The following is a 54654-nucleotide window of genomic DNA, read 5'->3' on the forward strand; positions in this document are numbered from 1 at the left end:
CGTCCTGGTAGTCGTCTGGCTTTCCAACGCCTCGCGGCTGGACCCCGGATGTGTGGCCGTTGGCGAGTGGCTGGGTGATTCAGGCGGTCGTCCTGGTAGTCGTCTGGCTTTCCAACGCCTCGCGGCTGGACCCCGGATGTGTGGCCGTTGGCGAGTGGCTGGGTGATTCAGGCGGTCGTCCTGGCAGTGTCCGGCTGACCAACGCCTCGCGGTCGAACGCCTGACGTGCGGCCGTTGGCGAGCGGCTCGATCGTTCAGGCGGCCACCCTCGCAGTCGCCCACCTGTCCAACGCCTTCCGACAAACGCCGAACACGCAGCCACACCAAAAAGCGGCTCAGCCGCCCACACGGTCGTCCCCAACGACCACCACACCCAACTTTCCAAGCTCCCCAAAGAAAAACCGAAGGTGCAGGCATGATCACCACTGGGTTCGGGTTCGAGACGACCGCGATGGAAGTGGCCGCCGTGAGCGACCTCGCCGGCCGTCGCGCCGTCGTCACCGGTGGCGCGTCGGGCATCGGCGTCGAGACGGTGCGGGCGCTGGCCGCGGCCGGTGCCGAGGTCACGATCGCCGCGCGCGACGTCGATGCGGGCCAGCGGGTCGCGTCGGCGCTCATCAAGGCGACGGGCAACAGGTACATCTCCGCGGCGCGGCTGGATCTGGCGTCGCAGGAGTCGGTGAAGGCGTTCGCGCGCAACTGGGACGGGCCGTTGCACCTGCTGGTCAACAACGCCGGTGTCATGGCCACGCCGCTCACGCGCACGCCGCAGGGGTGGGAGCTGCAGTTCGCGACCAACCACCTCGGGCACTTCGCGTTGACGGTGGGGCTGTTCAACTCGTTGCGCGCGGAGGGTGCGCGGGTGGTGAACGTCAGCTCGTCCGCCCACCTCGCCAGCCCGGTGGTGTTCGACGACATCCACTACGAGCGTCGCGAGTACGAGCGCTGGCAGGCGTACGGCCAGTCGAAGACGGCGAACATCCTGTTCGGGGTGGAGGCGGGCAAGCGCTGGGCCGGTGAGGGCATCACCGTGAACGCGCTGATGCCCGGCAGCATCGCCACGAACCTGCAGCGCCACCTCACGCCCGAGGAGCTGCAGGAACGGATCAGGCTGAGCGGTGCCGCGACGAGGCGCCGGGTGAAGACGCCCGCGCAGGGTGCGGCGACGACGCTGGTCGTGGCCACGTCGCCGTTGCTGAAAGGCTTGTCGGGCAAGTACTTCGAGGACTGCAACGAGGCGTTGCCGAACACCGGTGATGTGCTGTCCGGTGTGGCCGCCTACGCGCAGGACCCGGAGGCGGCCGACCGGCTGTGGAAGGTGTCGGAGGAGACGCTGTGGTCCCTCAAGGTCGGCTGATCGGGTAGAGGTCTGGACCATTTCGTGCTTCAATGACACAACGGGTCGCCGCCTGAACGCGAAAGGTGAGCGAATGTCTGCCCGCTTGGTGTTGACAGCCCTGCTTCTGCTCATGAGTGCCGTGCTCGTCCCGTCCACCGCGCAGGCGGCCGACACGTGCGCGCTCAAGTCCCGGCCCGCAGGCAAGGTTCTGCAGGGCTACTGGGAGAACTGGGACGGGTCGTCGAACGGTGTGCACCCGCCGTTCGGCTGGACGCCGATCACCGACAGCCGCATCAGGCAGCACGGCTACAACGTGATCAACGCGGCGTTCCCCGTGATCCGTTCCGACGGCACGGTGCTGTGGGAGGACGGCATGGACGCGGGGGTCAAGGCCGCGACGCCCGCCGAGATGTGCGCGGCGAAGGCGGCCGGGGCCACGATCCTGCTGTCGATCGGGGGCGCGGCGGCGGGCATCGACCTGAGCTCGACCGCCGTGGCCAACCGGTTCGTCGCCACCGTCGTGCCGATCCTCAAGAAGTTCAACTTCGACGGGATCGACATCGACATCGAGACCGGTTTGGTGGGCAGTGGCAACATCGGTCAGCTGTCCACCTCGCAGGCCAACCTGATCCGCATCATCGACGGCGTCCTCGCCGCCATGCCGTCCGGCTTCGGCCTGACGATGGCGCCGGAGACCGCGTACGTGACGGGCGGCAGCATCGTCTACGGCTCCATCTGGGGCGCGTACCTGCCGATCATCAAGAAGTACGCGGACAACGGCCGCCTCTGGTGGCTGAACATGCAGTACTACAACGGTTCCATGTACGGCTGCTCCGGCGACAGCTACCAGGCCGGCACCGTGCAGGGCTTCGTCGCCCAGACCCAGTGCCTCAACAAGGGGCTGGTCGTGCAGGGCACCACGATCAAGGTGCCCTACGACAAGCAGGTACCGGGTCTGCCCGCGCAGCCCGGTGCCGGTGGCGGTTACCTGAGCCCGAGCCTGGTCGGGCAGGCGTGGAACAGCTTCAACGGTCAGCTCAAGGGGCTCATGACCTGGTCGATCAACTGGGACGGCTCGAAGAACTGGACCTTCGGCGACAAGGTGAAGTCGTTGCAGGGCCGCTGAGTTCCCGGCGATGCCCGGTGTGTGCGGCCGGGCATCGCCATCTGCGGGTCACGTGCGGGGCGCGACCCGTGACTCGTAGGAGTTCGGCTGGAAGCGCGGGTCGAAGAAGCAGCCCGTGCCGTACTTCCTGTCGTGGCTCGGACAGCTGCGCGCGATCAGGGACGGGCTGGGCCGCAGACCCCACTTCTCCCACGCTGCCAACGACCGCATGGCCGCGGCGTACTCGGAGTCGCTGAACGCCGAGTGCGTGGCCTCGGTCGTGAACGTCTGCACGAGGTGGTACGAGCGCCCGGCCTTCCGCACGGTGTCGCGGTAGGCGGACTCGTGCTCCACGAACGCCGTCGGGTCGCCGATCGCGTGCACCGACAGCACCGGGAGGTCGATTTTCCCCGTGAGATCGCTGTCGTAGGCCAGTTCGGCCCGTGCCGCCGGGTCCGCTGCGAACCGTTCCACGCCCGCGTTCAGGGCGGCGTCGTCGTGCGAGCCCTGGTACACGACACCGGTGTTGCTCCACGGGTTCCGGTCGCCGAGGCGGTTGTGGACGATGTCGCGGAACGTGAACGTGGCGAAGTTCAGGTGCGAGTTCAGGGTTTCCTCGGGGATCTTGGTGACCGCGAGGACGTCGTCCGGCTTCTGCTGTTGTGCGGGCGTGCGGTTGCCCGCGGTGCCAAGGCATTCCTCGACGCGGCCGCGCAGCCCGGCGGTGGTCATCGTCGAGCCGGGACGCAGGCCCTGCCACAACGGGTACCGCGCCTCGGACGGCCGGGGATGGTTGCCGCAGTAGTACTGGTAGACCACGCGCAGGTCGACGCGGTAGTCGTAGCCGCGCGAGCCGCCGGCCAGGACGCCGCTGGTGAGCAGCGCCGCGTCGTAGCCCCGGTACAGCTCGATGGTCTTGGCCGCGACGTTGCCGCCCCACGACTGGCCGTGGAGGTAGACCTTGTGCGGCTTGAGCATCGCGCTGACCATCCGGCGCAGGTTGTCGGTGTCCTCCGCCGCCATCCGCGTGCCGTAGCCGCCGCGCCGGTACGACGTGCCCGCCCACGCGTAGCCCTCCTTGACCATGACGGCCCAGCGGTTGAGGTCGTCCCGCGTGCGCTCCGGGGTGGGGTCACCCAGGTCCGGGCCGCCGTGCGAGTGGACGACCAGCGTCTTGTTCCACTTCTTCGGCACGGCGATCGTGTAGTAGGCGCCGTTGGCGTCCCGGCCCTCGTAACAGGTCGTGCCGGCGGGGACGTTCGCCGGGCACGGCGCCGTGGGCGGCAGGTGTACGGGCGTCGTGACGCTCGCGGCCAGTGCGATTGCCAGCAGGACGTTCATGGCTGGGAATCGTCAGTCCGGGTCGGCGAGTGGTCCAGGTCACGCCGGCAAACTTGGGACTGCCCTGACGTTCCGGTCTTCGTGCCGGGAACCGGTACCGCGAGTACGGTCGTGAACGTGCGGTATCCAGCCCAACCGTGGCATCTGCGGGGCTCGCTCGTGCTCTCCGTGTTCCGGGTGCCGCGAGAGCTGGTGCCGGCTGACCACCTCCCGGCCGGCGCGCGAATGATCACGGTGGCGGGCAGCGCTTTCGTGGCGGTGGCGTTCGTGAAGTACGAACCGGGCGGCGTGCTCGCCTACGACGAGCTGCTCGTCGCCACGCCCGTGCGGGACGGGGCGGCGGTCGCCGTGTCCGTGCCGCAGATCTGGGTCGACAGCGAGGCGTCGCGGCTGGGCGGCCGCGAGCTGTGGGCGATCCCGAAGCGGCTCGCCCGGTTCGGCCAGGGCTCGTCGATCGCGGGTGTCGCGGTGACCAGTGGTGTGCGGTTGCCCGGCCGGTGGACGATCGCCGGTCCGACCGCGCAACGCCTGGACGGCCGGGACGTGCGCGCTCACGCCGTCATGTCCGGAAGGTTCCGATTGGTCCGGACCGCGTGGCTGTTCCCGGCCGGCGGCCCGCTCGGCTACCTGACCGGTCGCACACCGCTGGTGAGTCTCGCGGTGCACGACATGCGGCTGACGTTCGGTCAGGCGCGCTGACCGATGTACCGCACGCTGTTCAGCACGTGCTGCGCCCACGTGCGGTCGGCCGGGAAGCGGTGAACGATGCGCACGGACAGCATCGTGCCCGGACGGACTACGTGCCCGTGGAACACCTGCTCCTCGTGGCCGTCGATGACCTCGCTGAGCCAGAACGCGTGCCGCAGCTCCTCGCCGTCGTGCGTGACCGAGTGCTCGGCGCTCGCCGGGTAGCCGTCCAGCACGGCGCCGAGGAAGTCGCTCGCGCTGCCGCCGGTGCGGTCGGCGTAGACGTCGAGACCCACCCAGCGGTCCGGGCTCGTGAAGCACATCGTGCGGTTCTCGATGGTGCAGCGCATGCCCGCGCTGCGCTCGACGCTCCAGACCTCGGCGAGCGTCTCGCGCACCGGGATCGGCAGCGGGTGGGGGATGTGGCTGAGCACCTCGTCGCGGTCCCATTCGCGCTCCAGCAACGGGTGCGAGGTGTAGTACGGCAGCTCGTCGGCGTTGAGGACGGCGGCCTCGGCGTGGGTGCCGAGCAGGTCCCACGGTGCGATGAAGTTCGCGAACCGGCCGGAGACGCGCAGGTTCTTGTACTCGCTGTCGTTGTTCCACACGGCGTGGGCGTACATGGCGTCGACTTTGCTGATCTGCATCCACGCGCCGAACACGAGCTCGGTTCCGCCGGTCAGCCGAACCGGTAGCAGACAACGGATGTAGGAGGCGCCGTCCGGTCCGACGAGCAGTCCTCCCGTCGGCGCACCGAGTTGCTCGCTGGGCAGGCCGATCAGGGCCTCCGGGCGGTTCAACCGGTAGTCGATGCGGCCCGTAGACGCGATCTCGGCCCCGCAGCATCCGCATTGGACGGTCATGCGCAGATGCTAGAACTCACCCTCGTTCAGCAAACGTGAACGCACCAGGAAACGCACTCCCAGTGGTGCCTCCAAGGAGAACCCGCTGCCACGGCCGGGCACCACGTCGATCGTCAGGTGCGTGTGGCTCCAGTACTCGAACTGCGCCGCGGACATCCACACGGGAACGACGGACGCGTCGACGGTCAGGTCGCCGAGGTGCACGTCGGCCGAGCCGGTGCGGAACTCCCCTGCGGGGTAGCACATCGGGGCCGAGCCGTCGCAGCAGCCGCCGGACTGGTGGAACATCAGGTCGCCGTGCGAGGCCAGGAGGCGGCGGAGCACGTCCGCCGCCTCCTCGGTCAGTGCCACGCGGGGCATCAGAAGAAGCCCTGGGCGTTCTGCGAGTAGCTGACGAGCAGGTTCTTGGTCTGCTGGTAGTGGTCCAGCATCACGCGGTGGTTCTCGCGGCCGATGCCGGACTGCTTGTAGCCGCCGAACGCCGCGTGCGCCGGGTAGGCGTGGTAGTTGTTCACCCACACGCGGCCCGCCTGGATGTCGCGGCCTGCGCGGTAGGCGACGGAGCCGTCCCGGGACCACACGCCCGCGCCCAGGCCGTAGAGGGTGTCGTTGGCGGTCTTCATGGCGTCGTCGTAGGAGTCGAACGACGTCACGGCGACGACCGGGCCGAAGATCTCCTCCTGGAAGATCCGCATCTTGTTGTCGCCCTCGAAGACCGTCGGCGTCACGTAGTAGCCGCCGGACAGCTCGCCGCCGAGGTCCGCGCGCTCGCCGCCGGTGAGCACGCGGGCGCCCTCCTGCCTGCCGATGCCGATGTACGACAGGATCTTCTCGAGCTGGTCGTTGGACGCCTGCGCGCCGATCATCGTCTCGGTGTCGAGCGGGTGACCCTGCTTCACCGCGCGCGTCCGTTCCACGGCGTCGCCGAGGAACTGGTCGTAGATCGACGACTGGATCAGCGCGCGCGACGGGCACGTGCAGACCTCGCCCTGGTTCAGCGCGAACATCGTGAAGCCCTCGAGTGCCTTGTCGTAGAAGGCGTCCCGCTGCGCCGCGACGTCGGCGAAGAACACGTTCGGCGACTTCCCGCCGAGCTCCAGCGTGACCGGGATGATGTTCTCACTGGCGTACTGCATGATCAACCGGCCGGTGGTCGTCTCACCGGTGAACGCCACCTTCGCCACCCGCCGCGACGACGCCAGCGGCTTGCCCGCCTCGACGCCGAAACCGTTGACCACGTTCACGACGCCGGGCGGCAGCAGGTCCGCGATCAGCTCCATCAGCACGTGGATCGACGCAGGGGTCTGCTCGGCGGGCTTGAGCACCACCGCGTTGCCCGCGGCGAGGGCGGGCGCGAGTTTCCACGTCGCCATGAGCAACGGGAAGTTCCACGGGATGATCTGGCCGACGACGCCGAGCGGCTCCTGGAAGTGGTAGGCGACCAGGTCCTCGTCGATCTGCGAGATGCCGCCCTCCTGGGCGCGGATCACGCCCGCGAAGTAGCGGAAGTGGTCGACCGCGAGCGGCAGGTCGGCGGCCAGGGTCTCGCGGATCGGCTTGCCGTTCTCCCACGTCTCGGCGACGGCGAGCGCCTCGAGGTTGGCCTCGATCCGGTCCGCGATCTTGTTGAGGACGCCGGCCCGGTCGGCGACCGGCGTCCTGCCCCACGCGCGGGCGGCGCCGTGGGCCGCGTCCAGCGCGCGTTCGACGTCGTCGGCGGTGCCGCGGGCGATCTCGGTGAACTCCTCGCCGGTGACCGGGGTGGGGTTCGCGAAGTACTCGCCCTTGGCGGGCGGGACGTACTCGCCTCCGATGAAGTGGTCGTACCGGTCGCGGTACGTCACCACGCTGCCGGGTTGTCCTGGAGCCGCGAACTTCGCCATCCGTCTCGCCTCCCGCATCGTTGCGAACTGAAGGGCGACGCTAGGCAGTGCAACGTTTCACGCGCGTTGCATCCGAAAGGAGTAACGGCCTGTGGCAGAAGGCCCGTCATCCTGGAGGGGTGACGGACCTCGGCGAAGCAACGCGGCCGGTGATCGCCGAGTCGTGGCGGCGGTCCCTCGCGGCGCGCGTCGACCCCGACCGGCACGAGGCGCCGGTGGTCTACGCGCCGGACGAGGTCGAGGACCTGCGCGGCGCCCACCCGCTGGCGGCGACCGTGCCGCTGCTGCGGCACACGCTGTCGATGGACGAGACGATCATGATCGTCACCGACACGCGCGGACACGTCCTGTGGTGCGAGGGCGACAACCGGGTGCGGCACAAGGCGGAACGCGTCCACCTCACCGAGGGCTCGCGCTGGAGCGAGGACGTCATCGGCACGAACGCGATGGGCACGGCGCTCGCCACCGGCAAACCCGTCACCGTGCACTCGCGCGAGCACCTGGTGCGGACCTATCACGGCTGGACCTGTGCGGCGAGCCCGATCCACGACCCCCACAGCGGGCTGCTGCTGGGCGTGGTCGACGTGAGCGGGCCGCTGCGGACCATGCACCCGGCCGTGGCGCAGCTCGTCTCGGCCGCCGCCCGGCTGGCCGAGCACCACCTGAGGCAGTTCGCGCCACGGCGGCACGTGCTCACGCTGACCTTCCTCGGCGGGCTGCACGCCGAACTCGACGGGCGGCCGTTGCTGCTGACGTTGCGCAACGCGGAGGTGCTGACGGCGCTCGCGTTGCACCCCAAGGGACTCACGGCCGAGCAGCTCGCGTTGTTGCTCTATGGTGAACGAGGGAACCCGACCACGGTCCGCGCGGAGCTGCACAGGCTGCGCGCGCAGCTCGGTGATGTCCTGTTGACGAGGCCGTACCGGCTCGATGCGGTGGTGCGCGGCGACTTCCTGGACGTCCGCACGGCGCTGAGATCCGGTGACGCGGGCCAGGCCACCCGGCACTACGGCGGCGAGCTGCTGCCCCGTTCGGACGCGCCGGTCGTGCGGGAGGAACGCGCGGATCTCGCCGCGGCGGTGCGCAAGGGCGTGCTCGACAGCGCGGACGTCGGCTCGCTGCTGACGTTCGCCGACAGCGGGGAGGACGCCGAGGTGCTCGAACGGCTGCACCTGCTGCTCCCGGTCACCGATCCTCGTCACGCTCTTGTCTCCTCGCGCCTGCGAAGGGCGTTGGAATAGGCTTCCCTGCTGGGGGAGGACGAAGTGAAGCAGTGCATCAACTGCATGACCCGGTTGCCGCGCAAGGAGGTCACCGAGGTCGCGTGGTGTGCCATGTGCACGTCGTGCCTGCAGGTCGTGGCGGACCAGATGAAACTGGTGCACGACCGGCCGAGTGGCGCGGACGTGCAGATCTACCAGTGCGGCTGGTGCGGTGTCGCGCGCTCGTGCGGTGCCGGATTTCGCACCCGGTGCCTGGTGTGCCTGGACGACCGGTCGGTGCCGGATCCCGCGGTGCAGGGGATCGCGCGGCGGCTCGAACTGGACGGCACCTGGCGGGAGAACTCCGAGCTCATCGCAGCGACGACCGTCAAGATCAGGCTGGCGAAGTACTTCCAGCCGGGCTGGACCGTGCTCGCGACCGACCTGCACGGCCTGCCGTGGACCGCGTTCCGGTGGCTGACGAAGTCGCACGGCACGTGGGGCCGGAACGCCGAGACCGGTGAGGTGGCGCAGCTCAAGCACTCCCGCGGCGAGGAGAACCTCCTCTACCTGGTGCGGTACGGGAAGGTGCTCAAGTTCGGCCGCGGCAACGTCCACCGCGTCGGCGGGCACCTGCGGCTGGGCGCGGTCCCGGTGCTCGTGCTGTCCGCGACCAGCCAGGAGGTCTCTCTCGCCCGTGACCGGCTCAAACGCCTGCACCGCACGGAGATGGTGTCGCAGCGCACGCCGGTCGACCTCTTCGCGGTGCTGCCGGACGGGCAGGACGTCACCGATCGGTGCGCACCGGGCTGAGGTCTGCGTCCGGTCCTGATCGGGTAGCCCAGCGCGGTGGACGAGATCGTCGTGATGGGACAGATCGCGCGGGACCTGGTGCTCGTCGTGGACGAGGTGCCGGGCCCGGGTGGCACGGCGCCGGTGCGGCAGCGGCGCGAGATGCTCGGCGGCAAGGGCGCGAACATCGCGGTCGGGCTGGCGCAGCTGGGCGCGCCGGTGCGGCTCGTGGGCGTGGTCGGGGACGACGCCGTGGGCGAACGGCTGCTCGCGCGGGCCGCGGCGGACGGGATCGGCACCGAGGCGGTGGTGCGGCGGCCCGGCTGCGCGACCGGGCTGATCGTGGACCTCGTGGCCGACGGGTGGCGCTACCTCGAAGACGTCCCCGACGGCCTGCTGCTGACCGAGTCGGACGTGAGCGAGGACGTCTTCGCCCAGGCCGCTGCCGTCGTCCTGCAGCTGCAGCAACCGCCCGAGGTGGCGTTGCGGGCGGCCCGCGCGGCCGGTGGGCGGGTGGTGCTGGACGGGGCGCCGGAACGGTTGCGCGAGGAGCTGCTGGCGTGCGCGGACGTCGTGCGGGCCGATCACCGCGAGGCCGAGCTGCTGTCCGGCCGGAAGATCGGCAGCGCGGACGACGCCCTGCGCGCCGCGCGCGAGGTGATGGCGCGCGGTCCCGGGTTCGTGGCGCTCGCCGTCGACGACGTCGGCAACGTGTTCACCTGGGACGACGGCGAGCTGGTGGTGCCTCTCGGAGATGTCGAGCCGGTCGACACGACCGGTGGTGGCGACGCGTTCGTGGCGGCGCTGACCTTCGCGCTGTGCCGCGGCGACGGGCCGGAGGAGGCCGCCGGGCTCGCGGTCAGGGCCTCCGGCGACACCGTCACGCGTCCAGGCGGGCGACCGGACCTCCACGGGCTCACCGGACGCTGATCAGGCGCGTTATCGTTAGCGCGTCCGGTGAGGGGAGGTCCGCGTGCGAGTGCTCGCCGTCGTGCTGTTGCTGCTGCTCTCGGCCTCGCCCGCGCACGCCGCGAGCGGCACGTACCTGCGCATCGGGCACTTCTCGATGGACCAGGCGCGCGTCGACGTCACCCTCGACGGCGCCAAGCTCGGCACGCTCGACTACGCCCAGCTCTACGACTACCGCCGTGTCGACGCCGGTGACCACGTGGTCGAGTTCCGCGCGGACCCGTCCTCGCCCGTGCTCAGGTCGGTGCTGGTGCACGCGGGCGCGGGCAAGGCGTACACGGTGGCCGATCTCGGGTCCGCGATGAAGGTGATCGAGGACGACGTCAGCCTGCCGCCCAACGGTCAGGCGCGCCTGCGCGTGCTCAACGCCGGCGACACCGAGATGGACCTCCTGCGCGGCAGCGTGTTCGTGCAACGCAACGTGCAGGCCAACTCCGTGACCGGCTACGCGGTGATGCTGCCGGGAGCGGACCCGCTGCAGGTGCTGCCGCGCGGCAAGGACTCCACGCGGCTGGACGCGACCCTCGAGTCGGGCGCGGTCTACACGTTGCTGGTGAACGCCCGCCGCATCGAGCTGCGCACCGACGCCAAGGGCGCCGAGGTCGTCCCCGGAGGCGGCCAGGAGACCGGATTCGGCGGCATGGCCGGCGGCTGGGACTGGGTCACCGCGCTGATCATCGCGCTCATCGTGGGCATCGCGATGTTCTCGGTGCGCGGCAGGCTCTTCCGGTTCGGCTGATGAGCAAGGGCAAGCTCGTGATGGGCGCGGCGATTCTGGTCGCGCTCATCTACATCGTGAAGGACCCCGGCGCCGAGAAGGTGCCGGAGCCGGTGACCGTGCGGATCCCGTCGATCGGCGTCGAGTCCTCTTTGGAGGCTCTGAAGGTCGACTCGTCCGGAGCGCTGCAGCCGCCGACGCGGGCGGACAAGGCCGGGTGGTACGCCAAGGGCGTCGCGCCGGGGGACGCCGGGCCCGCCGTGATCGCGGGCCACGTCGACTCGCGGACCGGGCCGGGGGTGTTCTTCCGGTTGCCGGAGCTGAAACCCGGTGCCGAGGTCCTGGTGGAGCGCAAGGACGGCAGCAGGCTCACGTTCGTCGTGAACCACACCTACTCCACCGCGAAGTCCGCGTTCCCGACCGCCGTCGTGTACGGCCCGACCCCGCTGTCCGAGCTGCGGCTCGTGACGTGCGGCGGCGAGTTCGACCGGGCCGCGGGCAGCTACCGCGACAACGTCATCGTCGAGGCCGTGCTCAAGGTTTGAGCGGCCCGGTGTGAGTGTTTCAGTGGGACTCGCGGGTGACCTCGCTGCCGCTGGCACCGACCAGGAAGTCCAGGTCGGCCCCGGTGTCGGCGCCCAGCACGTGGTCGATGTAGAGCCGTTCCCAGCCGCGCCTCGGTTTCGCGAACGCCTCGGTCATCTCGGCACTCGGCGTCCGGTGCGCGAAGTCCGGTGCCTCCACGTCGATCCGGCGGTTCGCCACGTCCAGCACGATGACGTCACCGGTGCGGACCAGCCCGAGTGGACCGCCGGCGGCGGCTTCCGGCGCCACGTGCAACACGACCGTGCCGTACGCGGTGCCGCTCATGCGCCCGTCGCAGACGCGGACCATGTCCCGCACGCCCTGTTCGAGGAGCTTCTTGGGCAGCGGCATGTTCGACACCTCGGGCATGCCCGGATAGCCGCGCGGTCCGCAGCCGCGCAGCACCAGCACGGAGTCCGCGTCCACGTCGAGATCGGGGTCGTCGATGCGGGCGTGGAAGTCCTCGATGCTGTCGAACACGACGGCCCTTCCCCGGTGCTGCAACAGATGCGGTGACGCGGCGGCCGGTTTGACCAGCGCGCCGGACGGCGCGAGGTTGCCGCGCAGCACCGCGATCCCGCCCTCGGCGATGATCGGCTCGGCCCGGTTGCGGATCACCTCGGGGTCCCAGATCGGGGCGTCGTCGAGGTGGTCGACGAGCGGCTGCCCGGTGACCGTCAGGCCTTCCGGGTCGAGCAAATCGCGCACTTCCCGCAACACGGCGAGCAGCCCGCCCGCGCGGTGGAAGTCCTCCATCAGGAACCGGCCCGCGGGCTGGAGGTCCACCAGCAGCGGCACCCCGGACCCGATGCGGTCGAAGTCGTCCAGCGCGAGGTCCACCCCGAGCCGCCCGGCGATCGCGAGCAGGTGCACCACGGCGTTGGTCGAGCCGCCGATCGCGGCCAGCGCGACGATCGCGTTGTGGAACGAGGCCTTGGTGAGGAACGTGCTGGGCCGCCGGTCCTTCTCGACCAGTTCGACGACCAGCCGGCCGGTGCCGTGCGCGGCCTCCAGCAGCCTGCTGTCCGGCGCCGGGGTGCCCGCCACGCCGGGGACGACCGTGCCGAGCGCCTCCGCGACCAGCGCCATCGTCGAGGCGGTGCCCATGGTGTTGCAGTGGCCGCGGCTGCGGATCATCGCCGACTCGGACCGGATGAACGCCTCCTGCGACAACGTCCCGGCGCGCACCTCCTCCGACAGCCGCCATACGTCCGTGCCGCAGCCCAACGGCACCCCGCGGAACGTGCCCGTCAGCATCGGCCCGCCCGGCACCACGACCGCCGGGATGTCGACGGACGCGGCGGCCATCAGCAGCGCGGGAATCGTCTTGTCGCAGCCTCCGAGCAGCACCACGCCGTCGACCGGGTTGGCGCGCAGCATCTCCTCGGCGGCCATCGCGGCCATGTTGCGCCACAGCATCGCGGTGGGCCGCACGTTGGTCTCGCCGAGCGACACGACCGGCAGGTTCAGCGGGATGCCACCCGCTTCGTGCACGCCGTTCGACACCGACGCCGCCACTTCGTTGAGATGCGCGTTGCACGGCGTCAGGTCGGAGGCGGTGTTGGCGATCGCGATCTGCGGTCTGGCGAAGGCGTCCGACGGCGTGCCGCGGCGCATCCAGGCCCGGTGGATGTAGGCGTTGCGGTCGTCACCGGCGTACCACTGCTCGCTGCGAAGTCCCACGGCGCGCCTCCTCGATCATCAACCTACGCCACGATCTTCGTCCGATCGCCGTGCCTGGGGAAGCACGAGTAGATCCCTCCGAACGGGGTAACCGGCGGGCGTGGCGACGCCGGAGCTGGACTACGCCTTGCGGGTCACGCGGGAGCTGGGCCTGAGCGGCGAGTCGTCCTGCGTCGACCGGGAGAACCCCCTGCGGGTGTACATCGCGGTGGAGGGCAGGCTGCCCGGCCACCCGGACCGCGACATCGCCCTGCTGTGGACCGAGTGCCACGGGTGGGCGATGGCGGTGGAGGAGCCCGGCGCCGCCGACCTGACCGTGGTGGCGCACCTGGGCGGCGCGGTGGACCCGCCGCCGGGCACGGTGGCCCGCTGGGTGCGGCGGCTGCTGACCCAGCGCACCCGGCCGGCGACGGTGAGCTCCGCCACGCGCAGCGGACACGTCGCCTGACCGGGTGCGGCAGGGATCAGCCGACCGGGACGGCCTCGCGGTCCTTCCCGGGTTCCAGCGAGTCGAGCGCGGTGCCCTCGACGTCGAGCTCCGGCAGCCGGCGCAGCCACTTCGGCAGCCACCAGGCGCGCTCACCGATCAGGGCCAGCGCGGCGGGCACGAGCACCATGCGGACCACGAACGCGTCCACGAAGATGCCGGCGGCCAGGGCGAAGGCGATCGACTTCATGGTCGGCTCGCCCGCGGGGACGAAGCCCGCGAACACCGAGAACATGATCAGCGCGGCGGCCACGACCACCGGGGCGGCCTGGCGGAAGCCCGTGGTGATGGCCTCGATCGGCTTGGCACCGCGGTGGTGCGCCTCGTGCATCCGCGACACCAGGAAGATCTGGTAGTCCATGGCGAGCCCGAACAGGATGCCGATCACCAGGATCGGCGTGAGGCTGATCAGCGGGCCGGTGCTCTCGAGGTTCACCGCGGCGCCGAGCCAGCCCCACTGGAACACCGCCACCGTGGCGCCCAGCGACGCGCCGATGGTCAGCAGGAAGCCGAACACGCCCACGAGCGGCACGAGCAGCGAGCGGAACACCAGCACCAGCAGGACGAGCGCCAGTCCGACCACGACCGCGAGGTAGATCGGCAGTGCGCGGTCCAGGGACGTGGCCACGTCGACGCTCACCGCGGTGGCACCGGTGACGTAGGCCCTGCCGCCGTCCACATGGGACAGTTCGGCGCGCAGGTCGCCGACGAGCTGTTCGGTCGCGGCGCTGTCCGGGCCGGACTTCGGGATCACCGTGACCATCGCGGCGGAGCCGTCCGGGCTCGGCTGGGCGGGCGTCACCAGGGCCACGTCGGGCATCTTCGCGATGGGCTCGGCGGCCTTGGTGGCGGTCGCGGCGGCACCGTCGCCCTCGACGAGCACGATGATCGGCCCGTTGAAGCCCTCGCCGAAGCCCTTCGCCAGGATCTGGTCGGCGCGCTCCTGGGTCGAACCGGCCGGCGGCTTCTGGATCAGCGTGGTGTCCATGGACGCCACCGGGATCGCGAGGACGCCGAGCGCCACGACCGACAGCAGCAGCGCGACGACGCGGTGGCGGGTGACGGCCTCGGCCCAGCCGCGGATGACCCCGCGGTCGGTGTGCTCCGCGGGGGCCGCGGCACGTTCCTTGCGGGTCAGGACCCGGCGGCCGAGCAGGCTCAGCACCGCGGGCACCAGCGTGACGGCGATGAGCACCGCGACGATGATCGTGCCCGCCGCGGAGATGCCCATCTGCGTGAGGAACGGAATGCCCGCGATCGCGAGGCCCACCAGCGCGATCACGACGGTCAGACCGGCCGTGACGACGGCGGAACCGGCGGTGCCGACCGCGGTCGCGACGGCGTGGCCGACGTCGGAGCCGCGCCGCAGCTCCTGGCGGTAGCGGTTGATGATGAACAACGCGTAGTCGATGCCCACCGCGAGCCCCAGCATCGAGGCGAGGATCGGCGTGGTCGACTGCAGGTCCATGAACCCGGACGCGATGGTGACGCCGAGCGTGCCGATGCCGACGCCGATCGCGGCGGTCAGCAGGTTCATGCCCGCGGTCACCAGCGAGCCGTAGGTCAGCGCGAGCACGACCAGCGCCAGCACGACACCGGCGGCCTCGGTCGGCCCGCCGACGTGCGGCGGCTGCTGCATCGCGGTGCCGGTGACCTCGACGGTCAGCCCGGTCGCCCGCGCCTTGTCGACGGCCTTGGTGAGCTCGGCCCGCTGCTCGTCGGTGACCTCGCCGGGCTTCACGTCGAACGTCACGGTGCTGTACCCGACGTTGAGGTCGCGGTTCACGCTCGGCGCGGCGGGGTCGAGCGGGTTGGTCGCGTTCCGCACGCCCTTGACCGCGGCCTCGTCGCTGACCAGGTCCGTGATCGCCTTGACGTGCTGCGGCAGCTTCTGCCCGTCCGGCGCCTGCACGACGACCCGTGCCGACGCGGTCTCACCGGTGCCGAACTTCTGCTGGATGCGTTCGAGCGCGGTGGTCGACTCCTGGCCGGGGATGGACATCGAGTTGGACGTCTCACCGCCCAGCGTGAACGCCCCGGCGCCCGCGCCGAGGAGCACCAGCAACCAGATCAGCACGACCGGGAGCCGGTGCCGGTGGGCACCGAGTCCGAGCTTGTAGAGCAGTTTCGCCATGGTGGTCAGGCCTCCCGGTGCCCGAGTGCGTCGTAGCAGGTAGCGAGGATCAGGGGTCGCCACGTCGTCTTGTCGCCCTCCTGGTTGGCCAGGAGGGTGAGCACGGCCATGGCACTGAGCGCGCCGACGATCCGGACCGCGCGCTCCAGTTCTTTCTCGGGTTCGATGACGAACATCTCGTTGAGCAGCAGCTCGTCCTGCGCCTGCCGCGCGTCCTCGGCGGGCGCGGAGATCCCGCGGAACAGCAGCGCGACCAGCCCGGGCCGGTCGAGCGCGATGTCGGTGAGCAGCTCCAGCGCCCGCCGCTCGCGCGCGGGCCCGGCGGGCATCGGCGCGACCAGGTCCGCCACGTGCCTGCTGAGCACGCGGCTCTGCTCCCTGGCGGCCTCGAAGAGGGCGTCCTTGCTGGGGAAGTGGTGCAGCAGGCCGGCCTTGGACAGGCCGACGGCGTCGGCGAGGGCCTTGAGCGACGTCTGCTCGAAGCCGTGCCGTGCGAAGAGAGCGGCGGCGGCGTCGAGGATCTTCTCGTCGACCCCGGCCCTCGGCTGTCGTGGCATGCCGACGACTTTACGACGTTTACCGACCGGATCGGTAGGTAAACCGACCGATTCGGTCGGTGGCCTTCGTCACGCGCACGGGTGATGCCGAGTACGTCGACGGGCCTGCCCGCACAATGTCGCCGTGATCGAGATGCGGGCCGTCGTCACCGCCCACCACCTGGTCGACTTCCCCGGCTGGCCCACCGGCCCCTACTCGGACGGGCACGTGGTGCTGTCCGGACGCATGTCCCGTGAGGACGTCGGCACGGCGCTGGCCTCGATGGCCGAGTACAACAACGACGGCGAGCACGAAGTGGATGGACCGTCGACGCTCGGTGTGCTGCTGGGCGAGCACGTCATCGCGAGCGGCGGCCTGCTGGTGCGCGACACCGCCACCGGCGTGGAGATCGAGCCCGGTTGCTGCGTCGGGCTGGAGACGTGGCGCGACTGGCAGGGACTGCTCGACGGCCGGGTGCCGTGGCTGGGGCACGAGCCGTCGCCCGAGGTGCGGTTCGAGGGCGGGGTCGCGCGGCTGTGGCCCGACGCGCGGCGCACCGGCGGACCGGCGTGCGAGATCCCGCTCGCGGACCTGCCCTCGCACCTCGCCGCCGTGCGGCAGGATCTGCTCGGATTCCTGGAACTGGTGCGCGAGTGGGCGCCGTACGGGATGGGGGAGGAGCTCGCCGCGCGGTTCGACCGGCACCTGCACATCGGCGCGCCGCTCTGACGGAGAATCGGGCCATGTTCGTCTTCGACGCCGAGCTGTGGGTCTGGGATGCCAGGCGCATGGACACCTGGACCTTCGTGACCCTGCCCGAGGACGTCTCGGACCAGATCCGCGACATCGCCACGCCCGGCGCGGGCTTCGGCAGCGTGAAGGTCCGCGTCGGCGTGGGCGCGAGCACCTGGTCGACGTCGGTGTTCCCGGACAAGCAGTCCGGTTGCTACGTGCTGCCGATCAAGGCGGCCGTGCGCAAGAAGAACGACATCGGCCCCGGCGACGTCGTCGAGGTGACCGTCGAGGTCGTCTAGCGAGACCAGTCGATGTCGGCGTAGATCGCGGCGTGGTCGCTGGCCGCGTGCACCTCGTCGGTCAGGGTTTCGTAGACGTCCCAACGGTTCTTGGTGCGCGGGCCGCGCCACACGCCCTTGCGGAAGACGCCGCCGCCGACCGCCTTGCCGAAGAGCTCCGGGGTGAGCAGGACGTAGTCGATCTTGCCCTTCTCGTTGGTGCCGCGGTAGGTGCCGAGGCGGTGGTTCCAGTCGAAGTCCGGGTGTTCGCTGATGTCGCGCAGGCCGGTGCGCTGGAACAGCGGGCGCAGCGCCTCGCTGTCGGCGGTGTCGTTGAGGTCGCCGACGACGGCGATGTGCTCGTGGCCCTCGTCGCGCAGGCGGTTCACGATGCGGGCGATGCGGACCGCCTGGCGGAAGCGGCGGCGGGCGCCGATCGGGTCGCCGGGAGCGCCGTAGCCCTTGGACTTCAGGTGGTTCACCAGCACGACGACCTCGGGGCCGAACGGGGTGCGCACGTGGTACTCGGCGCAGTCGCGGGAGAAGATCACGCCCGTGTTGTCCCGCGCGTACACGTGCGTGCGGATCGTGATGACCTCGTGCGCGTCGCGGGTCAGCAGGCCCACGTTGATGCCGCGCTCGTCGTTGCCGTCGATCAGGTGGACCTCCTCGTACGGGGTCCAGCCGACGTGCTTGAGCATGCTGGCGGAGAACATGTGCAGCAGCTCGCGGGACTCCGCCTCGACCACGCCCAGGACGTGCGCGCCGACGTCGCGCATCACCTGGGCGGTGTGGCGGGTGGCGAGCTCGCTGATCGGTTCGGTGGTGAGCTCGACCCAGCCGACCCACGACTCGCGACCGCTCGCGACGACCGAGGTCTCGCCGGTCCGGTGCCGGGCCAGGAACCGGCCGCGGATGCGCCGCAGGATCGCGTACCTGCTGCGGTCACCGCGCAGCAGCTCCAGCGTCGCCAGGTGTTCCCGCAGTTCTTCCTTGACCTCCGGCGTGTAGGCCTCGGCGGCGATGAGCTCGTTGAACCGGGCGTGGGCGGCCAGCACCGGGGCCGCGTGCCTGGTCGCGTTGCGGCCCATCACTTTGGGGCGCTCGAACATGTTCTCCACGTTGAACGACCCGATTCGCGTGGTGCTCATCGACTCCAGGGTCGCATGTGGAGGAACGACCGCGCCCTGGGCTGGTCGGGTGATCTTTGGCGGGCCGGGTCGGTGGGGAAGGCCCCGTGGCTGGGCTGCCGAGTCGGTGGTGACCGGGGCCTTCCTGCGGTGCCGACGTTGCCCGTTCGATCAAGGGTGAACCTAGGATGAACCTTGAATCCGCTGCTGAGGGGTGATCTTGGAGTTCGGGCTGCTCGGTGCCGTCGAGGTGCGCGACCGGGGCGAGGTGGTCGAGATCGGCCACGTCCGGCAACGATCCGTGCTGGTCGCGCTGCTGGTGGAACAGGGATGGCCGGTCCCGATCGATCGCCTGATCGACCGCGTCTGGGGCGAACGCGCGCCGCTGCGGGCGCGCGAGACGCTCTACGGGTACGTTTCGAAACTGCGCAAGCTGCTCGACCTGGACATCGAGCGCTCTCCCACCGGCTACCGGCTCATGGTGGACCCGTCGGACGTCGACCTGTTCCGGTTCCGCGCACTCGTGCGGCAGGGTGCCCTCGACGAGGCGCTCGGGCTGTGGCGCGGGCAGGCGCTGGAGGGACTGGAGTCGCCGTGGTTCGACGTGCTGCGCGAGAGCCTGCACGCCGAACGCGTCGCCGCCGAGCTCGACCGCAACGACGTGGCGCTCGCGGACGGACGGCACACCGCGCTGCTGCCGGCGTTGCGGCAGGCGGTGGACGAGCGGCCGCACGACGAACGCCTTGCCGCGCAACTGATGCTGGCCCTGCACCGGTCGGGCAACGACGCGGAGGCGTTGCGGTACTACGAAACCGTGCGCCGCACGCTCGCCGACGAGCTCGGCGCCGACCCGAGCAAACCGTTGCAGGAGGTGCATCAGCGGATCCTCGCCGGGGGCCTGGAACGTCCCGTTCGGGGTCCGCGGCAGCTGCCCGCGCCGCATCCTTGGTTCACCGGGCGCGCGGAGGAGCTCAAGGCGCTCGAACCGTCCGGCACCGTCGTGATCACCGCCATCGGCGGCACCGGCGGCATCGGCAAGACCGCGCTGGCGCTGCACTGGGCGCACCAGCACCTCGACCGGTTCCCGGACGGCCAGCTGTACGTGAACCTGCGCGGCTTCGACCCGTCCGCCGAGCCGACGCCGCCGGAGACGGTGCTGCGGGAGTTCCTGGAGGCGTTGGGGGAGCAGACGATTCCGGCCGGGCTGGACGCGCGGGCGGCGCGCTACCGCGGCCTGGTCGCGGGCAGGCGGATGCTGGTGGTGCTGGACAACGCCCGCTGCACCGAGCAGGTCGTGCCGCTGCTGCCGGGCCCGGACGCGACCGTGCTCGTCACGAGCCGGCTGAAGCTCGCGGGCCTGGTGGCCGCGCACGGGGCCACGTCGGTGTCGCTGGACGTGCTGGACCCGGCCGACGCCCACGAGTTCCTGTCGGTGCGGCTGGGCGCCGAGCGGATCGCGGCCGAACCCGGCGTGGTCGCGGACCTGGTGAGCTGGTGCGGAGGGCTGCCGCTGGCGTTGTCGATCGTCGCCGCGCGGGCCGCGATGGAACCGGACTTCCCGCTGTCGGCCTTCGCGCAGGAACTGCGGGAGCAGCCGCTCGACGCGCTCGACGCCGGCGAGATCGGCACGAACCTGCGCGCGGTGTTCTCGTGGTCGGTCGCGGCGCTGTCGGACGAGGCGGCCCGCGCGTTCGGCCTGCTCGGCACCGTCGGCACGGCGGACGTCTCGCTCGCGGCGGTCGCGGCGCTGGTCGACCGCCCGGTCACGCGGACGCGAATGGTGTTGCGGGAGCTGGAGAACGCGCACCTGGTGCAGCAGCACGTGCCCGGCCGGTACCGGATGCACGACCTGGTGGGCCTGTACGCGGCGGACCTCGCCGCCGACGCCGGGTCGCGGCTGGCGGACTTCTACGCGGCCACCGCCCGCGCGGCGGCCACGACGCTGGAGCCGCACAAACCGTTGCCGGAGCACGAAAGCGGCCACGCCCTGACGTTCGCCGACAACGCCACCGCGATGGCCTGGTTCGACGCCGAGCACGCGTGCCTGATGACCGAGCAACGGCAGGCATTGGCACGCGGCGCGTTCGACGTGGCGTGGATGCTCGGCCGCACCCTGAACAACTACCACGTGCGGCGCGGACGCACGCTCGACGACGTCGAGGCGTGGCTCGGCGCGTTGCGCGCGGCCGAGGCGCTGGGCGACGAGACGAAGCAGGCGACCGCGCACGTGTGCCTCGGCGCCGACTACGTCGAGCTGGGCCAGTCACCGTTGGGGCACCGGCACTTCGAGCGCAGCCTGGAGCTGTTCGCGGGCTCCGGCGACCACGCGGCGCACGGCGGCGCGCACCGGGCGATGGCGTGGGCCGCCGAGTTCGAGGGCGACCTGGAGAAGGCGCTGGAGCACTCGCTGGCCGGGCTGGAGAAGTTCCGCGCGGCCGGTTCCGACATCCGCGAGGCCGAGTCGCTGAACGAGGTCGGCTGGCGGTACGCGTGCCTGGGCCGCTACGCCGAAGCACGCGCGTACTGCGAAGAGGCCATGCTGCTCAACGACAAGCTCGGTCACGCGGAGGGCTCTGCGGCCACATTGGACAGTCTCGCGCACATCGCCCACCACGACGGCAGGCACGCCGACGCCGTCGCGCACTACCGCGAGGCGGTTGCCCTGTACCGCGAGCTGGACAACTCCGCCGAGGAGGCGACGGTGCTGGAGCACCTCGGCGACGTGCTGGCCGCGGCGGGGGAGCCCGCGCAGGCACGCGAGCAGTGGCAGCGGGCGCTGGAGCTGTACGAGGACCAGGGCCGTGCCTCGGAGGCCGCGGCCCTGGCCGCGAAGCTCTGATCAGACGCGGCTGAGCTGACGGCCGCTCTCGATCAGCTCGTCGGTGAACGAGTCGAGCGCCCGTGCGAAGTCCCGCTGGTCCGGTTCGTGCCAGTCCTCCAGCTGGTCGAGCAGCCACTGCCGCCACGCGTGCACGAGCTGCGTGAACACGTCCACGCCGAGGTCGGTGAACCGGTAGCCGTCGTCGTGCGGGGCGAGGTGCCCGGACCGCACGAGCTCCCGCGCGGTCGGCGCGAAGATCCCGCCGGGCACCTTGGTCATCTCGGCGAGCTCGTCGAGCGTCGCGACGCCGTCGTCCGTCGAGGCCCGGTACACGCGGCCGAGCAGCCAGGCCTGTTCCAGCGGCAGGTCGACGCCGGAGCGGCGCAGCACCGCCACGCCGGGGTCCTCCTCGGACTTCGAGACGACCGTGGCGACGAGCCTGCGCAGCTCGTCGTAGGAGTTCGACGGCGGTGCGGCGAAGCTCTCGCCCACACCGCTGTTGCCGGTGGCGGCGGCACGTGCGGTGTCGCGCAGCCGCACCTGCGGCAGGAAGAACGCCACCAGCAGCGCGACCAGGCCGATCGGCGCGGCGATCAGGAACATCGTCTGCACGGTCTCGGCGTACCCGGCGACGATCGGGGCCTTGATCGCGTCGGGCAGCGCGTGCACCGCCGCCGGGCTCGCGACGGCGCGCGGGTCGACGCCCGGCGGCACCACGAGGTGCTTCGGCAGCTGGTTCGCGTAGATCGTGCCGAACATCGCGACCCCGAACGAGCTGCCCATCGTGCGCAGGAAGCTGATGCCCGACGTGGCGACGCCCAGGTCGGCGTAGCCGGTGGTGCTCTGCACGACGATCACCGGCACCTGCATCACCAGGCCGATGCCCGCGCCGAGCACCACCATGAACGCGCCCATCACCCAGAAGGCGGTGTCGACGTCCAAGAAGGACAACAGGAAGAGGCCGGCGGTGAGCCCGACCGACCCGGCGAGCGGGAACGCCCGGTATTTTCCAGTGCGGCTGATGACGTTGCCGGTGACCAGCGCGGTGGCCATCAGCCCGGCGATCAGCGGCAGCATCCACAGCCCGGACGCGGTGGCCGACTCGCCGCGCACGAACTGCAGGTAGATCGGCAGGTAGGTGATGCCGCCGAGCATCGCGAACCCGACGACGAAGCTCAGGATGCCCGACACCGTGAACACCCGGCTGCGGAACAGCCTCATCGGCAGCATCGGCTCGGCGGCCCGCTGCTCGACGAACACGAACGCGACGAGCAGCACCACCGACGCCGCCGCCATCCACAGGATCGTCGGCGACGTCCACGGGTACTCCGTGCCGCCCCAGCTCGTGACCAGCGTCAGCCCGGTCGCCGCGAGCGCGATCAGCGCGATGCCGGCGTAGTCGATCCTCGGCTGCCCGCCGGTCTTGATCGAGGGCAGCGCGGCGAGGGCCACCAGCACCACCGCGACGCCGAGCGGGATGTTGACGTAGAACGCCCACCGCCAGCTCAGGTGGTCGACGAACAGCCCGCCGAGCAACGGTCCCGCGACCGTCGCGATGCCGAACACCGCGCCCGCGAACCCCTGGAACTTGCCGCGGTCGCGCAACGGCACGACGTCCGCGATGATCGCCGTCGAGGTGACCATCAGCCCGCCCGCGCCCAGGCCCTGCACCGCGCGGAACGCGATGAGCATGCCCATCGACTCCGACCAACCCGCGAAGAACGACCCGGCCAGGAACAGCACGACGCTCACCAGGAACGTCTTCTTGCGCCCGTAGAGGTCGCCGAACTTGCCGATCAGCACCGTCATGATCGTCTCGGCGAGCAGGTACGACGTCACCACCCACGACAGGTGCGCGCCGCCGCCCAGGTCGGCCACCATCGTCGGCAGCGCGGTGGACACGATCGTCTGGTCGAGGGCCGCCAGCAGCATGGCGAGCAGGACGGCCGCGACGACCAGGTTCCGCCTGCGGGTGTCGATCTCGGGCACGCCGCCGATGATCGCGCAGGATTGTCGGACCCGCTGGCTGTGGTCGGCTCATGGGTGCGAAGGCCGCTGTTGCGGTGATCGGAGACCCCTGGGAAGCGCTGCGCAACGGTGGTGAACCGGACAGGGGCGCGGCGGAAGCGGTGATCCGGGCCTTGCGGCCGGACTGCGCGGTCGAGCCGGCCGCGGACGGCACGCTGGCGGACGTCAATCTGGCCACCCCCTCAGCACGCCTACGTGGCGGTGTTGCCGGAGGCCACGATCGTGTGCGACCAGATGATCGACGAGGACGCCCTGCTGGAGTACGCCGCCGGACGGCCGGTGGTCGTCTTCCAGCAGCACTCGGGTTCGTTCCGCTTCACCGAGTGGTCCGCGGACGGTACCGAGCTGCGGTACGAGGACGAGTACGACCTCGCCGACGAGATCGCCGAGGAGATCTTCGGGTTCACCGCCGAGACCGTGCGCGAGGAGCTGGTCATGCGGGGGTTCCTCGTGACCCTCCCGAACCAGGCCGAGATCGACGCGGCCGTCGACGCCGCCGTGGCCGCGATGGTCCGGCAGGGTCCGACGCGCCTGAAGATGGCGGCGGACGGCTCACTGGTCCCTCGCGACCAGCCCGGTTTCACCACGCACACGACGGACACAACCCCATAGGGTTGGAGCGCGAGCACCCGAAGGAGGCCGTCTTGATCTTCATCACCGCCAAGTTCCGCGTCCTGCCCGAGCACGCCGACGCCTGGCCCGAGATCTCCCGCAGCTTCACCGAGGCCACCCGCGCCGAGCCCGGCTGTCTGTGGTTCGACTGGTCGCGCAGCCTGGACGACGCCACCGAGTACGTGCTGGTCGAGGCGTTCCGCGACGGCGAGGCGGGCGGCGCGCACGTGCAGTCCGAGCACTTCCGCACCGCGCAGGAGGAGCTGCCGCCCTACCTCGCCGAGACGCCGCGGATCGTCAACGCGACGCTGGAGCAGGACGACTGGTCACTGCTGGGCGAGATGGAGGTTGCGCCACGCGGGTGAGGGGCCGGGCGCGGCACGGCTCGGCCGTCGAGGATGTCGGGATGGACGCCTTCGTGGAGTTGTCCGCCGAGCTGACCGGGTTCTCGGTGGAGGAGCTGAGGTCGACCGGACTGGTCGAGCAGTACGCGGTGCTGGCGCGCGACGCCGGGCACGCCGAGATCATCGAGCTCTGGTACACCGGCGTGTGGCGCGGGGTGATCCCGAGTGCCCGCGCCTACGCCGAGGGGCTCGCGTGGAAGGCCGTGGGGGTCGCCGCGCCGGGCACGGCCGGGCCTGGGTTCGGCAGCTGGGAACGCAGACCGCGGAGCACCGCCAGATGAGGGCCGTGGTCGTCGGCGCGGGGTTCGCCGGCTCGATCATCGCGAAAGTGCTGGGGGACAACGGCTTCCGCGTCACGGTGCTGGAGGCCGGTGCCGAGGCCGAGCACGACGAGGCCGTCAGGAGGTTCCAGACCGCGCGGGTCAAGTCACCACTCGCGCCCTACCGGCGCACGGTCGCCGCGCCGTCGAGCGACTACCTGATCAACACCGGGCCGTTCGCCTATTCCAGCCCCTACCTGCGGATGAACGGCGGCACCGGCACCGTCTGGACCGGCATCACGCCCCGCATGCACCCCGAGGACTTCCGCACCGCCGACCTCGGGCACGGCCGCAACTGGCCCATCGGCTACGACGACCTGGAGCCCTACTACCGCGCGGCGGAGTGGGAGATCGGGGTCGCGGCCGACGCCGACGAGCAACGGCAGCACGTTCCCGTCGCGGACGGCTACGCCTATCCCATGCACGCCTTGCCGCGCACGTACCTGGACCACGCTGTCGCGTCCGTTGTGGACGGTGCGCGCGTCGGCGGGCGCGAGCTGCTGGTCACCGGCACACCGCAGGCGCGCAACGGCGTGCCGGTGCACGGCTATCAGCCCGACGGGCACCTGTGCGCCGGTTACGCGAGCTGCGTGCCGGTGTGCCCGGAGAACGCCAAGTACACCCCGCAGCGCACCCAGAAACGCTGGTCGCGGCACGTCGAGCTGCGCACGAGATGTGTCGCGAACCGGCTGGAGACCGACGAGTTCGGACGCGTCACCAAGGTCGGCTACCAGCGCTACGAGGACGACACGACCGGCAGGCACACGCGGCACGAGATCGAGGCGGACGTGGTCGTGCTGGCCGCGCACGCCATCGAGAACGCCAAGCTGCTGCTGATGTCGGGTCTCGCGAACAGCAGCGACCAGGTCGGCCGCAACCTCATGGACCACCCGGCGCTGCTGACGTGGGCGCTCATGCCGCACCCGATCGGCCCGTTCCGCGGACCGGGGTCGACGACGAGCATCGAGGCGTTCCGCGCGGGCGGGGAACGCGGCACGCGGGCGCCGTTCCGCGTCGAGATCGGCAACTGGGGCTGGGGCTGGTCGGCCGGCAGTCCCGACTCCGACACGGCCGAGCTCGTCGCGGCCGGGCTGCGCGGCAACGCGCTGAGAACCGCGCTCGCGCACCGCGTCGGACGGCAGTTCACCCTGCAGTTCGAGATCGAGCAGGAGGCCGACCCCGCCAACCGGGTCACGCTCGGCGCGGACCGGGACGCGCTGGGCAACCCGCGCCCGAGTGTCCACTACGGACTGTCCGACTACGTCAAGGACGGGCTGCTGGCCGCGAAACGGGTCTCGGACCGGCTCTTCGAGCTGCTCAAGGCCGAGGACTACACCTCGTACAAGCCGGACGAGGAGCGGTACTTCGAGCACGACGGCGAACCGTTGCGCTTCTGGGGTGCCGGGCACGGCGGCGGCACGCACGTGATGGGCTCCTCGCCGCGCGACTCCGTGGTGGACCAGTGGCAGCGCTGCTGGGACCACCCCAACCTGTACGCGGTGGGCTGCGGCAGCATGCCGTCGCTCGGCACGTCCAACCCGTCGCTCACGATGGCCGCGCTCGCCCTGCGCACGGCCGACCACCTCGTCTCACGCCGCGTCGAGCTGGGCCAGGCGGCGCACCTCGCGCACGACCGGTGACCGGGTGAACGCCGACGACACGGCGCCCAGCCAGGCGGTTTCGGCCTCCACGCTGGGCGCCTCGCCGTCGTGCGCGCCCGGTTGCCGCGGCCAGCTCCGGCCGGCGTCGCGCATGACCAGCGCCGCCGCGAGCTCCGCCGCCGCACGCGTCGGGCCGTCGACCGGGATCCGCAGCCACGAGGCGAGGTGCGGCGGGACGTGCGTGCGCAGCGCGAGCAGCCCGTCGCGGATCTCGATCAGCCGCCGGTACAGCGTGAACTCCAGGTCGTGCCGCGCGGGCAGGGCGATCTGCGGCTGCGCGGCCACCATCACCTTCCACAACGGTGTCACCGCGCGGAGTCCGCGCCACGTCCGGAGCAGCTTCACCGCACCGTCCCACGTCGTCAGCAGCGCGCCGCTCACCCACAGCGCCACGGCCACGAGCCCGAGCAGCCGGGACGCCGGCAGATAGCCGCCGACGCCGAGGACCGCGAACCACAGCGACGGCAGCCCGGAGAACACGCCCCACGCGATCGTCGCCGCCGCGGCCGCCACGACGAGGCGCAGCCCGGTGCGGAACGTGCCGGGCGGCCGGTCGGTGTGCGCCACCGTCCGGATGAAGACGACCAGGCAGCCGACCGCGTAGCCGGTGAGCACCACCTGGTAGACGACGAGGCTCGGCCGCCACTGCTGCGACCTCAGCACGGCGTGGTACGGCGCGAAGTCGAGGTAGCACAGGGCGAGCACGGCCCAGACGAGCGGCAGCGGCCAGAACGCGGTGCGCGGCTCGGGGGAGCGGGTGCTGCGCGCCAGCTTGAGCAGCGCCCAGACCGAGAGCAGCTGCAGCACGTTCGTGACGAGCCGGCACGACAGCTCGTGCTCGGCGCCGACCCACCGGAGGGTCGGTCCGGCCGAGATCGCCAGCGACACGGCCATGCTGAGGAAGAACGTCACCAGGTGCCGCGGCGCGCGCCGGGCGATGCCGAGCTGGGTGAGGGCGACCAGGGCCAGCAGTGCGGCGCAGACGTAGTTGGTCACGACCCGAACGCCGAGCGCAGCGGGTCCGTGCCCAGGCGGCGCACGATCAGCGAGGCCACCAGCTCGGCCTCCTGCTCGTGCTCCCGCAGGTAGGTGGTGCGCCCCAGCACCCGCCGCACCAGCTCGACCGGCAGGTTCGGCGTGAGCGTCGCGGCGACCTGGTCCGACAGCGCCTGGCCCTCGGCGTGCCCGCACAGCAGGTGGCCCAGCTCGTGCAGCAGGATGTGCTGCTGGTGCAACGCGGACGTGTCCCGCGTGTAGAACACGTAGTCCGCGCGGTCGGTCGCCGCGAGCACCCCGCACGGCGCGCCCGGCCTGGCGGCGAGCGGGACCAGCTCGATCGGGCGTCCCCGCTGCCGGGCGATCGCGGCGAAGAGCGCGTGGACGTCGAACGGTTCCGGCAGGTCCACAGTGGACGCGATCCGCTCGCACCGCCGCCACAGGGCGTTCTTCCGGCCCAGCACCGTCATTCCCCCTTGCGCCGGGGTGGGTTGCGCCGGGCTTCTCGCCGTCCGATGGCCTCCACGATGTCGGCCACCGTGCCGAGCCCCTCCTCGGACAGCGTCACCGCCCGCAGCGCGAGGTCCCGCACGGCGCTGTTGCGCAGCGCCTCCAGCAGTTCCAGCTCCTCGGCGATGACCCGGCCCTGCTCGTCGTCGAAGAAGTAGGCCGGCGGCACCTGGAAGAACGCCGCCAGCGCCTCCAGGTGGCGCTTGGTCGGGTTGTCGCGGCGCCCGGTCCGCAGCTGCCACAGGTAGGCCGCCGAGAACGACTCCCCGGTGCTCTCGCGGCACGCCCGCGCCACCTCCTCGTGGCTGTGCTGCTCCCCGTTCGGCCTGCGCACCACCTGGAACAGGCGGTCGATGCGGTCGGCGAGGGTGGTCGCCCGGTCCTCGGTCATCATCGCCTTTCCATGAGCAGAGATGAACGTCCTTAGGGTACCGTCGGCGAACGTGAGCTGAGATGAATGGCCGTGGGGAGGCGGTCCACACATGACGACTGAGGTGAACGAAGCGCAGGCCTTCTCGGGCTGGTCCTACGAGCACACACCGGAGGACGCGGTGCGGGAAGCCCTGGAGATGGCACGCCGCAGGGCCGCGATCGCCGGGTTCGGCAGCGACGAGTGCGTGCTGCTGTTCGTGAACGCGACGCGGCTGGGGCCGGGCTGCTACGCGGGGGACGCGGGCCTGCGCTGCGCCCGCTGAACCAGCAGGATCGCGGCCGCCACCGCGAACACGCCGACGAGCGAGCCCGGTCGCGGGTCCGCCGGCAGCGGTACGGCCGGCCCGGAGACGTTCACCCGGCCATCACGGCGAAAATGTCGAAAGCTCCGTGACGTCGATCGACGCAGGGGTGGCAGCGGTCCCGCGCTGCCAGTCGACAACGAGGAGAGACCACATGCGGTACATGCTCATCCACCGGGTCAACGAGGACGACCCGGCCTCGTGGGCGCCGAACCCGGAGCTCATCAGCCGGATGGAGGGCTTCATCGGCAAGCTCAACGCGAGCGGCGCGTTCCTCACCGCCGACGGCGTGCTGAAGGTCGGTTCGGTGGTGCGCAGGAGCGGCACGGCGGTCAAGTCGATCGACGGTCCGTTCGCCGAGGCCAAGGAGGTCGTCGGCGGGTTCGTGATGATCAACGCGAAGGACCTGGCCGAGGCCACGGCCATCGCGGAGGAGTACATCACCTGCTTCGCCGGCGTCGAGGAGATGTCGGTCGAGGTGCGTCAGGTGACCGAGATGGAGGACATCGAGCCCTACCGGGCCGGGTAACGCGCGGGGCCGCACGTCCTCGGTGAGGCGAGGACGTGCGGCCCGTGAAGCGTCTAGTTCGCCGAACCGCCCGCGGCGAGCCGCATCAGGTCCGAGTCCAGGTCGATCGACAGCTCGGTGCCGCCGGCGCTGCCGAACTCGTGCTGGTAGCGGCCCCACGACTCGTCGCGCACGGTCTTGGAGAACCCGGCGGCCATGAGCGCCACCAGTTCGAGCGCCGCGCGGTCGATCCGCTTGTTCAGCGCGCCGTCGGTCCAGTCCTCGGTCGCGGCGAACAGCGACGTCGGCACCACGACGGTGCGCAGGTAGGCGAACAGGCCGCGCATCTGGTCGTCGACCACGAGCGCGTGCCGGGCCGTGCCGGCGGTCGCGGCGAGCACGACGGGCTTCGCGATCAGCAGGTCGTTGTCCAGGATCTGGAAGAACGACGTGAACAGGCCGCTCGCGCCCGCCTTGTAGACCGGGGTGCTCGCGACGACGCCGTCGGCGTGCTGCAGGGTGGTGATCGCCTTCTGCAGCTTCGGGCCGATGTGGTTGGACACCAGCGCGTTCGCGATCTCGCTCGCCAGCTCGCGCAGCTCGATCGTCGCGATCTGGACGGTCAGCTGCTTCTGGGTGGCGAGCGTGGCCACGCGCTGGGCGACGCGGTCGGCGAGCAGCCGCGTGGACGACGGGTCGCTCGTGCCCGCCGAGACGACCACGAGCTGGAACTGGGTGGTCATTGCTCCTCGTTTCCGGCCAGCTTGCCGGTGATGGCGGCGAGCTGGTCGAGTTCTTCGGGGGTCAGCACGTTCAGGGCGCGGGCGACGCTGCGGGCGTGCGGGCGGCCGATCTCCCGCTGCACCTCGCGGCCCGCAGGGGTGAGCGACAGGCGCACACCCCTGCGGTCACCGGGGTCGGTGCAGCGGTGCACCAGCCCGCGGTCGACCAGGCGGTCGACCATGCGGGACAGCGCGGGCTGGCTCAGCAGAACGTGGCGGTTCAACTCGCTCATCCGCAGTGGACCGTCGCACTTGGACAACGTGTAGAGGACGTCGTACTCCCGCATCGTCACCTCGCCCCAGACGTCCTCCGCGTTGAACCGCTTCATCAACACGGCGTAGGCCCTCATCAGGGACTCCCACGCCTCGTTGGCTCTGGTCACTCCGAGTCCTGGTACGGAGAGCCGCCCGTGACGTTGTCACCCCGGTTGGCGTTCGGCCGCGGCTGACGGGCGGGCTGGTCGCCGTACTTCTCCTTGAGCCGCAGGGCGTGCGTCGGCGGCTTGGCGGTCTGCGGGTCCTGCCGCGACTCGATCTCCTTGCGCAGCACCGGAACCACCTCCTCGCCCAGCAGGTCGAGCTGGTTGAGCACGGTCTTGAGCGGCAGGCCCGCGTGGTCCATCAGGAACATCTGGCGCTGGTAGTCGCCGAAGTGCTCGCGGAAGGTCAGCGTCTTGTCGATGACCTCCTGCGGGCTGCCGACCGACAGAGGCGTCATCTCCATGAAGTCCTCCATCTTCGGCCCGTGCCCGTAGACCGGCGCCTCGTTGAAGTACGGCCGGAACTCGTTGATCGCGTCCTGCGACCGCTTCGCGATGTAGGCCTGGCCGCCGAGGCCGACGATGGCCTGCTTCTCCGTGCCATGGCCGTAGTGCGCGTACCGCTGGCGGTAGAACTTGATCAGCCGCATGTAGTGCTCTTTCGGCCAGAAGATGTTGTTCGCGAAGAAGCCGTCGCCGTAGTAGGCGGCCTGCTCCGCGATCTCCGGCGTGCGGATCGACCCGTGCCACACGAACGGCGGCAGGTCGTCCAACGGGCGCGGCGTGGAGGTGAAGCCCTGCAACGGCGTGCGGAACTTGCCCTCCCAGTCCACGACGTCCTCGCGCCACAACCGGTGCAGGAGGTTGTAGTTCTCCAGCGCGAGCGGCAGGCTCTGCCGGATGTCCTGACCGAACCACGGGTAGACCGGCGCGGTGTTGCCGCGGCCCAGCATCAGGTCCATGCGGCCCTTCGCCAGGTGCTGCAGCATCGCGTACTCCTCGGCGATGCGGACCGGGTCGTTCGTGGTGATCAGCGTCGTCGCGGTGCTGACGATCAGCCTCTTGGTCCTCGCCGCGATGTGGGCGAGCAACGTGGTGGGCGCGGACGAGAAGAACGGCGGGTTGTGGTGCTCGCCGATCGCGAACACGTCCAGCCCGACCTCCTCGGCCTTCTCGGCGATCTGCACGATCGCGTCGATCCGCTCGGCCTCGCTGGGGGTCTCGCCGCTCACCGGGTCCCTGGTGATGTCGCTCACCGAGAACACTCCGAACTGCACGGCACCCGCCTCCTTCTGTCTGCGCTGAACCTCTAGGTTCTATGCGTTTGCATCTACCTTAACGCACAGGTTCGGCAGGTATTCCCGAGCGGGACGCCAGGCGGGGTCAGACGCTGCGCAGCACCGAGACGACGACGCCCAGGATCACGGCCTTGTCGCCGTCGATCACGGGGTACTCGGGGTTGCGGGGCTCCAGGAGCACGTGACCGTTGCGGCGCTGGTACACCTTGACCGTCGCCTCCTCGTCGATCATCGCGGCGACGATCTGCCCGCTGTACGCCTCGTGCGTCTGCTGGACCACGACCATGTCGCCGTCGCAGATCGCGGCGTCGATCATCGAGTCACCGCGGACGCGCAGCGCGAACACGTTTCCGCCGCGGCCCACGAGCCCGCGCGGCAGGTTCAGCACGTCGTCCACGTGCTCGATGGCGGAGATCGGCGTGCCGGCGGCGATGTCACCGACGACGGGCACCGAGATCGAGTCGGCGGACGCCGGTGCGGAGGCCGTCTCGTGCAGGAAGACGCGGACGTCCATCGGCCGCGTCACGGACGAGCCGCGCTTGAGGAAGCCCTTCTCCTCCAACGCCGACAGGTGCTTCGAGACGCTGGAGGAGGACTTCAGGCCGACCGCGTCGCCGATCTCGCGGGTGCTGGGGGAGTAGCCGTGCTCGACCACCCAGTCGCGGATGGCGACCAGGATCCGCTGCTGGCGCTCCGGCAGCACCGTCGTGTCGAGCTCAAGATCGTCGTAGGCGGTCATCGGCCAGATAGTAGTAATCCGGTTGCCGGACACGATCGGGTGGTCGTTTGATCTTGGAGTGACCTCTGTCTGGGTAGGAGAACGCGTCCGGCTGCGGGCCGTCGAACCGGAGGACTGGGAGTCGTTCCGGAAGTTCGACGAGGACTCGGTGACGCAGCGGGCGGCCGACATGGTCCACCCGCCGTGGTCGGCCGCCCGGTTGCGCGAGTGGGCCGAGAAGGCCGCGCTCAAGAAGGTGGAGCAGGACCAGTTCCAGCTGGCGATCGAGTCGATCGAGGACGGCAGGCTCGTCGGCACGATCGGCACTCACTGGACCGACCAGCGGGCCGGGCGGTTCTGCTACGGCATCGCGCTCGGCAGGGAGTTCCATCGGCGCGGGTACGCGTCGGAGGCGGTGCGGCTGCTGCTGACGTTCATGTTCGGCGAGCGGCGGTTCCACAAGTGTGAGGCGAACGTCTGGGCGTTCAACGAACCGTCGATGGCGCTGCAGCGCAGCCTCGGCTTCACGGAGGAGGGCAGGCTGCGCGACCACGAGTTCTTCGCGGGGCGCCATCACGACGTGGTGGTGTTCGGGATGACCGCGCCCGAGTTCGCGGCCCGGCACCCATTCCCCAGCGAGATCTGATCTCCGGCCGCACGATGTGGCGGTGAGCACACGGCGGGAACGCTCCTGGGGCCTGCGGTCAGGTAGGGGTGTGCGAAGCGACGTGGCGCCCGTGGCGCTGACACCCCGAGAGGCGCCCGCCGTGCTGGACGAGGCCGCGCTGCTGACGTTGTACGAGTCGACGGCCGAGCGGTTGCACCGCTACGTGGCCAGGCGGGTCGGTGCCGACACCGCGCAGGACGTGGTGTCCGAGGCCTTCCTCGTGCTGTGGGACCAGCGTGCCGGGCAGACCTACGAGCCCGACGCCGTGCGCGCGTGGCTCTACGGCGTGGCGACGAACCTGTTGCGCGGCCATGTGCGCGCCGAGGAACGCAAGCTGCGTGCCTGGAGCAAGGCGTACGCGGCCCGTACCGACGAGGCCGACATCGGCGACCGGGTGAGCGCCGCGGCCGACGCGGACGTGCTCGCCGGGCCGCTCACCGGCTGGCTCGCCGAACTGCGCGTCGAGGAACGCGAGGTGCTGCTGCTCAACGCGTGGGCCGACTTCACACCGGCCGAGATCGCGGTGGCGCTCGACGTCCCGGTGGTCACCGTGCGCACCAGGCTGCACCGCGCCCGCGCCCGGCTGCGCACCCGTCTCGCCGCGACCGACCACGACTTCTCCGAGGACAGCCATGTCTGAGCCGACCACGCCAGAGACCCTCGACCGAGCGCTCGACGCCGCGCTGGCCCGCGCCGCCGACGAGCCCGTCCAGTTCGACGTCGCCGCGGGGAAGAACGCGCTGGCCGCGGCTCTGCGGGACCGTGCGACGGGGCCCGCCGACGAGACCTCCGGTAGGAACGTGCTGGCGGCCGACCTGCGGGACCGTTCGACGCGGCCCGCTGACGAGACCTCCGGCAGGAACGCACTGGCGGCCGCCCCGCGGGAACGTGCGACGCAGCCTGCCGGCCACCCTGCTGACGACACCACCGGCCACCGGCCACGCCGCCGGGCCCGCTGGCTCGCCGCCGCGGCCGCCGTGGGCGTGCTGACCGCCGGTGGCCTGAGCGCGCTGACCGTCGGCGACAGCGGCACCTCGGCGACCGCGGCCGAGGAGCTCACGAAGGCGGCCGACCTTGCCGCGCGCGTCGTCGAACGCCCTCTCGCCCCTGGTCAGTACCGGTACGTGCGGACCCGCTACGAGGGCATCACCGGGGAGTGGGGCTCCGACAAGGCGTGGCGCACCGACACGGCGAACGAGGAGTGGATCCCGGCCGACCGCCGCGACGAGTGGGAGCTGAAGTTCCGCGTCTACTCGGTGAAGTGGGTGCCCGGCCACGAGGGTCAGGGCGAGCCCGACGGCGGCCCGTTCAAGGACGGTCAGGAGTTCCGCGCCAAGTGCGGCATGTACTCCTACTACGCCGAGGGCTATCCCGACCGCTGCACCGTCGGCTCCTTCCACAACCCGACGCCCGAGTTCGTCGCCGCGCTGCCGAAGGACCCGAACGGCATGCTCGCCAAGCTCAGGGAGGAGGGGCAGGCCGGCGACGCGGGCGCGTTCATGCAGGCCCTGGAGGCGCTGCGGTCGGGCCAGTACCCCGCCGAGGTGCGCGCGACGATCTTCCGGGCGCTCGCCCTGCTGCCCGGGCTGGTCGTCACCGACAAGCGGGCCAACCTCGACGGCAAGGAGGGGGTCGCGCTCGGCAAGAAGTACTACGACGACTTCACCGAGATCATCATCGACCCGGCCAACGGTGACTTCATCGGCACCAGGGAGGTCATCGCCGAGGACCAGACCGGGGACAAGGGCAGTCTGAAGAAGGGCACGGTCCGGCAGTCGTCCTCGGTGACCACGGCGATCGTCGGCGCGCTCGGCGCCCGCCCCTGAAACATGCAACCCTGGAGTTGCACATCTTCGGGGGATGTGCAACTCTGGGGTTGCACTTGTTGACGGATGTGGGGAGTTTGTCGTGACCGTGGACCGGATCGAACGCGAGACCCTGATCGAGGCGACCCCTGAGCGGGTCTGGCAGCTGGTGACCGAGCCAGGGTGGTGGGTGGCCTCGTCGCCGTCGGGCACGGCGGTCGAGGGCGAGACGACGTGGTGCAAGAACGACACGTACGGCGACTTCCCGGTGCGGGTCGAGACCGTGACGCCGCAGAGCTACGTGGCGTACCGCTGGGCCAGCGCGTTCGGCGGCCAGGAACTGACCGGGGACAACACCACGCTGGTCGAGTTCACCCTCACGCCGGAGGGGGCCGGCACCCGGCTGCGGGTCGTGGAGAGCGGGTTCGCGTCGCTGGCCGGCTCGGAGGAGCTGCGGGCCAAGGCGCACGAGGACAACTCGGGTGGCTGGCCGCAGGTGTTCGAGGCGTTCAAGAAGCGCGTGGAGGGCTGAGTCAGCCGGCGTCCACGCGGTCGCGGGCGGACCAGCGCGGTTCGCCACCGGCCTCGGTGAACGCGGTCAGCGCCTCGACCAGGCCGTGCCGCAGGTGCTCCGGCATGCGCGCCACGATCGTGCTGATCTCGGCGCGCCGGCGCGCCATCACCTCGCCCACGACCCGGCGGCCCTCCTCGCTCGCGATCACCACGACCTCGCGTTTCGTCACGGGGTTCGGCTCGCGGTCGGCCATGCCGGAGGTGATCAACCGGTCGATCATGCGCTTGGCCGTCGACGGGTTGACCTCCAGCAGGTCGGCGAGCGCGGTGAGCTTCATCGGGCCGCGGCCGTCCAGCAGCACCAGCATGCGCAGCTGCGGCAGCGTGAGCGTTTCCTCGACGGCCGCCAGCGACCGTGCGGACACGGCGATCAGCAGGCGGGACGCGGTGAGGACCGCGTCGGTCAGGTCGTCGGCATCGCTCACGTGCCCCAGTCTGACAGGGCCGAGTTCGGTAACGAACTGATAACCATTGCACTGTGCAACGGTCGGCGGCCCTCGGTCCGTCCGTACCTCCCGGCATGCGGATACTCCTGATCTCCCTGCTGGTGTTGCTGGTCGGTGCGCCGCCCGCGTCCGCGCAACCGAACCTCGGGCCCGACTACGTCCAGACCCCGTTCGGCCCGATGGGGCCGGCCGGGCGCGACCTGCTGCAGAAGGTGACCCTCGCCGGGCTGTGGGAGGGTCCGGCCGGCCGGATGGCGCTGGAGAAGTCGGCCGACCCGAAGGTGCAGGAGGCCGGCCGCCACCTGATCGAGGGGCACGCCGACCTGGACCGCCGCACCGTCGACCTCGCACGGACGTTGAACGTCACGTTGCCCACGCAGCCCAACGAGTCGCAGCAGGGCTGGCTGAACGAGATGCAGGCCGCGCCCGCGCGCAGCACCGAGTTCGACAAGGTCTTCGCGAACCGGCTGCGCGCGGCGCACGGCGTGGTCTACAAGTTCCTCGCCACCGTGCGGACCGGCACGCGCAACACCGCGATCCGCGACTACGCCAAGGTCTGCATGGACACCGTGCTCGACCACATGACGGTGCTGGAGGCCACCGGGCTGGTCGACTTCGGCGACACCGACGCGATCCCGCTGGCGCTGGTCGCGCAACCTTCCTCGTCCGCCGCTCCCACCCCTCCCCGCGCGCCTCAGATCGTCACGCAGAACACGGGGCAGCAGCAGAAGGACGACGGCGGCATCCCGGACGGGTTGATCGGCCTGGCCGTCCTGACGGCGGTCGTCGCCGGGATCTGGCTGTGGAGCGGCGGGCGCAGCAGCCGCAGGATGCACCCGTAGCGGCCGCGTCGCGGTGGTGGCGAGCCGGACGAGCTCGCCGTTGATCCGCTCGCCGCGTCCATCTCGTCCGCGATCGTCTGCAGTTACGTCGCGTCGTACCGGCGGTCGCGACCAGCCTGCGTGCTGTGGTGAGAATCGCGGCGATGCTGCAATCGGAGGTGTGTCGTGACTGTTCTGGTGACCGGCGGCACGGGGTTCGTGGCCGGCTGGACGATCGAACAGCTGTTGCGCCAGGGCTACGACGTGCGCACGACGGTGCGCACGCGCCGCCCGGCAGTGCCCGGTGACTACGAGGTGGTGCGCGCGGACCTGACCTCGGACGACGGCTGGGCCGAGGCGATGGAGGACGTGCGGTACGTGCTGCACGTCGCGTCACCGCTGAGCGGCGACGGCGACCTGATCGGCCCGGCGCGTGACGGCACGCTGCGGGTGCTGCGGCACGCGGTGGACGCGGGCGTGCAGCGGGTGGTCATGACGTCCTCGTGCGCCGCCGCGACCCCGCCGCCGGGCTCGACCGGTTCGTTCGACGAGACGGTGTGGACGGACCTCGGCGGCCTGAGGCTCGACGAGTACCGGCGGTCCAAGGTGCTGGCCGAACGCGCCGCGTGGGAGTTCATGCGCGACAAGGAGACCTCGTTCACGACGGTGCTGCCGGGCGCGGTGCTGGGTCCGGTGCACTCGAAGGACAACCTGGGCTCGGTGCGGGTGGTCGGCCGGCTGCTCGACGGCATGCCGGCCGTGCCGCGCGTGGGCCTCAACGTCGTCGACGTCCGCGACGTGGCCGACCTGCACCTGCGGGCGATGACCGCGCCGGACGCGGCGGGGGAGCGGTTCATCGCGGTCAGCGAGTTCATGTGGATGGCCGACGTGGCGCGGACGCTGGACCTGCCGGCCCGTCAGCTGCCGGACTTCCTGCTGCGCGCGATGTCGTGGGTGAGCGAGGAGCTCCGGCCACTCGTGCCGATGCTCGGCCGCTCCTACACCCACTCGCACGACAAGGCCTCGCGCGTGCTCGGCTGGCAGCCCCGGCCCGCGCGGACCACGGTGCTGGAGTGCGCCGCGAGCCTGCGCTGACGGGCGTCGCAGGGCCGGGGCGCAAGGTGAGGTAACGGAGTGTGCATGTGGCGCGACACCTAGGCATGTCCGCGCCACCGCAGCCCACGTTCGGCGAAGAGGTGCGTCGGCTGCGCACGGAGCGCGGACTGACCCAAGCGGACCTGGCCCGGATGATCCCCTACAGCAGAAGCTACATAAGCAAGGTCGAGAATGATCAGGTTTACCCCACCCACCAGCTGGTGAGGGATCTCGACAGGGCGTTGGAGGCACGCGGCCAGCTGAGTGTGTACGACGCCGGTCCGAGCGCCGCGATCTGGTCCGGCGACGAAACGGTGTTGCAGGAGTACGCGGCGACAACCGAACCTGTGGCGGACGACCCGCCCGCCGAGCCGGAGGGCGTCGAGGTCGCCTGGTCGACAGACGCCGCTACCTCCCACGACCTCCTGCGGCGCAACGCACTGGCCCGCGTGCTCGACGCGCGGCTGCGCGAGGCCAAGCAGGAGCACCCGCACACCTCGCTGCTGGTTCACCTGGACGGCAGCTGGGGATCCGGCAAGAGCAGCGTCCTGCTTCTGCTCGCGAAGCAGTTGCGCAAGGAACCGCCTTTCCTGGTCGTCTGGTTCGACGCCTGGCAGCAGTCCCGCGTGTCCCCGCCGTGGTGGGCGCTGCTGACCACACTGCGGGAGCACGTCCTCGCCGACCAGAACCCGTTCAGCCGCGCCTGGTTGCGCCTGCGCGAGATGGGGGCGCGAATCCGGGTGTCCGGCGCGCCGTACGCGGTGGCTCTGGTGCTGCTCGTGGTCCTGTCGGCAGGGCTCGGTTACGCGACCTGGTGGCTCGCGAACAGTCTCACGGTCAGCGATCTGGTCAAGCTGTTCACCCCGGCGGTCGCCGGGTTGTCCTTGCTCTGGGCGGGAAGCCGCGTTGCCGCACGGGCACTGCTCTGGGCGTCGGCTGGCGGCGCGAGACTGTTCGAGCAGTCGAACTCCAACCCGATGACGCGGATCGCGCTGCACTTCGACTGGCTGCTGAACCACTCGGCGAAACCAGTGGTCTTCTTCGTCGACGACCTCGACCGTTGCCGTGAGGACTACGTCGTCGAGTTCCTGGACTCCGTGCACACCCTCGTGCGTGACGCACCGAGAAGCCACTACGAGGAGGCCACGGCGGCGGCGTACTTCGTCGTGGCGGCTGACGGCGCCTGGATCCGGCAGAGCTACGAGCACGCCTACCGGACGTTCGGGGGCGATGGAGGCTCGCTCGGTCATCTGTTCCTGGACAAGCTGTTCCAGTTGAACGTGCCCATGCCGGCACTTGGGGGCAGCACGCAGAAGGAGTTCATCGGCAGCCTGCTCGGGCTCGCGGCCGATCCGAGCCCGCAGGTGGCCGAGGCCAGCGCCGCCATCAAGGACGCCGCGGACGAGGCGGCGATCATCGGCGCGCTGGAGAACCTGAGCCCGGACGAACGGCAGGCGGTCGCGGGCGAGGCGGCGCTGGCGCTGGCGTCCACCGAGACGCGCAGGCACACGGAGCACACGCTCAGGAAGTTCTCGCCGCTGCTGCACGGCAATCCGAGAAGCATCAAGCTGTTCCTCAACACCTACAGCATGCTGCGGTCCGTGCGGACGCTGGAAGGCAGCACACTGTCTCCGGACACGCTGGCGTTGTGGGCGTTGATCAGGGTGCGGTGGCCGAGCATCGCGGAGGTCCTGGCACGCGACCCGGACGCCGTCGAGGGGATCAAGGACGACCTCTGGTGCGCAGACCACTTCCCGGAGGACCTCCACGCGGTGGCGAAGAGCAAGGACCTGCGCCGAGTCGTCCTGCACGAGGAGGGCGGGCCGCTGACCGCCGCGCTGGTCCGGCGCTGCTGCGGGCTGGCCGAGGGTTAGCGGCATGTCGGGTCACCCGTGCCGACGCGATCACGACAGACTGTGCGGCGTGGAACGGGATCGCAGGTGGGTGGACAAGGGTGAGGCGATCGGGCACGGCGTGAGCTGGCTCGCGCGGTGGAGTCTGCGGGTGGCGCTGGCCGCGCTCGGCTTCTGGATGGTCCTGTGGCTGGTCGGGCAGCTGTGGGTGGTCGTGATGCCCGTGCTGCTGGGGTTGCTGATCACCACGGTGCTGTGGCCGCCGGCCCGGTGGCTGATGTCGAAGGGGCTGAACTCGGCGCTGGCGGCGTCGATCGTGCTCGTCGTCGGGCTGGCGGTGCTGGTCGGGGTGATCGCGGCGATCTCGTCGTCGATCGCGTCCGGTGTCCCGGAGATCGCGCAGAGCGCGCAGGACGCCCTGACGCAGCTGCAGGGCTGGGCCGCGGGGCCGCCGCTGAACCTGCGCGACACCGACCTCGACCGGCTCATCGCCCAGGGGGTGGAGCAGGTCAGGTCGAGCATCGGGTCGATCGCGAGCGGGCTGCTGACCGGCGCGGGCGCGGTGACGTCCGGTGTGGTGACCGGGCTGGTGGCGTTGCTGCTGGCCTTCTTCTTCGTCAAGGACGGCATGCGGTTCACGCCGTGGCTGCGCGGGATGATCGGGGAGCGCGCGGGCGGGCACGTCACGACGGTGCTGGAGCGGATCTGGGTGACGCTCGGCTCGTTCATCCGCAGCCAGGCGATCGTGTCGCTGATCGACGCGGTGTTCATCGGGCTCGGCCTGGTGATCCTCGGGGTGCCGCTCGCGGTCCCGCTGGCCGCGCTGACGTTCCTCGGCGGGTTCATCCCGATCATCGGCGCGTTCGTGGCCGGTGCGCTGGCCGTGCTGGTGGCGCTGGTGAGCAACGGGCTGACCACGGCGGTCATCATGCTGGTCATCGTGATCGTGGTGCAGCAGGTCGAGGGCAACGTGCTGCAGCCCATCCTGCAGTCGCGCAGCCTGCGCCTGCACGCGGCGGTCGTGCTGCTGGTCGTGACGGCGGGCACGTCGCTGTACGGCATCGCGGGCGCGTTCTTCTCCGTGCCGGTCGCCGCCGCCGTGGCCGTCGTCCTGCGCTACCTGGGCGAGGTCATCGAGGCGCGGTCTGTAATGGTTACGTCACAAGTCGACGGGGATGAACCGGTGGAGACCGAACGTTCTCCTGAGTGACACACCGAGCAGAGGAGAACCACTGTGACGGAGAAGGCTGTTCTCGCGGGCGGCTGCTTCTGGGGCATGCAGGACCTGTTCCGCCGCCACCCCGGCGTCGTCTCCACCCGCGTCGGCTACACCGGCGACCCGAGCACGCCGAACGCCACCTACCGCCGCCACGGCAACCACGCCGAGGCCATCGAGATCGTGTTCGACCCCGAGCAGCTGAGCTACCGGCAGATCCTGGAGTTCTTCTTCCAGATCCACGACCCGTCGACCCGCAACCGCCAGGGCAACGACATCGGCGCCAGCTACCGGTCGGCGATCTTCTACACCGATGACGCGCAGAAGCAGGTGGCGGAGGCGACCATCGCCGACGTCGACGCGTCCGGCAAGTGGCCGGGCAAGGTCGTCACCGAGGTCACCCAGGCGACCGAGTTCTGGGAGGCCGAGCCGGAGCACCAGGACTACCTGGAGCGCTACCCGAACGGGTACACGTGCCACTACGTGAGGCCGGAATGGCAGCTCGGCGAGAGGTAGAGATCGTCGCGCTGCACGTCTCACCCGTGCACGCCTACGAGGGCCGTCCGTCGGACGGCCCTCGCGCCGATCCCGAGCCCGTTTCCCGCGACCACGTGGAGGTCCGCGCCGGGCTCGGGATCGTCGGCGACCGCTACTTCAACCACCCCGCGCACCGCAACGCCGCGGTCACGCTGATCGCGGCCGAGTCGCTGGCACCGTGGCCGGTGGATCCGCTGCTCGCCCGGCGCAACGTCGTGGTCAGGGGGTTCGACGTGGACTCACTCCCGCGCGGCACCGTGTTCAGCCTCGGCGACGTGCGGTTCGAGGTGCACCGGCCCGCGAACCCGTGCGCCTGGATGGACGCGGTGATCGCGCCGGGTGCGTTCAAGGGCCTGCGCGGCAAGGGCGGCATCCGGTGCGTGCCGCTCGACGACGGGGTGCTGCGCGTCGGGGCAGCGGCATTGGCGATCATGAGCGCATGAAGTGGTTGCGCCGCAAGCCGACGATCATCACCGCCGTCGGTCTCGTCGTCGTGCTCGCGGCGGTCGCGGCCCTGTGGAACGTCAGCAGTTCGCGCACCTTCCAGTTCTTCGGTGAGCTGGTCGACCGCGTCGAGACCACGGAGAAGGTCGTGGCGCTGACGTTCGACGACGGGCCCGACCCCGCCCGCGCGCAGCAGGTGCTCGACGTGCTCGGCCAGGAACAGGTCAAGGCCACGTTCTTCCTCATGGGCCGCGATCTGGAGAAGCACCCCGAGCTCGGCAGGAAGATCGCGGACGCCGGTCACGAGATCGGCAACCACACCTACGACCACAAGCGAATGGTCGGCGTGCTGCCGAGCACGGTGGCCAGGGAGATCGAGGACACCGACGCGCGGATCCGCGAGACCGGTTACCGCGGCGAGATCCACTTCCGGCCGCCCAACGGCAAGAAGCTCTTCGCGTTGCCGCACTACCTGAGCGAGCACCACCGCAAGACGATCATGTGGGACGTGGAGCCGGACTCCGCGGGCACGCCCACCGCGCAGCAGATCGAGCAGGACGTCCTCGACCGCGCCAGGCCCGGCTCGATCATCCTGCTGCACCCGATGTACGCGAGCCGGGAGCAGACCCGGCAGGCGCTCAGGCCGGTCATCGGCGGGCTGAAGGAGCGCGGCTACCGGTTCGTCACCGTGTCGGCGCTCCTGGCCGGTGCCTGAGTCAGATCAGGTCGGCCAGCTGAACCCGGCGCAGGAACTCGCCACGCACCCGGTCCGCCACCGCGTTCACGACCTCGGCGCCGTCGGACGACGGGTCGACGTGCACCCGGAACGGCGGCTTCGCAGCGTCCACAACGGACACGATCGCGTCCGCGACGGCACCGGCGTCCGCCCACGACGGCTCCAGCTCGGCGAGCCGGGCGCCGACCTGGTCCATCAGACCGGGGTAGAGCTCCTCGTAGGCGGCGGCGACGGCACCGTCGGCCGGCGTGCCGCTGTGCGCGAAGTGGTTGGTGCCGCGGGTGAACGCGCCCGGCACGACGATCGTGGTCTCGATGCCGAACCGCAGCAGCTCGGCGCGGTAGGAGACCGCGACGGCGTCCATCGCCGCCTTGGCCGCGAAGTACGGCGCGAGGTACGGGGGAGTGCCGCCGCGGGTCGAGCTGGAACCCACCCACACGACGTGACCGGAACGCTGATGGCGAAGGTGCGGCAGTACGGCACGGTTGACCCGTTGCGTGCCAAGGACGTTGACGTCGTAGAGGGCCGCGTACTGCTCCGGCGTGAAGGCCTCGGCGGGGCCGGTGACCATGTGGCCCGCGTTGTGCACCACCACGTCCAGCCGACCCTGCTCGGCGATGATCCGCGCGATCGCCGCGTCCGCCGACTCCTGCGACTGCACGTCGAGCTCGACGGCGTGGACCGCGACGTCGTTCGAGGCACCGAACGCACCGAGCTCGGCGACCGCGGAAGCGTTGCGGCCCGTGGTTTCCCGCATGCCCGCGTAGACCGCGTGCCCGGCCAGGGCGAGGCTGCGCACGGCCAGTGCGCCGAACCCGCTGGACGCCCCCGTGACGACGACGACCTTGCTCATCAGATGATGCCTCCGTTCGCACGAACGACCTGACCGTTGATCCAGCGGGCCGGGCCCGCCAGGAACGAGATGACCTCGGCGATGTCCTCCGGCGAGCCGATGCGCTCCAGCGGCGCCTGCTTCGCCAGGGCGTCGATCGTCGCCTCGTCCTTGCCCTGCAGGAACAGGGCCGTGGCGGTGGGGCCGGGGGCGACGGCGTTCACGGTGATGTCACGGCCGCGCAGCTCGCGGGCCAGGACCAGGGTCAGCGCCTCGACACCGCCCTTGGTCATCGCGTAGGCGCCGTACTGAGGGAAGCGCAGGCCCACGACCGACGACGAGACGTTGATGATGGCGCCGCCGTTGCGCAGCCTCCGTGCGGCCTGCTGGGCCACCACGAAGGTGCCGCGGGCGTTGGTGCGCTGCACGCGGTCGAAGACTTCGAGGTCCATGTCCGCGACCGTGCCCAACGGCATGATGCCCGCGGAGTTCACGACGACGTCCACGCCGCCGAAGGTCTCCGCGGCCAGGTCGAAGGCGGCGGCGACGGCGGTCTCGTCGGCCACGTCCGCCTGCGCGGCGATGGCCTGGCCACCCGCCGCCCTGATCTCGTCGACCGCCTTGCCGGCTTCGGTCTGGTTGCCGGCGTAGACGATGACGACGGCCATTCCGTCCGCGGCGAGGCGCTCGGCGGCTGCCCGCCCGATGCCCCTCGATCCGCCGGTGACGATCGCAACGCGAGTCATGTCGGTGCTCCCAACTGGCGTTTCCGGTGATAACGCAATCAACGTAGCACCGATATCGAATCAACGCTACCCAGGATGTGTTATCGTCGTTACATGGACACGAGGGAGCGGTTGGTGAAGGCCGCGGCCGAGCTGCTGATCGAGGGCGGCAAGGAAGCCGTCTCCACGCGCGCGGTGGCGGCGGCGGCCGGTGTGCAGGCGCCGACGCTGTACCGGCTGTTCGGGGACAAGGACGGCCTGCTCGACGCCGTCGCCGCCTACGGCTTCGCCGACTACCTCGCGACCAAGCACGCGATGGGCGCGAGCGACAACCCCGTCGACGACCTGCGCCGCGGGTGGGAGCTGCACATCGGGTTCGGCCTGGCGCGGCCCGCGTTCTACCTGCTGATGTACGGCGAACCGCGCAAGCGGGCGGCGCGGGTGGAGGCGGACGCGATGCTGCGCGAGATCATCAGCCGCATCGCGGCGGTGGGCCGGTTGACGGTCCCGGTCGGGCAGGCCGCGGAGTTCGTCCACGCGGCGGGCGTGGGCGTCGTGCTGTCGCTGATCGCGACGCCGGAGGCCGAACGCGACCTGGAGCTGATCACGTTCTCGCGCGAGCAGGTGATCAGGTCGATCACGACCGACGCCTCACCGGACGAGCCGACCGACATCCCCAGCCGGGCGATCGCCCTGCGGGTGGCACTGGAGGAGGACCCGCCCCTGATGCTGTCTCCAGCGGAACGGGCCCTCCTGGCCGAGTGGCTCGACCGAGTGGCCAAGTGATCAGGCGTTCGGGTCGAACGGGATCCCGGCCGGCTTGGCGTTGGCCAGGTTGTAGCTGAACGCGCTGTCCTTGATCGCCAGCGACGCGTGGCCGAAGTCGGCGTTGACCAGGATGTCGCGCACCCCGGCCGGGAACCGGTCCCAGCTCACCAGGGCGGGGTACTGATAGACGCCGTAGTGGTTCTCGGCCGGCTCGTTGAAGCCCGCGAGGCGGAAGCAGTGCGTGCTGGCCCCGTCCTTGTGGTAGATGATCTTCGCGTGGGTGCCTTCCCAGTCGGCCTTGTCGCGCGAGTAGGTGTGGAACTTGCCGTGCGCTGACGTCGACACGTACTGGGCCACGTCGTTCTGCACCCAGATGACCACGTGCTCGATGTCGTGCCGGTGGCCGCAGCAGTCGATCAGCGGCACGGCCTGGTCCTTCTCGAAGTACAGGTCGTACAGGTAGGCGCACCAGCCGTTGTTGCACTTCGACCGGCTGTAGGAGTTGGTGTTGTCCAGGTCGGACCGGTCGTGGCAGTTGCCGTTCAACGCGCCCGAGTTCTTCAGTCCCGTCGCCACCTGACCGGTCGGCGAGATCGCCGGGGTGGGGTAGCAGCCGTCACCGTCGTAGTCGAACGCCGGTTGCCACTTGCCGTCGTCCGCCGTGAAGTTGGCGGGGATGGCCTGCGGTGGGTCGGCGAGCGCGATGCCGGGGAACAGTGCGGTGATCAGGAGCGCGCCGGCCAGCGCGGGTAGGAGCTTCTTCCTCAACAGTGGCCTCGTTTCCGATTGAGCAGGGGTGCGGAGAGGCTTGCGAGGCAGAAGGTGGTACATGAACGGCGTTCACGTCCAGCCAGTTGGCCAAATCTTCGCCGAACCGGGAAGTTCTGCGGTGGTGAGGTTGCGTGCTGTCTGCGAACGTTCACCTGGCCGAACGCGGCCTCCATGAGCTGAGGCGCAACTAACAAGACCCCCGATGTGCATGCTCATACATCGTCGTGCATAATTCTCAACGTGTCCAAGGTGCTCACTTCACTTCCCGCCGGCGAACGCGTCGGCATCGCCTTCTCCGGTGGTCTCGACACCTCCGTCGCGGTCGCGTGGATGCGTGAGAAGGGCGCGGTGCCGTGCACGTACACCGCGGACATCGGTCAGTACGACGAGCCTGAGATCGACACGGTCCCCGGCCGCGCCGGCACGTACGGTGCCGAGATCGCGCGCCTGGTGGACTGCCGGTCGGCGCTCGTCGAGGAGGGGCTCGCGGCGCTGGCGTGCGGCGCGTTCCACATCCGCTCCGGTGGCCGCGCGTACTTCAACACCACCCCGCTCGGGCGTGCCGTCACGGGCACGATGCTCGTGCGCGCCATGCTCGACGACGACGTCCAGATCTGGGGCGACGGCTCCACCTACAAGGGCAACGACATCGAGCGGTTCTACCGCTACGGCCTGCTCGCGAACCCGTCGCTGCGCATCTACAAGCCGTGGCTCGACGCGGCGTTCGTGACCGAGCTCGGTGGCCGCAAGGAGATGTCCGAGTGGCTGCTGGAGCGCGGCCTGCCCTACCGCGCGTCCACCGAGAAGGCCTACTCGACCGACGCGAACATCTGGGGCGCGACGCACGAGGCGAAGTCGCTCGAACTGCTCAACGAGGGCATCGAGATCGTCGAGCCGATCATGGGCGTCAAGTTCTGGGACCCGTCGGTGGAGATCGCCACCGAGGACGTGACGGTCGGCTTCGACCAGGGCCGTCCCGTCACGATCAACGGCAAGGAGTTCGGCAGCGCCGTCGACCTCGTGCTGGAGGCCAACGCCATCGGCGGCCGCCACGGTCTGGGCATGTCCGACCAGATCGAGAACCGCATCATCGAGGCCAAGAGCCGCGGCATCTACGAGGCGCCCGGCATGGCGTTGCTCTACATCGCCTACGACCGGCTCGTGAACGCGATCCACAACGAGGACACCGTCGCGGCGTACCACAACGAGGGCCGCAAGCTCGGCCGGCTGCTGTACGAGGGCCGCTGGCTCGACCCGCAGTCGCTGATGCTGCGCGAGTCGCTGCAGCGCTGGGTCGGCGCCGCGGTCACCGGTGAGGTCACGCTGCGGCTGCGCCGCGGTGACGACTACTCGATCCTCGACACGTCCGGCCCGGCGTTCAGCTACCACCCGGACAAGCTGTCGATGGAGCGCACCGAGGACTCGGCGTTCGGCCCGGTCGACCGCATCGGCCAGCTGACCATGCGCAACCTCGACATCGCGGACTCGCGCGCCAAGCTGGAGCTCTTCGCGGGCCTCGGCATGGTCGGCACCCGGCAGTCGGCGCTCATCTCGGCCCAGCCGGAACCGACGAAGCTGATCGGCGAGGTGCCCGACGGCGGCGCCGAGGCCATCGCCTCGCGCGGCACCGTCTCCGCCGCCGACGAGCTGCTCGACTCGGCCGCCATGGAGTCGGGAACGGACTGATCCGGGTCGCTCCCGGCCTCTCTGCCGAGGGGCCGGGAGCCTCGGCCCGCCGCCTTCTGCTAGCTCTTACCCCATGATGGGCAAGGAGAACTGGGCGAGGCCCGCGGTCCTGCTGAACCCGCTGGAAGGCGATCCGACGGACGCCGACAGCCACATCGGCGGTCCGATGCTGTGGCCGATCGACGAGCCGTGGCCGTGGTGCGACGGCGCCCTGCACGACCCGCAGTCGCCGGGGGTCCCCGGCGACCTGATCGCGGGCGTGGGCATGCCGTTCGTCGGCGCGGTGCAGCTCTACCGGCGGGACTTCCCGGAGCTGCCGTTCCCCGACGGGACGGATCTGCTCCAGGTGTTCCTCTGCACGCTGGAGCACAACCTCGACGACTGCTACGGCCCGGACGTGCGGCTGGTGTGGCGCGACTCCACGACGGTCGTCGAACTGATCGAGGAGGAGCCGGAGCCGCCGGTTCAGGAGGAGATCTACGTCCCGACGGTGAACGTGCTGGAACCGATCCGGTTCACCGAGTACGCCCACTCGTTCGACCGTCCGGCGGAGCTGCGGGACGCGGACTGGCCGGAGACGTCGAGCGGCTCCAAGATCGGCGGGTGGACCTGTTGGTGGCAGAGCGGGCCGATCGAGTTCACGTGCCCGGAGTGCGGTTCGCCCCAGCAGCAGATGCTCGCGCTCGCGACCAGCGAGCCCTCCGGTGAGGACGTCGAGTGGTCGTTCGGGCGTGACGGGAACCTGAACATCCTCACGTGCCGCGAGGACGTGCGGCACCCGTTCCGGATGCACATCGACTGAGTTCGCGGCACGGCGGCGCCACGTGGTCCGGTGTGCGCCGCCACGTCGAGCAACGGGTCAGGACCGCCGTGGAGCGGCCAGCGCGGCCACGCCCGCCAGAATCATGAGCAGGATCGCGGCGAACCAAGTCATCACGGTGGTGGCGCTCAGGAAGCGCGTCGCGAGGCCGATCGACAGCGACGGCACGCTCATCCCCAGGTAGGCGACGAAGAACAGCCCCGCCAGCGCCTCTCCGCGCTGCGCGGGCGCGGTCGCCGCGGCGACCACCCCGATCGCCGCCTTGAACTGCACGCCCGCGCCGATCCCCGCGATCGCGCCGCCGACGAGGAACAGCGCGAAGCTGGTCGCGTACATGCCGGTCACCACCAGCAGCACCCCGCTCGCCTGGGCGCTCAGGCCGAGCGTGCGCCGGGCCGCGAGGGACAGACCGCCGGTGAGGGTCTGGGCGAGCGCCGCGCCACCGAACACGGTGAACACGACCAGCCCGGCGAGCGTCCGCGACGGGTGGTGCAGCTCGCCGGCCACGAAGCCGGGCGAGACGGACGTGAACACCCCGAACACGGCGAACGCCGAGAACGCGCCCAGCCCGGCCGCGCCGTGGCGCGCGCTGATCCGTTGTGGACGGTAGCGGACCTGGCGGCGCGCAACGGTCTCCGGGATGAGCGCCACCGCGATCATGCTGGCGACCAGCAGGACGGCCAGCACGACGTACGGGGTGCTCAGCGGCGAGTCCGCGTACTGCGCGAGCAAGCCGGCCACCAGCGCGCCGACGCCGAGGCCACCGATGTTCGCGGCGGTGGAGACGATCTCGAAGCGGTGCGCCGGGGCGTCCGGGCGGTGGCGGGCGTGCAGGTCGGCCAGGTACGCCGTCGCGGTGGCGGCGATCATGCCGACGCCCAGGCCGTTGACGACGCGGGCGAGGATCAGCACGGGCAGCCCGGTACCGCTGAGGAACAGCAGTGCGGACACGACCTCGAGGCCCAGCGCGGGGACGAGGACCGTCTTGCGGCCCACCCAGTCCGACACGTGGCCGGCGAGCAGGAGGCTGATCACGACGCCGGCCGCGAAGGCGGCGAACACGACCGTGATGGCGAACGTCGAGAAGCCCTCGCGGGCGACGTAGAGCGGGAAGAGCGGCGCCGGGACGGTCGAGTAGGCCATCGCGGTCATGAACGCCACCGCGACCACCCAGAAGCCGATGCCGTGCCGCCGGCCGGACACCGGTCGCCGGGCGGCTCGTGATTCGAGGAGCAAGGACATGCCACCACCGTGCGCGCCACGAAGCATCACGTCCAACGAAAGTTGCAGCTCGTGATCATCACTTTCTGAGATACTCGCAGGTGTGGACCTCCGTCAGCTGGAGTACTTCGTCGCGGTCGCCGAGGAGGGCGGCTTCACCCGCGCCGCCGCCCGCGTGCACGTCGTGCAGTCCGCGGTCTCGGCCGCGATCAAGACCCTCGAACGCGAGTTCGGCACCACCCTGCTGGACCGCAACTCCAAGCGGGTCCTGCTGACCGACGCCGGCGAGGCGCTGCTGCCGAAGGCCCGAGCGGTCCTCGACGCCGCCACCGAGGCCAGGACCGCCGTCGCCGCGGTCAAGGGCGCGATCACCGGCACGGTCCGGCTCGGCACGCTCACCGCGATGACCCTGATCGACCTGCCCGCGCTGCTCGGCGAGTTCCACCGCCGTCACCCCGGCGTGCTGGTGCGCACGAGTGCGGCGACCTCGGGGTCGCAGGGGCTCGTCGAGCGGCTGCTGGACCGCGAGCTCGACCTCGCGTTCGTCTCGCTGCCGGGCGAGGTGCCGGCCGGGATCACCCTCGACGAGCTGGCCTGCTCGGTGATGGACCTGGTGGTGCCCGACGACCATCCGCTGGCCGTCCGGTCCGAGGTGCCGATCGGCGACCTCGCCGGGCTGGACTTCATCGACTCACCGGTGGGCTACGGCAACCGGGCCGTGGCGGACCGGGCGTTCGCGGCGGCGGTGGTGCCGCGGCGGGTCACCCTGGAGATGTCGGACATCTTCACCGGCGTCGACTACGTGCGGCACGGTCTCGGCGTCGCGCTGCTGCCGAGCTACATCCTCGGGAACGCGCGGGGCGTCAGCACCCTGAAGGTCACCGGCGCGGACCTGAGGTGGCCGCTCGGACTGGCCAGGCCCTCCGGCCGCGCGCCCACCGCCGCGGCCAGGGCGTTGATCGCGGTCGTGCACGAGGTCTTCAACCGCGATACGCCTCGCACGCCAGCGTGACCAGGTCGCCGAGGTGCTGCGGCGGCTGGTCCTTCCACCACGCGAGCCACACCGCGATCGGCGGCGCGTCCTTCACGGCCCGGTAGGCCACGCCGGGGCGCGGGTTCAGGTTCGCGGTGGCCTCCGACGTCATGCCGACGGCCTGCCCGGCCGCGATCAGCGTCAGCCACTCGTCGACGCCGTGCGTGTTGCGGACGACGGCGGGCGCGGTGCCGGGCTGCCAGAGGTCCAGAGTGGTCGTTCCGGTCCGGTCGTCGACGGCGATCCCGTACCGCGAGAAGTCCGCGAGCGACAGGGAACGCTTGCGCGCCAACGGGTTGTCCGTGGCGACCACGCCGTAGCGACGTTCGGTGCCGAGCAGCGCGGTCTCGAAGCGGGGATCGTCCAGGGCCCTGCGGACGACCGCGACGTCCGCGGTGCCCTCGGCCAGGCCCGCGGTCAGCGAGTTCGACTGGACGAACACCAGCGGCAGGCCGGGATGCGTTGCGGCCCAGGCCTTCTGCACGCGCCGGGTGTGCCTGCCCAGCGCCGACCAGGCGTAGCCGATCCGCAGTTCGGTCAACGACTGCGCGGCGATCCGGCGCAGGTGCGCGACCTCGTCCAGCACTCGCCGAGCGCCGGCGAGCACCTGGGTGCCCGCGGCGGTCAGGGCGACGTGCCGGGTCGACCGCTGCAGCAGCCGGACGCCCAGCGAGGACTCCAGTGCGGCGACGGCCCGCGACACCGACGCCTGGGTGAGGTCGAGCTCCCGCGCCGCGTCGGTGAACGTGCCCGCGTCCACGACCGCGACGAACGCCCGCAACTGCCGCAGATCCATGCGTTCAGCGTATAACCGCAACGGCTCATGCATTTCCCGCATCAACGACCGGAACCGCAGGCTGGGCGGTGTGAAGAGCCTCGGTGGATTCGCCACGATGACCGCCAGCGCGGCCAGCAGCCAGCTCGGTGCGGCCGTGGGCGCGCACGCGTTCGCCACGATCGGCCCGGCCGGTGTGGTGGCGGTGCGCCAGTTCGTGGCGGCGGCGGTGCTGCTGCCGGTCGCCCGGCCCGATCCGCGCAGGTTCACGTGGGCGCAGTGGTGGCCGACGGTCGCGCTCGGACTGGTGTTCGCGACCATGAACCTCACGCTCTACACGGCGGTCGACCGGATCGGTCTGGGCCTCGCGGTCACGCTGGAGGTGCTGGGACCGCTCGCGGTCGCGCTGGCCGGGTCCCGCACCCGGCGCGACTTCCTGTTCGTGCTGATCGCGGCCGCCGGCGTCTACGTGCTGGTGCTGCCCGGCCCGAGCAGCGACTACCTCGGCATCGGCGCGGGCCTGCTCGCGGCGGCCTGCTGGGCCGCGTACATCCTGCTCAACCGCCTGGTCGGGCAGCGGCTGCCGGGGCTGCAGGCGCCGGCCGCGGCGACCAGCGTGTCCGCGCTGCTCTACGTGCCGGTGGCGGCCTTCCTGATCGCGCGCGGACAGTTCACCGGCGCGGCGGTGCTGTACGCGATCGGGGCCGGGGTGTTCTGCAGCGTGGTGCCCTACGCGGCCGACGTGATCGCACTGCGGAAGGTGCCGCCGCGGTTCTTCGGACTGGCCTGCAGCGTGCACCCGGTGCTCGCCGCGCTCGCGGGGCTGATCCTGCTGGGGGAGGCACTCGCGTTCCACCATTGGGCCGGAATCTTGCTGGTGGTCACCGCCAATGCACTCGCCGTCACTTGCTCGAAGTGGCCTGGATCACCTAGCGTGCAGTCCGAAACGTGAATCCCCTTCACTTAGTGGGGTGTGCATGCGGACTGCAGTCATGACGGTCGTCGCCGCACTCGTCGGAGCGGCCCTGGTCGGCGGGCCGTTCGCGTGGGCGGAGCCCGAGCCGTACCTCGTCGGCCGCGGCATCTCCGACGTCACCGGCCCGGCCGCCGAGAACGGCATGATGGGCTACTCGAAGTTCGGCCAGAACACCACCGGCATCGCCCAGCGGCTGCGGTCGCGGGCCTACGTCGTGGTCGACCGCGCCACGAACAAGCGCGTCGCGTACGTCAACGCCGACCTCGCGATGATGTTCCGCGCGGTCCAGGAGGGCGTGCTCGCCAAGCTGCAGGCCAAGTACGGCAACACCTACACGCGCGAGAACCTGCTGCTGTCCGCCACGCACACGCACAGCGGCCCCGGCGGCTACTCGCACAACCTCGCCTACAACCTCTCGATCCTCGGCATGCAGCCGCAGGCGCTCGCCGCCGTGGTCGACGGCATCACCGAGTCGATCGTGCAGGCGCACGAGGACCTCAAGCTCGGTTCGATCAGCCTCGGCATCGGCGAGCTGACGAACGCGTCGGTCAACCGGTCGCGCGTCGCGTTCGAGCTCAACCCCGACAAGGCCGCGTTCCCGCAGGGCATCGACCCGCAGATGACCGTGCTGAAGTTCAGGCAGTCGGGCAGCGAGGTCGGCGCGATCAGCTGGTTCGCCACGCACAACACGTCGATCACCAACGCCAACACGCTGATCAGCCCGGACAACAAGGGATACGCCGCCTACCAGTGGGAGCACGACGACAAGGGCGTGCGGTACCTGGACAACGCCGCGGGGTTCGTGGCGGCGTTCCCGAACACCAACGCGGGCGACATGTCGCCGAACCTCAACCTGAAGCCGGGTTCCGGGCCCACCGAGAACGAGTGGGAGAACACCCGCATCATCGGTGAGCGGCAGAACCGCAAGGCGCAGGAGATCTACCGCGGACCGCAGCAGGCCGTGAACGGCGGCGTCGACTACCGCATGCGGTTCGTGGACATGTCGGCCGTGCAGGTCGACGGCCGGTTCACGCCGAACGGGCAACCCGGCACCACGTGCTCGGGAGTCGTCGGCGCGTCGACGTTCGCCGGCAGCGTCGAGGACGGCCCGGCGATCCCCGGCTTCGAAGAGGGCATGCAGTCACCGTGGAAGAAGCTGTTCGACCCGTTGCAGATGGAGGTTCCGCAGTGGCTGCGGGACTGCCAGTTCCCGAAGGCGTCCGTGGTGCCGACCGGTCTGATCGGTGCCACGCCGGACGTCGTGCCGCTGCAGATCGTCCGCATCGGACAGTTGCACCTCGTGGCGGTGCCGGGTGAGGTCACCATCACCGCGGGCCTGCGCATCCGCAAGGCCGTCGCGGGCGAGCTCGGCGTACCGCTGCAGAACGTGCTGATCCAGGGCTACGCCAACGACTACAGCCAGTACGTCACCACGCCGGAGGAGTACGACTCGCAGCAGTACGAGGGCGGCTCGACCATCTTCGGCCGCAACACGACGCCCGCCTACCAGCAGGAGTTCGGCAAGCTCGCCGCGTCGATGAGGGCGGGCACCGCGCTGCCCGCCGGCCCAGTGCCGGGCAAGCCGCCGTTCACCGAGATCAACCTGCAGACCGGCGTGGTGCTCGACGACAAGCCCGCCGACAAGAAGTACGGCGACGTGCTGACCGCGCCGAAGTCGTCCTACACGCGCGGCGAGACCGTCACCGCCGTGTTCGTCACCGGGCACCCGAAGAACAACCTGCACCGCAACGGCACGTTCCTCGAAGTGCAGCAACAGGTCAACGGGCAGTGGGTGCGCGTCGCCGACGACGGTGACTGGTCCACGCGCTACCGGTGGGAACGGATCGGCGTCGCGTTCTCGAACGCCACGATCACCTGGCAGATCCCGCCGGACACGCCCGCGGGCACCTACCGGATCGTGCACCACGGTGACGAGAAGAGCGGCTGGACCGGCAAGATCACCGGCTTCACCGGCGCCACCGCGGCCTTCACCGTCAGCTGAGCAGCTCGCCGCCCGCGGCGGTGGCGAGATCGGGGCCGAAGGCGGCCGCGGGCGTGTACGCCCCGGGCTTGCCTTCGCCCCGGACGAGCCGGGCCGCGATCTCCGCGGACACGGCGGCGGTGAAGCCCATGGCGTCGCCGATCCGCAGCCAGCCCTCGCGGCTCGTGCCGTCGGGCCAGGTGACCACCGCGTGGCCCCAGGAGTGCTTCCTGGGGCCGGGCGCGGCCTTGACCCTGGTGCCGGCCATGCGGCGGATCATCGAGCGGCGCAACGGTTCCAGCGCCAGCAGTCGTCCGGCGAACGGGAGCACGGCACGCACCACGGGTGACGCCGGCATCATCGCGGTGGTGATGACGACGTCCGGCGCACCGCTGGCACGCTGGGCGGCCAGCAGCTCCGCGGACGGCGCTTCGGAGGAGGTGACCTGGTCGCCGTCGGGCAGGAGCAGGCGCTGCGAGCCCGCGCCGAGGCGTGACCTGACCAGCCTGCCGTCGCGGTAACGGCGCCCGCCGGTCACCAGGACGTCGATGATCGACGCGGCCAGCGCGGTGCCCAGCAGACCGTCCTCCACGGCCACCGAGGCCAGCGCGTCGACCCGCACCTCGGCAGGAGCCGGACGGCCCTCGCACAGCGCCGCCACGACGGCTTCCGTTGCCAGCACCCCGAAACCGGCGCCGGTGACCAGGGTGCTGCCCGCCGCCGTGGCCTCGTCGTGCAGGCCGAGCAGCCGGG

The 54654-nt window shown here is 70.7% G+C and carries 58 protein-coding genes and 1 pseudogene (1 of these 59 only partly in view); 36 read left to right on the forward strand and 23 right to left on the reverse strand.

The features are described from left to right. Nucleotides 1-415 precede the first annotated feature (415 nt). Both ACWEIJ_RS13610 and ACWEIJ_RS13615 read left to right on the forward strand, forming a co-directional pair. The gene (locus tag ACWEIJ_RS13610; RefSeq protein WP_449837464.1) at nucleotides 416-1357 is read left to right on the forward strand and encodes an SDR family NAD(P)-dependent oxidoreductase; all 942 of its coding nucleotides are present in this window, start codon (nucleotides 416-418) and stop codon (nucleotides 1355-1357) included. A 73-nt stretch (nucleotides 1358-1430) separates the two neighbouring features. Then, entirely contained in the window at nucleotides 1431-2465 is a 1035-nt protein-coding gene (locus ACWEIJ_RS13615) for a chitinase (RefSeq protein ID WP_449837465.1), read from the forward strand. Between the two features lie 48 nt (nucleotides 2466-2513). Here the strand turns inward: ACWEIJ_RS13615 and ACWEIJ_RS13620 are convergent, their stop codons facing one another. Continuing rightward, entirely contained in the window at nucleotides 2514-3785 is a 1272-nt protein-coding gene (locus ACWEIJ_RS13620; RefSeq protein WP_449837466.1) for an alpha/beta hydrolase family protein, read from the reverse strand. 117 nt (nucleotides 3786-3902) lie between these two features. Between ACWEIJ_RS13620 and ACWEIJ_RS13625 the strand changes: the two genes are divergently transcribed. After that, nucleotides 3903-4484: an acetoacetate decarboxylase family protein gene (locus tag ACWEIJ_RS13625; protein WP_449837467.1), complete on the forward strand. Its 582-nt coding sequence runs from the start codon at nucleotides 3903-3905 to the stop codon at nucleotides 4482-4484. Here the strand turns inward: ACWEIJ_RS13625 and ACWEIJ_RS13630 are convergent. The 3 genes from ACWEIJ_RS13630 to exaC are packed head-to-tail and all read right to left on the reverse strand — an operon-like array spanning nucleotide 4472 to nucleotide 7218. Beyond that, entirely contained in the window at nucleotides 4472-5335 is an 864-nt protein-coding gene (locus ACWEIJ_RS13630) for a hypothetical protein (protein WP_449837468.1), read from the reverse strand. The genes ACWEIJ_RS13625 and ACWEIJ_RS13630 overlap by 13 nt on opposite strands. Before the next feature lie 9 nt (nucleotides 5336-5344). Next, entirely contained in the window at nucleotides 5345-5695 is a 351-nt protein-coding gene (locus ACWEIJ_RS13635) for a DUF779 domain-containing protein (RefSeq protein ID WP_449837469.1), read from the reverse strand. Further along, entirely contained in the window at nucleotides 5695-7218 is a 1524-nt protein-coding gene (exaC, locus tag ACWEIJ_RS13640; RefSeq protein ID WP_449837766.1) for an acetaldehyde dehydrogenase ExaC, read from the reverse strand. The genes ACWEIJ_RS13635 and exaC overlap by 1 nt, the downstream gene beginning before the upstream one ends. Before the next feature lie 119 nt (nucleotides 7219-7337). Between exaC and ACWEIJ_RS13645 the strand changes: the two genes are divergently transcribed. The 5 genes from ACWEIJ_RS13645 to ACWEIJ_RS13665 are packed head-to-tail and all read left to right on the forward strand — an operon-like array spanning nucleotide 7338 to nucleotide 11444. Beyond that, entirely contained in the window at nucleotides 7338-8459 is a 1122-nt protein-coding gene (locus tag ACWEIJ_RS13645) for a GAF domain-containing protein (RefSeq protein ID WP_449837470.1), read from the forward strand. A gap of 24 nt (nucleotides 8460-8483) precedes the next feature. After that, nucleotides 8484-9233 carry a hypothetical protein gene (locus ACWEIJ_RS13650; RefSeq protein ID WP_449837471.1) on the forward strand — a complete coding sequence of 250 codons (750 nt, stop codon included), beginning with the start codon at nucleotides 8484-8486 and terminating at the stop codon, nucleotides 9231-9233. A gap of 36 nt (nucleotides 9234-9269) precedes the next feature. Then, nucleotides 9270-10142, forward strand: a complete 873-nt coding sequence (locus ACWEIJ_RS13655; protein WP_449837472.1) for a PfkB family carbohydrate kinase — start codon at nucleotides 9270-9272, stop codon at nucleotides 10140-10142. 43 nt (nucleotides 10143-10185) lie between these two features. Beyond that, nucleotides 10186-10920: a DUF4397 domain-containing protein gene (locus ACWEIJ_RS13660; protein ID WP_449837473.1), complete on the forward strand. Its 735-nt coding sequence runs from the start codon at nucleotides 10186-10188 to the stop codon at nucleotides 10918-10920. Further along, complete coding sequence (locus ACWEIJ_RS13665) at nucleotides 10920-11444, forward strand: class F sortase (RefSeq protein ID WP_449837474.1); 525 nt, start codon at nucleotides 10920-10922, stop codon at nucleotides 11442-11444. Before ACWEIJ_RS13660 ends, ACWEIJ_RS13665 begins: the two co-directional genes overlap by 1 nt. A gap of 19 nt (nucleotides 11445-11463) precedes the next feature. On the opposite strand, the gene ACWEIJ_RS13670 is transcribed toward ACWEIJ_RS13665, so the two are convergent. Continuing rightward, a complete protein-coding gene (locus tag ACWEIJ_RS13670; RefSeq protein WP_449837475.1) occupies nucleotides 11464-13167 on the reverse strand; it encodes a dihydroxy-acid dehydratase in 1704 nt (567 codons plus the stop codon). A 100-nt stretch (nucleotides 13168-13267) separates the two neighbouring features. Here ACWEIJ_RS13670 and ACWEIJ_RS13675 point away from each other — a divergent pair, with 100 nt between their 5' ends. Continuing rightward, entirely contained in the window at nucleotides 13268-13615 is a 348-nt protein-coding gene (locus tag ACWEIJ_RS13675) for a DUF6292 family protein (RefSeq protein ID WP_449837476.1), read from the forward strand. A gap of 16 nt (nucleotides 13616-13631) precedes the next feature. Here the strand turns inward: ACWEIJ_RS13675 and ACWEIJ_RS13680 are convergent, their stop codons facing one another. Then, the gene (locus tag ACWEIJ_RS13680; protein ID WP_449837477.1) at nucleotides 13632-15788 is read right to left on the reverse strand and encodes an MMPL family transporter; all 2157 of its coding nucleotides are present in this window, start codon (nucleotides 15786-15788) and stop codon (nucleotides 13632-13634) included. 5 nt (nucleotides 15789-15793) lie between these two features. After that, on the reverse strand, nucleotides 15794-16345 hold the full coding sequence (locus ACWEIJ_RS13685; RefSeq protein ID WP_449837478.1) for a TetR/AcrR family transcriptional regulator: 552 nt from the start codon (nucleotides 16343-16345) through the stop codon (nucleotides 15794-15796). 124 nt (nucleotides 16346-16469) lie between these two features. Here ACWEIJ_RS13685 and ACWEIJ_RS13690 point away from each other — a divergent pair, with 124 nt between their 5' ends. Beyond that, nucleotides 16470-17054: a hypothetical protein gene (locus ACWEIJ_RS13690; protein ID WP_449837479.1), complete on the forward strand. Its 585-nt coding sequence runs from the start codon at nucleotides 16470-16472 to the stop codon at nucleotides 17052-17054. A gap of 14 nt (nucleotides 17055-17068) precedes the next feature. Continuing rightward, the gene (locus ACWEIJ_RS13695) at nucleotides 17069-17359 is read left to right on the forward strand and encodes a DUF1905 domain-containing protein (RefSeq protein ID WP_449837480.1); all 291 of its coding nucleotides are present in this window, start codon (nucleotides 17069-17071) and stop codon (nucleotides 17357-17359) included. Here ACWEIJ_RS13695 and ACWEIJ_RS13700 read toward each other — a convergent pair. Further along, nucleotides 17356-18489, reverse strand: coding sequence for an endonuclease/exonuclease/phosphatase family protein (locus ACWEIJ_RS13700; RefSeq protein ID WP_449837481.1), 1134 nt, complete (start codon nucleotides 18487-18489; stop codon nucleotides 17356-17358). The two genes, ACWEIJ_RS13695 and ACWEIJ_RS13700, sit on opposite strands and share 4 nt — an antisense overlap. 193 nt (nucleotides 18490-18682) lie before the next feature. Here ACWEIJ_RS13700 and ACWEIJ_RS13705 point away from each other — a divergent pair, with 193 nt between their 5' ends. Then, nucleotides 18683-21307 (forward strand): BTAD domain-containing putative transcriptional regulator, encoded by a 2625-nt coding sequence (locus ACWEIJ_RS13705; protein WP_449837482.1) that lies wholly within the window; start codon nucleotides 18683-18685, stop codon nucleotides 21305-21307. Here the strand turns inward: ACWEIJ_RS13705 and ACWEIJ_RS13710 are convergent, their stop codons facing one another. Continuing rightward, nucleotides 21308-23221: an MDR family MFS transporter gene (locus ACWEIJ_RS13710; RefSeq protein ID WP_449837767.1), complete on the reverse strand. Its 1914-nt coding sequence runs from the start codon at nucleotides 23219-23221 to the stop codon at nucleotides 21308-21310. 107 nt (nucleotides 23222-23328) lie between these two features. Between ACWEIJ_RS13710 and ACWEIJ_RS13715 the strand changes: the two are divergent. The 5 genes and pseudogenes from ACWEIJ_RS13715 to ACWEIJ_RS13735 all read left to right on the forward strand — a co-directional run. Beyond that, nucleotides 23329-23475, forward strand: a pseudogene (locus ACWEIJ_RS13715) (DUF6928 family protein); the annotation flags it as partial. A gap of 37 nt (nucleotides 23476-23512) precedes the next feature. After that, nucleotides 23513-23929, forward strand: coding sequence for a hypothetical protein (locus tag ACWEIJ_RS13720; RefSeq protein ID WP_449837779.1), 417 nt, complete (start codon nucleotides 23513-23515; stop codon nucleotides 23927-23929). Nucleotides 23930-23961: 32 nt separating this feature from the next. Then, nucleotides 23962-24294 (forward strand): putative quinol monooxygenase, encoded by a 333-nt coding sequence (locus ACWEIJ_RS13725; protein ID WP_449837768.1) that lies wholly within the window; start codon nucleotides 23962-23964, stop codon nucleotides 24292-24294. Between the two features lie 41 nt (nucleotides 24295-24335). Beyond that, nucleotides 24336-24614 (forward strand): hypothetical protein, encoded by a 279-nt coding sequence (locus ACWEIJ_RS13730; RefSeq protein WP_449837483.1) that lies wholly within the window; start codon nucleotides 24336-24338, stop codon nucleotides 24612-24614. Next, on the forward strand, nucleotides 24611-26293 hold the full coding sequence (locus ACWEIJ_RS13735; RefSeq protein WP_449837484.1) for a GMC family oxidoreductase: 1683 nt from the start codon (nucleotides 24611-24613) through the stop codon (nucleotides 26291-26293). Before ACWEIJ_RS13730 ends, ACWEIJ_RS13735 begins: the two co-directional genes overlap by 4 nt. Here the strand turns inward: ACWEIJ_RS13735 and ACWEIJ_RS13740 are convergent. From ACWEIJ_RS13740 to ACWEIJ_RS13750, 3 genes are read right to left on the reverse strand one after another with little or no spacing between them, the layout of a single operon-like run. After that, nucleotides 26243-27310, reverse strand: a complete 1068-nt coding sequence (locus ACWEIJ_RS13740) for an MAB_1171c family putative transporter (RefSeq protein ID WP_449837485.1) — start codon at nucleotides 27308-27310, stop codon at nucleotides 26243-26245. The two genes, ACWEIJ_RS13735 and ACWEIJ_RS13740, sit on opposite strands and share 51 nt — an antisense overlap. Beyond that, on the reverse strand, nucleotides 27307-27780 hold the full coding sequence (locus ACWEIJ_RS13745; RefSeq protein ID WP_449837486.1) for an ImmA/IrrE family metallo-endopeptidase: 474 nt from the start codon (nucleotides 27778-27780) through the stop codon (nucleotides 27307-27309). Before ACWEIJ_RS13745 ends, ACWEIJ_RS13740 begins: the two co-directional genes overlap by 4 nt. Then, nucleotides 27777-28211 (reverse strand): XRE family transcriptional regulator, encoded by a 435-nt coding sequence (locus tag ACWEIJ_RS13750; protein ID WP_449837769.1) that lies wholly within the window; start codon nucleotides 28209-28211, stop codon nucleotides 27777-27779. The genes ACWEIJ_RS13745 and ACWEIJ_RS13750 overlap by 4 nt, the downstream gene beginning before the upstream one ends. 91 nt (nucleotides 28212-28302) lie before the next feature. Between ACWEIJ_RS13750 and ACWEIJ_RS13755 the strand changes: the two genes are divergently transcribed. Together ACWEIJ_RS13755 and ACWEIJ_RS13760 are read left to right on the forward strand one after the other, a co-directional pair. Further along, nucleotides 28303-28515: a hypothetical protein gene (locus ACWEIJ_RS13755; protein ID WP_449837487.1), complete on the forward strand. Its 213-nt coding sequence runs from the start codon at nucleotides 28303-28305 to the stop codon at nucleotides 28513-28515. Between the two features lie 193 nt (nucleotides 28516-28708). Continuing rightward, nucleotides 28709-29083 carry a YciI family protein gene (locus ACWEIJ_RS13760; RefSeq protein ID WP_449837488.1) on the forward strand — a complete coding sequence of 125 codons (375 nt, stop codon included), beginning with the start codon at nucleotides 28709-28711 and terminating at the stop codon, nucleotides 29081-29083. A gap of 53 nt (nucleotides 29084-29136) precedes the next feature. Here the strand turns inward: ACWEIJ_RS13760 and ACWEIJ_RS13765 are convergent, their stop codons facing one another. From ACWEIJ_RS13765 to lexA, 4 genes are all read right to left on the reverse strand, one after another. Continuing rightward, nucleotides 29137-29805 carry a CE1759 family FMN reductase gene (locus ACWEIJ_RS13765; protein ID WP_449837489.1) on the reverse strand — a complete coding sequence of 223 codons (669 nt, stop codon included), beginning with the start codon at nucleotides 29803-29805 and terminating at the stop codon, nucleotides 29137-29139. Further along, a complete protein-coding gene (locus ACWEIJ_RS13770; protein WP_449837490.1) occupies nucleotides 29802-30227 on the reverse strand; it encodes a MarR family winged helix-turn-helix transcriptional regulator in 426 nt (141 codons plus the stop codon). Before ACWEIJ_RS13770 ends, ACWEIJ_RS13765 begins: the two co-directional genes overlap by 4 nt. Then, the gene (locus tag ACWEIJ_RS13775; protein WP_449837491.1) at nucleotides 30224-31381 is read right to left on the reverse strand and encodes an LLM class flavin-dependent oxidoreductase; all 1158 of its coding nucleotides are present in this window, start codon (nucleotides 31379-31381) and stop codon (nucleotides 30224-30226) included. The genes ACWEIJ_RS13770 and ACWEIJ_RS13775 overlap by 4 nt, the downstream gene beginning before the upstream one ends. Nucleotides 31382-31487: 106 nt before the next feature. Beyond that, nucleotides 31488-32141 carry a transcriptional repressor LexA gene (lexA, locus tag ACWEIJ_RS13780; RefSeq protein WP_449837492.1) on the reverse strand — a complete coding sequence of 218 codons (654 nt, stop codon included), beginning with the start codon at nucleotides 32139-32141 and terminating at the stop codon, nucleotides 31488-31490. A 58-nt stretch (nucleotides 32142-32199) separates the two neighbouring features. Between lexA and ACWEIJ_RS13785 the strand changes: the two genes are divergently transcribed. The 4 genes from ACWEIJ_RS13785 (at nucleotide 32200) to ACWEIJ_RS13800 (ending at nucleotide 35124) form a co-directional block, all read left to right on the forward strand. After that, a complete protein-coding gene (locus ACWEIJ_RS13785) occupies nucleotides 32200-32766 on the forward strand; it encodes a GNAT family N-acetyltransferase (RefSeq protein WP_449837493.1) in 567 nt (188 codons plus the stop codon). A gap of 70 nt (nucleotides 32767-32836) precedes the next feature. Then, nucleotides 32837-33427: an RNA polymerase sigma factor gene (locus ACWEIJ_RS13790; RefSeq protein ID WP_449837494.1), complete on the forward strand. Its 591-nt coding sequence runs from the start codon at nucleotides 32837-32839 to the stop codon at nucleotides 33425-33427. Next, a complete protein-coding gene (locus ACWEIJ_RS13795) occupies nucleotides 33420-34613 on the forward strand; it encodes a CU044_5270 family protein (RefSeq protein ID WP_449837495.1) in 1194 nt (397 codons plus the stop codon). The genes ACWEIJ_RS13790 and ACWEIJ_RS13795 overlap by 8 nt, the downstream gene beginning before the upstream one ends. 82 nt (nucleotides 34614-34695) lie before the next feature. After that, nucleotides 34696-35124 carry an SRPBCC domain-containing protein gene (locus ACWEIJ_RS13800; RefSeq protein WP_449837496.1) on the forward strand — a complete coding sequence of 143 codons (429 nt, stop codon included), beginning with the start codon at nucleotides 34696-34698 and terminating at the stop codon, nucleotides 35122-35124. A 1-nt stretch (nucleotide 35125) separates the two neighbouring features. Here ACWEIJ_RS13800 and ACWEIJ_RS13805 read toward each other — a convergent pair whose 3' ends face one another. Beyond that, the gene (locus ACWEIJ_RS13805; RefSeq protein ID WP_449837497.1) at nucleotides 35126-35590 is read right to left on the reverse strand and encodes a MarR family winged helix-turn-helix transcriptional regulator; all 465 of its coding nucleotides are present in this window, start codon (nucleotides 35588-35590) and stop codon (nucleotides 35126-35128) included. A 95-nt stretch (nucleotides 35591-35685) separates the two neighbouring features. Between ACWEIJ_RS13805 and ACWEIJ_RS13810 the strand changes: the two genes are divergently transcribed. From ACWEIJ_RS13810 to ACWEIJ_RS13840, 7 genes are all read left to right on the forward strand, one after another. Continuing rightward, entirely contained in the window at nucleotides 35686-36453 is a 768-nt protein-coding gene (locus ACWEIJ_RS13810) for a DUF4142 domain-containing protein (protein ID WP_449837498.1), read from the forward strand. Nucleotides 36454-36618: 165 nt separating this feature from the next. After that, nucleotides 36619-37527, forward strand: coding sequence for an NAD-dependent epimerase/dehydratase family protein (locus ACWEIJ_RS13815; RefSeq protein WP_449837499.1), 909 nt, complete (start codon nucleotides 36619-36621; stop codon nucleotides 37525-37527). 65 nt (nucleotides 37528-37592) lie between these two features. Beyond that, complete coding sequence (locus ACWEIJ_RS13820; RefSeq protein ID WP_449837770.1) at nucleotides 37593-39401, forward strand: P-loop NTPase fold protein; 1809 nt, start codon at nucleotides 37593-37595, stop codon at nucleotides 39399-39401. Nucleotides 39402-39450: 49 nt separating this feature from the next. Next, a complete protein-coding gene (locus tag ACWEIJ_RS13825; protein WP_449837500.1) occupies nucleotides 39451-40590 on the forward strand; it encodes an AI-2E family transporter in 1140 nt (379 codons plus the stop codon). 24 nt (nucleotides 40591-40614) lie between these two features. Beyond that, the gene (msrA, locus tag ACWEIJ_RS13830) at nucleotides 40615-41112 is read left to right on the forward strand and encodes a peptide-methionine (S)-S-oxide reductase MsrA (RefSeq protein ID WP_109643025.1); all 498 of its coding nucleotides are present in this window, start codon (nucleotides 40615-40617) and stop codon (nucleotides 41110-41112) included. Continuing rightward, nucleotides 41091-41576, forward strand: coding sequence for an MOSC domain-containing protein (locus ACWEIJ_RS13835; RefSeq protein ID WP_449837501.1), 486 nt, complete (start codon nucleotides 41091-41093; stop codon nucleotides 41574-41576). Before msrA ends, ACWEIJ_RS13835 begins: the two co-directional genes overlap by 22 nt. Beyond that, a complete protein-coding gene (locus tag ACWEIJ_RS13840; protein WP_449837502.1) occupies nucleotides 41573-42292 on the forward strand; it encodes a polysaccharide deacetylase family protein in 720 nt (239 codons plus the stop codon). The genes ACWEIJ_RS13835 and ACWEIJ_RS13840 overlap by 4 nt, the downstream gene beginning before the upstream one ends. A gap of 1 nt (nucleotide 42293) precedes the next feature. Here ACWEIJ_RS13840 and ACWEIJ_RS13845 read toward each other — a convergent pair whose 3' ends face one another. Continuing rightward, nucleotides 42294-43166, reverse strand: a complete 873-nt coding sequence (locus ACWEIJ_RS13845) for an SDR family NAD(P)-dependent oxidoreductase (protein ID WP_449837503.1) — start codon at nucleotides 43164-43166, stop codon at nucleotides 42294-42296. After that, a complete protein-coding gene (locus ACWEIJ_RS13850) occupies nucleotides 43166-43891 on the reverse strand; it encodes an SDR family oxidoreductase (protein WP_449837504.1) in 726 nt (241 codons plus the stop codon). Before ACWEIJ_RS13850 ends, ACWEIJ_RS13845 begins: the two co-directional genes overlap by 1 nt. 93 nt (nucleotides 43892-43984) lie before the next feature. Here ACWEIJ_RS13850 and ACWEIJ_RS13855 point away from each other — a divergent pair, with 93 nt between their 5' ends. Then, nucleotides 43985-44656: a TetR/AcrR family transcriptional regulator gene (locus tag ACWEIJ_RS13855; RefSeq protein WP_449837505.1), complete on the forward strand. Its 672-nt coding sequence runs from the start codon at nucleotides 43985-43987 to the stop codon at nucleotides 44654-44656. Here the strand turns inward: ACWEIJ_RS13855 and ACWEIJ_RS13860 are convergent, their stop codons facing one another. Next, entirely contained in the window at nucleotides 44657-45406 is a 750-nt protein-coding gene (locus ACWEIJ_RS13860) for an NPP1 family protein (RefSeq protein ID WP_449837506.1), read from the reverse strand. Nucleotides 45407-45649: 243 nt separating this feature from the next. Between ACWEIJ_RS13860 and argG the strand changes: the two genes are divergently transcribed. Both argG and ACWEIJ_RS13870 read left to right on the forward strand, forming a co-directional pair. Then, nucleotides 45650-47095 carry an argininosuccinate synthase gene (argG, locus tag ACWEIJ_RS13865; RefSeq protein ID WP_449837507.1) on the forward strand — a complete coding sequence of 482 codons (1446 nt, stop codon included), beginning with the start codon at nucleotides 45650-45652 and terminating at the stop codon, nucleotides 47093-47095. A 73-nt stretch (nucleotides 47096-47168) separates the two neighbouring features. Continuing rightward, complete coding sequence (locus tag ACWEIJ_RS13870) at nucleotides 47169-47897, forward strand: hypothetical protein (RefSeq protein WP_449837508.1); 729 nt, start codon at nucleotides 47169-47171, stop codon at nucleotides 47895-47897. Nucleotides 47898-47954: 57 nt separating this feature from the next. Here ACWEIJ_RS13870 and ACWEIJ_RS13875 read toward each other — a convergent pair whose 3' ends face one another. Beyond that, complete coding sequence (locus ACWEIJ_RS13875; RefSeq protein ID WP_449837509.1) at nucleotides 47955-49157, reverse strand: MFS transporter; 1203 nt, start codon at nucleotides 49155-49157, stop codon at nucleotides 47955-47957. Nucleotides 49158-49239: 82 nt separating this feature from the next. Here ACWEIJ_RS13875 and ACWEIJ_RS13880 point away from each other — a divergent pair, with 82 nt between their 5' ends. After that, nucleotides 49240-50148, forward strand: coding sequence for a LysR family transcriptional regulator (locus tag ACWEIJ_RS13880; RefSeq protein ID WP_449837510.1), 909 nt, complete (start codon nucleotides 49240-49242; stop codon nucleotides 50146-50148). Here the strand turns inward: ACWEIJ_RS13880 and ACWEIJ_RS13885 are convergent. Then, nucleotides 50117-50965 (reverse strand): LysR family transcriptional regulator, encoded by an 849-nt coding sequence (locus tag ACWEIJ_RS13885; protein WP_449837511.1) that lies wholly within the window; start codon nucleotides 50963-50965, stop codon nucleotides 50117-50119. The genes ACWEIJ_RS13880 and ACWEIJ_RS13885 overlap by 32 nt on opposite strands. A 70-nt stretch (nucleotides 50966-51035) precedes the next feature. Between ACWEIJ_RS13885 and ACWEIJ_RS13890 the strand changes: the two genes are divergently transcribed. Continuing rightward, the gene (locus ACWEIJ_RS13890; RefSeq protein ID WP_449837512.1) at nucleotides 51036-51896 is read left to right on the forward strand and encodes an EamA family transporter; all 861 of its coding nucleotides are present in this window, start codon (nucleotides 51036-51038) and stop codon (nucleotides 51894-51896) included. 25 nt (nucleotides 51897-51921) lie between these two features. Then, the gene (locus ACWEIJ_RS13895) at nucleotides 51922-53922 is read left to right on the forward strand and encodes a neutral/alkaline ceramidase (RefSeq protein ID WP_449837513.1); all 2001 of its coding nucleotides are present in this window, start codon (nucleotides 51922-51924) and stop codon (nucleotides 53920-53922) included. Here ACWEIJ_RS13895 and ACWEIJ_RS13900 read toward each other — a convergent pair. Next, nucleotides 53915-54654 carry the 3' portion of a saccharopine dehydrogenase NADP-binding domain-containing protein gene (locus tag ACWEIJ_RS13900; RefSeq protein WP_449837514.1) on the reverse strand. It continues 313 nt past the right edge of the window, so 740 of the gene's 1053 nt are visible here — the last part of the coding sequence; its start codon lies off the right edge, out of view; the stop codon is at nucleotides 53915-53917. The genes ACWEIJ_RS13895 and ACWEIJ_RS13900 overlap by 8 nt on opposite strands.

Source organism: Lentzea sp. NPDC004789, from assembly GCF_053601075.1.

Excerpts from the sequence above, each read along its gene's own strand:
- ACWEIJ_RS13610 (WP_449837464.1), top strand. The coding sequence starts at position 416 with ATGATCACCACTGGGTTCGGGTTCGAGACGACCGCGATGGAAGTGGCC.
- ACWEIJ_RS13615 (WP_449837465.1), top strand. The coding sequence starts at position 1,431 with ATGTCTGCCCGCTTGGTGTTGACAGCCCTGCTTCTGCTCATGAGTGCC.
- ACWEIJ_RS13620 (WP_449837466.1), bottom strand. The coding sequence starts at position 3,785 with ATGAACGTCCTGCTGGCAATCGCACTGGCCGCGAGCGTCACGACGCCC.
- ACWEIJ_RS13630 (WP_449837468.1), bottom strand. The coding sequence starts at position 5,335 with ATGACCGTCCAATGCGGATGCTGCGGGGCCGAGATCGCGTCTACGGGC.
- ACWEIJ_RS13635 (WP_449837469.1), bottom strand. The coding sequence starts at position 5,695 with ATGCCCCGCGTGGCACTGACCGAGGAGGCGGCGGACGTGCTCCGCCGC.
- exaC (WP_449837766.1), bottom strand. The coding sequence starts at position 7,218 with ATGGCGAAGTTCGCGGCTCCAGGACAACCCGGCAGCGTGGTGACGTAC.
- ACWEIJ_RS13665 (WP_449837474.1), top strand. The coding sequence starts at position 10,920 with ATGAGCAAGGGCAAGCTCGTGATGGGCGCGGCGATTCTGGTCGCGCTC.
- ACWEIJ_RS13680 (WP_449837477.1), bottom strand. The coding sequence starts at position 15,788 with ATGGCGAAACTGCTCTACAAGCTCGGACTCGGTGCCCACCGGCACCGG.
- ACWEIJ_RS13685 (WP_449837478.1), bottom strand. The coding sequence starts at position 16,345 with ATGCCACGACAGCCGAGGGCCGGGGTCGACGAGAAGATCCTCGACGCC.
- ACWEIJ_RS13695 (WP_449837480.1), top strand. The coding sequence starts at position 17,069 with ATGTTCGTCTTCGACGCCGAGCTGTGGGTCTGGGATGCCAGGCGCATG.
- ACWEIJ_RS13700 (WP_449837481.1), bottom strand. The coding sequence starts at position 18,489 with ATGAGCACCACGCGAATCGGGTCGTTCAACGTGGAGAACATGTTCGAG.
- ACWEIJ_RS13710 (WP_449837767.1), bottom strand. The coding sequence starts at position 23,221 with ATGCTGCTGGCGGCCCTCGACCAGACGATCGTGTCCACCGCGCTGCCG.
- ACWEIJ_RS13730 (WP_449837483.1), top strand. The coding sequence starts at position 24,336 with ATGGACGCCTTCGTGGAGTTGTCCGCCGAGCTGACCGGGTTCTCGGTG.
- ACWEIJ_RS13735 (WP_449837484.1), top strand. The coding sequence starts at position 24,611 with ATGAGGGCCGTGGTCGTCGGCGCGGGGTTCGCCGGCTCGATCATCGCG.
- ACWEIJ_RS13745 (WP_449837486.1), bottom strand. The coding sequence starts at position 27,780 with ATGACGGTGCTGGGCCGGAAGAACGCCCTGTGGCGGCGGTGCGAGCGG.
- ACWEIJ_RS13750 (WP_449837769.1), bottom strand. The coding sequence starts at position 28,211 with ATGACCGAGGACCGGGCGACCACCCTCGCCGACCGCATCGACCGCCTG.
- ACWEIJ_RS13755 (WP_449837487.1), top strand. The coding sequence starts at position 28,303 with ATGACGACTGAGGTGAACGAAGCGCAGGCCTTCTCGGGCTGGTCCTAC.
- ACWEIJ_RS13760 (WP_449837488.1), top strand. The coding sequence starts at position 28,709 with ATGCGGTACATGCTCATCCACCGGGTCAACGAGGACGACCCGGCCTCG.
- ACWEIJ_RS13765 (WP_449837489.1), bottom strand. The coding sequence starts at position 29,805 with ATGACCACCCAGTTCCAGCTCGTGGTCGTCTCGGCGGGCACGAGCGAC.
- lexA (WP_449837492.1), bottom strand. The coding sequence starts at position 32,141 with ATGACCGCCTACGACGATCTTGAGCTCGACACGACGGTGCTGCCGGAG.
- ACWEIJ_RS13795 (WP_449837495.1), top strand. The coding sequence starts at position 33,420 with ATGTCTGAGCCGACCACGCCAGAGACCCTCGACCGAGCGCTCGACGCC.
- ACWEIJ_RS13810 (WP_449837498.1), top strand. The coding sequence starts at position 35,686 with ATGCGGATACTCCTGATCTCCCTGCTGGTGTTGCTGGTCGGTGCGCCG.
- ACWEIJ_RS13820 (WP_449837770.1), top strand. The coding sequence starts at position 37,593 with ATGTCCGCGCCACCGCAGCCCACGTTCGGCGAAGAGGTGCGTCGGCTG.
- ACWEIJ_RS13835 (WP_449837501.1), top strand. The coding sequence starts at position 41,091 with ATGGCAGCTCGGCGAGAGGTAGAGATCGTCGCGCTGCACGTCTCACCC.
- ACWEIJ_RS13840 (WP_449837502.1), top strand. The coding sequence starts at position 41,573 with ATGAAGTGGTTGCGCCGCAAGCCGACGATCATCACCGCCGTCGGTCTC.
- ACWEIJ_RS13845 (WP_449837503.1), bottom strand. The coding sequence starts at position 43,166 with ATGAGCAAGGTCGTCGTCGTCACGGGGGCGTCCAGCGGGTTCGGCGCA.
- ACWEIJ_RS13850 (WP_449837504.1), bottom strand. The coding sequence starts at position 43,891 with ATGACTCGCGTTGCGATCGTCACCGGCGGATCGAGGGGCATCGGGCGG.
- ACWEIJ_RS13855 (WP_449837505.1), top strand. The coding sequence starts at position 43,985 with ATGGACACGAGGGAGCGGTTGGTGAAGGCCGCGGCCGAGCTGCTGATC.
- ACWEIJ_RS13870 (WP_449837508.1), top strand. The coding sequence starts at position 47,169 with ATGATGGGCAAGGAGAACTGGGCGAGGCCCGCGGTCCTGCTGAACCCG.
- ACWEIJ_RS13875 (WP_449837509.1), bottom strand. The coding sequence starts at position 49,157 with ATGTCCTTGCTCCTCGAATCACGAGCCGCCCGGCGACCGGTGTCCGGC.
- ACWEIJ_RS13885 (WP_449837511.1), bottom strand. The coding sequence starts at position 50,965 with ATGGATCTGCGGCAGTTGCGGGCGTTCGTCGCGGTCGTGGACGCGGGC.
- ACWEIJ_RS13895 (WP_449837513.1), top strand. The coding sequence starts at position 51,922 with ATGCGGACTGCAGTCATGACGGTCGTCGCCGCACTCGTCGGAGCGGCC.